The 45,896-nt window shown below is 71.4% G+C and carries 38 protein-coding genes, 6 tRNA genes, 1 other RNA gene and 2 pseudogenes; 20 read left to right on the top strand and 27 right to left on the bottom strand.

Annotated features, from left to right (window positions below):
• Both IE286_RS24775 and IE286_RS24770 read right to left on the bottom strand, forming a co-directional pair.
• Positions 1–1,827 (bottom strand): MDR family MFS transporter (locus IE286_RS24775; RefSeq protein ID WP_506005080.1); only part of this gene is annotated, 1,827 nt, incomplete at its 3' end.
• 81 nt (positions 1,828–1,908) lie between these two features.
• Positions 1,909–2,421 (bottom strand): MarR family winged helix-turn-helix transcriptional regulator, encoded by a 513-nt coding sequence (locus tag IE286_RS24770; RefSeq protein WP_189798984.1) that lies wholly within the window; start codon positions 2,419–2,421, stop codon positions 1,909–1,911.
• A 341-nt stretch (positions 2,422–2,762) separates the two neighbouring features.
• On the opposite strand from IE286_RS24770, the gene IE286_RS24765 reads away from it, so the two are divergent.
• Positions 2,763–2,954 carry a hypothetical protein gene (locus IE286_RS24765; RefSeq protein WP_189798983.1) on the top strand — a complete coding sequence of 64 codons (192 nt, stop codon included), beginning with the start codon at positions 2,763–2,765 and terminating at the stop codon, positions 2,952–2,954.
• Positions 2,955–3,087: 133 nt separating this feature from the next.
• Here IE286_RS24765 and IE286_RS24760 read toward each other — a convergent pair whose 3' ends face one another.
• The 8 genes from IE286_RS24760 to IE286_RS27480 all read right to left on the bottom strand — a co-directional run bounded on the left by IE286_RS24760 (position 3,088) and on the right by IE286_RS27480 (position 8,492).
• Positions 3,088–4,005: an RNA polymerase sigma factor SigF gene (locus IE286_RS24760; protein WP_189798982.1), complete on the bottom strand. Its 918-nt coding sequence runs from the start codon at positions 4,003–4,005 to the stop codon at positions 3,088–3,090.
• Positions 4,006–4,866: 861 nt separating this feature from the next.
• Positions 4,867–5,700 carry an RNA polymerase sigma factor SigF gene (locus IE286_RS24755; protein ID WP_229863655.1) on the bottom strand — a complete coding sequence of 278 codons (834 nt, stop codon included), beginning with the start codon at positions 5,698–5,700 and terminating at the stop codon, positions 4,867–4,869.
• Between the two features lie 278 nt (positions 5,701–5,978).
• Entirely contained in the window at positions 5,979–6,272 is a 294-nt protein-coding gene (locus IE286_RS24750; RefSeq protein ID WP_125500336.1) for a Dabb family protein, read from the bottom strand.
• A 7-nt stretch (positions 6,273–6,279) separates the two neighbouring features.
• Entirely contained in the window at positions 6,280–6,456 is a 177-nt protein-coding gene (locus IE286_RS24745; protein ID WP_189798980.1) for a hypothetical protein, read from the bottom strand.
• 112 nt (positions 6,457–6,568) lie between these two features.
• A tRNA-Ser gene (locus IE286_RS24740) sits at positions 6,569–6,656 on the bottom strand.
• A gap of 58 nt (positions 6,657–6,714) precedes the next feature.
• Positions 6,715–7,218 carry a tRNA adenosine(34) deaminase TadA gene (tadA, locus tag IE286_RS24735; protein ID WP_189798979.1) on the bottom strand — a complete coding sequence of 168 codons (504 nt, stop codon included), beginning with the start codon at positions 7,216–7,218 and terminating at the stop codon, positions 6,715–6,717.
• 17 nt (positions 7,219–7,235) lie between these two features.
• Positions 7,236–7,769 carry a tRNA adenosine deaminase-associated protein gene (locus IE286_RS24730; protein ID WP_125500338.1) on the bottom strand — a complete coding sequence of 178 codons (534 nt, stop codon included), beginning with the start codon at positions 7,767–7,769 and terminating at the stop codon, positions 7,236–7,238.
• Between the two features lie 471 nt (positions 7,770–8,240).
• The gene (locus tag IE286_RS27480; RefSeq protein WP_229863653.1) at positions 8,241–8,492 is read right to left on the bottom strand and encodes a hypothetical protein; all 252 of its coding nucleotides are present in this window, start codon (positions 8,490–8,492) and stop codon (positions 8,241–8,243) included.
• A 338-nt stretch (positions 8,493–8,830) separates the two neighbouring features.
• Here IE286_RS27480 and upp point away from each other — a divergent pair, with 338 nt between their 5' ends.
• Positions 8,831–9,466: a uracil phosphoribosyltransferase gene (gene upp, locus IE286_RS24720; protein WP_189798978.1), complete on the top strand. Its 636-nt coding sequence runs from the start codon at positions 8,831–8,833 to the stop codon at positions 9,464–9,466.
• Between the two features lie 138 nt (positions 9,467–9,604).
• Here the strand turns inward: upp and IE286_RS24715 are convergent, their stop codons facing one another.
• From IE286_RS24715 to IE286_RS24705, 3 genes are all read right to left on the bottom strand, one after another.
• Positions 9,605–10,228 carry a LytR C-terminal domain-containing protein gene (locus IE286_RS24715; protein WP_189798987.1) on the bottom strand — a complete coding sequence of 208 codons (624 nt, stop codon included), beginning with the start codon at positions 10,226–10,228 and terminating at the stop codon, positions 9,605–9,607.
• A gap of 492 nt (positions 10,229–10,720) precedes the next feature.
• Positions 10,721–11,017 (bottom strand): type II toxin-antitoxin system VapB family antitoxin, encoded by a 297-nt coding sequence (locus IE286_RS24710; RefSeq protein ID WP_125500340.1) that lies wholly within the window; start codon positions 11,015–11,017, stop codon positions 10,721–10,723.
• A gap of 1,151 nt (positions 11,018–12,168) precedes the next feature.
• Entirely contained in the window at positions 12,169–12,789 is a 621-nt protein-coding gene (locus tag IE286_RS24705) for an HhH-GPD-type base excision DNA repair protein (RefSeq protein WP_189798977.1), read from the bottom strand.
• Positions 12,790–13,060: 271 nt separating this feature from the next.
• Here IE286_RS24705 and IE286_RS24700 point away from each other — a divergent pair, with 271 nt between their 5' ends.
• The 3 genes and pseudogenes from IE286_RS24700 to IE286_RS27470 form a co-directional block, all read left to right on the top strand.
• The gene (locus IE286_RS24700) at positions 13,061–13,276 is read left to right on the top strand and encodes a hypothetical protein (protein ID WP_189798976.1); all 216 of its coding nucleotides are present in this window, start codon (positions 13,061–13,063) and stop codon (positions 13,274–13,276) included.
• 415 nt (positions 13,277–13,691) lie between these two features.
• A complete protein-coding gene (locus IE286_RS27475) occupies positions 13,692–14,639 on the top strand; it encodes a hypothetical protein (RefSeq protein WP_229863651.1) in 948 nt (315 codons plus the stop codon).
• Between the two features lie 192 nt (positions 14,640–14,831).
• Positions 14,832–15,264, top strand: a pseudogene (locus tag IE286_RS27470) (tyrosine-type recombinase/integrase); the annotation flags it as partial.
• 103 nt (positions 15,265–15,367) lie between these two features.
• On the opposite strand, the gene IE286_RS24690 reads toward IE286_RS27470, so the two are convergent.
• A tRNA-Ser gene (locus IE286_RS24690) sits at positions 15,368–15,455 on the bottom strand.
• Between the two features lie 72 nt (positions 15,456–15,527).
• Between IE286_RS24690 and ffs the strand changes: the two genes are divergently transcribed.
• The 6 genes from ffs (at position 15,528) to IE286_RS24660 (ending at position 24,991) form a co-directional block, all read left to right on the top strand.
• Positions 15,528–15,624, top strand: an RNA gene (ffs, locus tag IE286_RS24685) — signal recognition particle sRNA small type.
• Positions 15,625–15,697: 73 nt separating this feature from the next.
• Entirely contained in the window at positions 15,698–17,983 is a 2,286-nt protein-coding gene (locus IE286_RS24680) for a DNA polymerase III subunit gamma and tau (protein WP_189798975.1), read from the top strand.
• 238 nt (positions 17,984–18,221) lie between these two features.
• Positions 18,222–19,475, top strand: coding sequence for a phosphoribosylamine--glycine ligase (gene purD / locus IE286_RS24675; protein ID WP_189798974.1), 1,254 nt, complete (start codon positions 18,222–18,224; stop codon positions 19,473–19,475).
• A gap of 695 nt (positions 19,476–20,170) precedes the next feature.
• Positions 20,171–22,255 carry a M48 family metalloprotease gene (locus IE286_RS24670; protein WP_189798973.1) on the top strand — a complete coding sequence of 695 codons (2,085 nt, stop codon included), beginning with the start codon at positions 20,171–20,173 and terminating at the stop codon, positions 22,253–22,255.
• 208 nt (positions 22,256–22,463) lie between these two features.
• Entirely contained in the window at positions 22,464–23,987 is a 1,524-nt protein-coding gene (locus tag IE286_RS24665) for a N,N-dimethylformamidase beta subunit family domain-containing protein (protein WP_189798972.1), read from the top strand.
• 104 nt (positions 23,988–24,091) lie between these two features.
• Complete coding sequence (locus IE286_RS24660) at positions 24,092–24,991, top strand: phosphoribosylaminoimidazolesuccinocarboxamide synthase (RefSeq protein WP_189798971.1); 900 nt, start codon at positions 24,092–24,094, stop codon at positions 24,989–24,991.
• A 64-nt stretch (positions 24,992–25,055) separates the two neighbouring features.
• On the opposite strand, the gene IE286_RS24655 is transcribed toward IE286_RS24660, so the two are convergent.
• From IE286_RS24655 to IE286_RS24625, 8 genes and pseudogenes are all read right to left on the bottom strand, one after another.
• Positions 25,056–25,131 (bottom strand) — tRNA-Gly (locus tag IE286_RS24655).
• Between the two features lie 23 nt (positions 25,132–25,154).
• Positions 25,155–25,778 carry a response regulator transcription factor gene (locus IE286_RS24650; RefSeq protein ID WP_189798970.1) on the bottom strand — a complete coding sequence of 208 codons (624 nt, stop codon included), beginning with the start codon at positions 25,776–25,778 and terminating at the stop codon, positions 25,155–25,157.
• Positions 25,775–26,011, bottom strand: a complete 237-nt coding sequence (locus IE286_RS24645; protein ID WP_372462524.1) for a histidine kinase — start codon at positions 26,009–26,011, stop codon at positions 25,775–25,777. The genes IE286_RS24650 and IE286_RS24645 overlap by 4 nt, the downstream gene beginning before the upstream one ends.
• Positions 26,012–26,212: 201 nt before the next feature.
• Positions 26,213–26,500, bottom strand: coding sequence for a hypothetical protein (locus IE286_RS28045; RefSeq protein ID WP_506005079.1), 288 nt, complete (start codon positions 26,498–26,500; stop codon positions 26,213–26,215).
• A 231-nt stretch (positions 26,501–26,731) separates the two neighbouring features.
• A pseudogene (locus tag IE286_RS28040) lies at positions 26,732–27,154 on the bottom strand (ATP-binding cassette domain-containing protein); the annotation flags it as partial.
• Between the two features lie 328 nt (positions 27,155–27,482).
• Positions 27,483–27,555: transfer RNA gene (locus IE286_RS24635), tRNA-Gly, on the bottom strand.
• 80 nt (positions 27,556–27,635) lie between these two features.
• A tRNA-Gly gene (locus tag IE286_RS24630) sits at positions 27,636–27,707 on the bottom strand.
• A gap of 437 nt (positions 27,708–28,144) precedes the next feature.
• A complete protein-coding gene (locus tag IE286_RS24625; RefSeq protein ID WP_189798969.1) occupies positions 28,145–28,462 on the bottom strand; it encodes a histone-like nucleoid-structuring protein Lsr2 in 318 nt (105 codons plus the stop codon).
• A gap of 355 nt (positions 28,463–28,817) precedes the next feature.
• Between IE286_RS24625 and purS the strand changes: the two genes are divergently transcribed.
• The 6 genes from purS to purM all read left to right on the top strand — a co-directional run bounded on the left by purS (position 28,818) and on the right by purM (position 35,840).
• Positions 28,818–29,087 carry a phosphoribosylformylglycinamidine synthase subunit PurS gene (gene purS / locus IE286_RS24620; RefSeq protein WP_125499833.1) on the top strand — a complete coding sequence of 90 codons (270 nt, stop codon included), beginning with the start codon at positions 28,818–28,820 and terminating at the stop codon, positions 29,085–29,087.
• A complete protein-coding gene (gene purQ / locus IE286_RS24615; RefSeq protein ID WP_189798968.1) occupies positions 29,084–29,764 on the top strand; it encodes a phosphoribosylformylglycinamidine synthase subunit PurQ in 681 nt (226 codons plus the stop codon). Before purS ends, purQ begins: the two co-directional genes overlap by 4 nt.
• A complete protein-coding gene (gene purL, locus IE286_RS24610) occupies positions 29,761–32,019 on the top strand; it encodes a phosphoribosylformylglycinamidine synthase subunit PurL (protein ID WP_189798967.1) in 2,259 nt (752 codons plus the stop codon). Before purQ ends, purL begins: the two co-directional genes overlap by 4 nt.
• Before the next feature lie 142 nt (positions 32,020–32,161).
• The gene (locus IE286_RS24605) at positions 32,162–32,959 is read left to right on the top strand and encodes a maleylpyruvate isomerase family mycothiol-dependent enzyme (protein ID WP_189798966.1); all 798 of its coding nucleotides are present in this window, start codon (positions 32,162–32,164) and stop codon (positions 32,957–32,959) included.
• A 228-nt stretch (positions 32,960–33,187) separates the two neighbouring features.
• The gene (gene purF, locus IE286_RS24600; RefSeq protein WP_189798965.1) at positions 33,188–34,717 is read left to right on the top strand and encodes an amidophosphoribosyltransferase; all 1,530 of its coding nucleotides are present in this window, start codon (positions 33,188–33,190) and stop codon (positions 34,715–34,717) included.
• A gap of 43 nt (positions 34,718–34,760) precedes the next feature.
• Positions 34,761–35,840 carry a phosphoribosylformylglycinamidine cyclo-ligase gene (gene purM / locus IE286_RS24595; protein WP_189798964.1) on the top strand — a complete coding sequence of 360 codons (1,080 nt, stop codon included), beginning with the start codon at positions 34,761–34,763 and terminating at the stop codon, positions 35,838–35,840.
• 141 nt (positions 35,841–35,981) lie between these two features.
• Here the strand turns inward: purM and IE286_RS24590 are convergent, their stop codons facing one another.
• Together IE286_RS24590 and IE286_RS24585 are read right to left on the bottom strand one after the other, a co-directional pair.
• Complete coding sequence (locus IE286_RS24590; RefSeq protein WP_189798963.1) at positions 35,982–36,239, bottom strand: DUF3073 domain-containing protein; 258 nt, start codon at positions 36,237–36,239, stop codon at positions 35,982–35,984.
• An 810-nt stretch (positions 36,240–37,049) separates the two neighbouring features.
• On the bottom strand, positions 37,050–38,138 hold the full coding sequence (locus tag IE286_RS24585) for a Leu/Phe/Val dehydrogenase (protein WP_189798962.1): 1,089 nt from the start codon (positions 38,136–38,138) through the stop codon (positions 37,050–37,052).
• A gap of 230 nt (positions 38,139–38,368) precedes the next feature.
• Here IE286_RS24585 and IE286_RS24580 point away from each other — a divergent pair, with 230 nt between their 5' ends.
• Both IE286_RS24580 and bldC read left to right on the top strand, forming a co-directional pair.
• Complete coding sequence (locus IE286_RS24580; protein ID WP_189798961.1) at positions 38,369–39,238, top strand: DUF8083 family protein; 870 nt, start codon at positions 38,369–38,371, stop codon at positions 39,236–39,238.
• A gap of 532 nt (positions 39,239–39,770) precedes the next feature.
• A complete protein-coding gene (bldC, locus tag IE286_RS24575; protein WP_003949541.1) occupies positions 39,771–39,977 on the top strand; it encodes a developmental transcriptional regulator BldC in 207 nt (68 codons plus the stop codon).
• Between the two features lie 629 nt (positions 39,978–40,606).
• On the opposite strand, the gene IE286_RS27465 is transcribed toward bldC, so the two are convergent.
• The 3 genes from IE286_RS27465 to hrpA all read right to left on the bottom strand — a co-directional run bounded on the left by IE286_RS27465 (position 40,607) and on the right by hrpA (position 45,185).
• Positions 40,607–40,867: a DUF6274 family protein gene (locus tag IE286_RS27465; RefSeq protein ID WP_229863649.1), complete on the bottom strand. Its 261-nt coding sequence runs from the start codon at positions 40,865–40,867 to the stop codon at positions 40,607–40,609.
• Between the two features lie 172 nt (positions 40,868–41,039).
• Positions 41,040–41,114, bottom strand: a tRNA-Asp gene (locus tag IE286_RS24570).
• Positions 41,115–41,207: 93 nt separating this feature from the next.
• The gene (hrpA, locus tag IE286_RS24565; protein ID WP_189798960.1) at positions 41,208–45,185 is read right to left on the bottom strand and encodes an ATP-dependent RNA helicase HrpA; all 3,978 of its coding nucleotides are present in this window, start codon (positions 45,183–45,185) and stop codon (positions 41,208–41,210) included.
• Between the two features lie 163 nt (positions 45,186–45,348).
• On the opposite strand from hrpA, the gene IE286_RS24560 reads away from it, so the two are divergent.
• Entirely contained in the window at positions 45,349–45,741 is a 393-nt protein-coding gene (locus tag IE286_RS24560; RefSeq protein ID WP_189798959.1) for a hypothetical protein, read from the top strand.
• Positions 45,742–45,896 lie beyond the last annotated feature (155 nt).

The raw sequence follows: 45,896 nt of genomic DNA, 5'->3' as shown, positions 1-45,896 counted from the left end.
GACCGCGGCGTGGGGGACGGGGGCGTCCTCGGCACCGCGGATGTGACCGCGAACCGGCACCCCGCCACCGCTGCTGCTCTGCGCGGGAGCGTCGTGCTCCAGCGTCGCCACCGCAGCCAGCCGCTGGGCACCCTGGGTCGCACCGTCACCGGACTCGGCGGGCTCGGACACGTCCGAGGTCGCGGCCCAGCTCGGCCTGCGCTCCTCGGCGGGCGCGGCGACGGTGGCGGAGGCCTCGGCGACCGGAGCCTCGGCCGCGGCCGCTTCGGTGTCGGCCGGCGCGGACGCCTTGCCGGAGTTCTGCTCGGCCGCCTGGGCCAGGGCGCCGGTGGTGCGCAACGGAACCTCCTTGATGAACAGCATGAAGAGGAAGGCGACGAACGCGCACGGCGCGCCGTAGAGGAAGGCGTCGGCGATGCCGTGGCCGTAGGCGGCCTCCAGCCAGGTGCGCACGGCCTGCGGCAGGGCGTTCATGTCGGGCAGCGAGCTGCCGGAGCTCAGCGCCTTGCCCGCGGCGGCCCGCGCCTGCGGGCTCAGCGACATGACCGTGTCCTGGGCGTGGTGCGTGATCCGGGTGGACATCACCGAACCGAGGACGCCGACGCCGACCGCACCGCCGAGGGTGCGGAAGAAGCTGACGGTCGAGGAAGCGGCACCCAGGTCCTGCGGGGCGACCTGGTTCTGCGTGGACAGCACCAGGTTCTGCATCGTCATACCGACGCCGACGCCGAGCAGCGCCATGTACAGCGACAGGTGCCAGTACGGGGTGTCGTAGCGCATGCTGCCGAGCAGGCCCAGGCCCGCGGTCAGGCAGGCGCCGCCGGCCACCAGCCAGCCCTTCCAGCGGCCGGTGCGGCTGATGATCTGGCCGGACACCATGGAGGCGATGAACAGACCGCCGATCATCGGGATCGTCATGACGCCCGACATGGTCGGGGACTTGTCCCGGGCCAGCTGGAAGTACTGGGAGAAGAACACCGTGCCCGCGTACATGCCCACGCCGACGAACAGCGAGGCGGCCGAGGCCAGGGCGATGGTGCGGTTGCGGAACAGGCGAAGCGGGATGATCGGCTGGGCGGCCTTGGTCTCCGTGAAGACGAACAGCAGCGCCAGCACGATCGTGCCGCCGACCATCGTGTAGGTCTGCCAGGACAGCCAGTCGTACTTGTCGTCCGCGAAGGTCACCCAGAGCAGCAGCAGGGAGGCGGCGGCGGTGATGAAGAAGGCACCGGCCCAGTCGATCTTGACCTCGCGCTTGGTGACCGGCAGGTGCAGGGTCTTCTGCAGCACGATCAGGGCGATCAGCGCGAAGGGGATGCCGACGAAGAGGCAGTAGCGCCAGCCCAGCCAGCTGGTGTCGGTGATGACACCGCCGAGCAGCGGGCCGCCGACAGTGGCGACCGCGAACGTCGCACCGGTGTAACCGGAGTACCGGCCGCGCTCACGCGGCGCGATCATCGCAGCCATGATCACCTGCACCAGTGCGGACAGGCCGCCGGCGCCCAGGCCCTGTACGACACGCGCGGTGATCAGCATCGCGGGGTTCTGCGCGAGGCCCGCTATGACCGAACCGGCGACATAGATGACCAGGGCTATCTGGACGAGCGCCTTCTTGCTGAGCAGGTCGGCGAGCTTGCCCCACAGGGGTACGGAGGCCGTCATGGCGAGCAGCGCGGCGGTGACGACCCAGGTGTAGGCGGACTGGCCGCCGCCGAGGTCCTTGATGATCGTCGGCAGCGCGTTGGTGACGATCGTCGAGGACAGAATGGCGGCGAACAGGCCGAGCAGCAGTCCGGAGAGTGCCTCCATGATCTGCCGGTGCGTCATCGGAGCGCTGTCCGGGGAGCCTCCCCCTTGCTTGGCGTGAGCCCGCACACCGGCTGGTGTGGTCGTTGCCATGGGCTTCCTTTACGTCTGTGCGTTTGCGGGTGTACGGGTGGTCTCTTCGATCACGGGAGCGTCCGCCGGGGCGGGGACCCGGCCCGGCTGGGGCCGGCAGTCGCCGAAGCTGTCGCGCAGCCGCGTCATCAGATGGATGAGCTGGCCGACCTCGTCGTCGCTCCAGTCGCTGAGCCGTTCGGTGAGCAGTTGTGTGGTCCGCCGGAACAGGTCGTCGAGCCGGTCCAGGCCGGCGGGGGTCAGGTGCAGGATGCGCGAGCGCTTGTCCGCGGGGTCCGGCAGCCGTTCGATCCAGCCGCGGGCGACGAGGTGTGCCACGTGCCTGCTGGTCACCGACATGTCCACGGCGAGGTGTTCGGCGAGCTTGCTCATGCGCATGTCGCCGTGGGCGCCGAGAACGGTCAAGACAGCGCCTGAGCCGGCCGGGCAGTCGGGCGGCATGATGCGCCCCAGATCCCTTCTCACGGCTCCGATGGCGCTGAGCTGGCGTACCAGCTCTTCGTACTGCGCCTGCCCGGCCACCGCACCTCCCGTAATCGTTGCTTAGGGCAACGATAAGCCTGGTTGGTTGCCGAAATTAACGAAATCGGGGGGCGCCGGCGCAAAAAGTTGGCAAAGGCAAGTATTGCGAATGTAAACCTGCAGGTGATCGTGTCTACGCGGGTGGATCCGGTTCACTCGTCCGGGAGTTCGCCGACGGCACGCCCCCTCCCGGTGTGCGTTGCGAAACCGGTTCGGCGCCGTGGTGTGCGCCGGCGTTCGGCTGCTTGCGGGCCGGCCCGTCTCAACTCCGTTGCGCGCGGGTCGCATCGGCCCAACCCCGCGCTTGGGCAGCACCCGTGTTTTCGCTAGGGTCTCGGGCCATGGCTAACACCCAGGGCCCCCAGGGCAACTACGACCCCGCCGGCAGCACCCAGATGTTCCGCGCGTTCGTCGACGAGGCTCCCCAGGGCAGGCGGCAGGAGGCCTCCAGCGGTCCTCGTGTCGGCCTGATCGTCGGCGTCGTCGCCGTCGTGGTCATCGTCGCGGCGGTCGCCTGGCTGGCGTTCAAGTAGGCGCGTCAGCGGCACGTCGCAACACAACGGCCGCCGGACCGCACGGGAGGCGGTCCGGCGGCCGTGTGCTGCCGTCGGAGGTGTCCCCGGCCGCACCGGCCGCGCGCGGGGCGCGGGCCGGGCCGGGGCGTGGTCAGTCCGAGATCAGGCCCTCCCGCAGCTGGGCCAGGGTCCGGGTCAGCAGCCGGGAGACGTGCATCTGCGAGATGCCGACCTCCTCACCGATCTGCGACTGGGTCATGTTGGCGAAGAAGCGCAGCATGATGATGCGGCGTTCCCGGGGCGGCAGCTTGGCCAGCAGCGGCTTGAGCGACTCGCGGTACTCCACGCCCTCCAGCGCGGTGTCCTCGTAGCCGAGACGGTCGGCCAGGGAGCCCTCGCTGCCGTCGTCCTCCGGGGCCGGCGAGTCCAGGGAGGAGGCCGTGTAGGCGTTGCCGACCGCGAGACCGTCGACGACGTCCTCCTCCGACACGCCCAGCACGGCGGCGAGTTCGGCGACGGTCGGGGAGCGGTCCAGCTTCTGCGACAGCTCGTCGCTGGCCTTGGTCAGCGCCAGCCGCAGTTCCTGCAGGCGCCGCGGCACCCGCACCGACCACGAGGTGTCCCGGAAGAAGCGCTTGATCTCACCGACGACCGTGGGCATCGCGAACGTCGGGAACTCGACCCCGCGGTCGCAGTCGAAGCGGTCGATCGCCTTGATCAGACCGATGGTGCCGACCTGGACGATGTCCTCCATCGGCTCGTTGCGCGAACGGAACCGGGCCGCGGCGTACCGCACCAGCGGCAGGTTCAGCTCGATCAGGGTGTCCCGGACGTAGGCGCGCTCGGGGCTGTCCTCGTCGAGTGCGGCGAGCCGCAGGAACAGGGAACGGGACAGCGTGCGCGTGTCGATGCTCTCGGAGGACTCAAGGGCCGGGGCGGGCGCGGCCGGGGCCGGGACGGCCGGAAGAGCCGCCACGTCGTCGAGGGCGTCGAACGGCTCGAACGCCGGGGAAGGCGCCTCGCTCTTCGTGAGCGTCAGCACCTCGGAGCTGCCCTGGTCTGCGGACATGCCACCCCCTCTGGGTCGCGGGACGGTCGCGGGCCGGGTCCTGAGGAGAACTCAGCCCTCACCTGAATACCGGAGCCGAAGCTGCGGCAAACGCGCTTCCCGCAGAATGTCACATGTCGGCAACGCGCTGTAGTGACATGTCGACATCCGAGATGCGAATCGGCCCTGCGTGGACGGGGCCTGACGGCCTTTCGGCAGGCGGATGTCGGTATCCGCCCTGGTGAGCGATTCGCTCGCACAGGTGACGCATCGATCCTGTTTGCGGCAGGGCGGGGACGAACCCTCCGGTCACCGGACGGTGCCGTCTGCTGTCCTCGGCCGGTCCCCCCTCGTCCGAGTGAGGGGTTCCGCCTTCGGCCGTCGAGCGGTCCGCCTTCGGCCGCCGGTGCGTCTCGTCACCCGGTCGCCGGGCGGTCGCGTCCGTCGGCAGGCGGGTTCCGTCCTTTGTCGTCGGGCGGTCCCGCCCCTGCCGCAGGGTGGGCACGCTCCCGGCGTCGGCGGGGGCGCCGCCGGAGCGTGGAGGGTCCATGGTGCGGGTCGCAGGGAGGGGCGGGCTCGCGGCCGAGGAGCCGGGGCCCGGGGGCCGGGGCCGGGATGGGGGCTCGACCGGCCGGGGCCGTCCGAGCCGTCTCGCGGCAGCCGCCGTCCCGGCCCTCCTCGGCTTGTCGGCTTTCCCGCCCTGCCCGGGCCCCGGTCTCGGCCGTCTCCGGCGGTCGGCGGGCTCCCGCTGCCGTCCCGACGGTCGTGCTCCGCTCCGGGCGCGTGCGGGGCCGTCGCGGGCTGCTGCAAGGCTGCTGCGGGATCGCAGCGGGTCCGCAGGGTCCGCAGGGTCCGCAGCGGGCCCCGATGGCCCGCCGCCGGTTACGCGTCGATCCGGTTCGCGGAGCGCAGGCGCTGGAAGCTGCGCGCCAGCAGCCGGGAGACGTGCATCTGGGAGACGCCGAGTTCCGCGCTGATCTGCGACTGGGTGAGATTGCTGTAGTAGCGCAGCAGCAGGATGCGCTGTTCCCGTTCGGGCAGCTGGACGAGGAGGTGGCGGACCAGGTCGCGATGCTCCACACCGTCGAGGGCGGGGTCCTCGTAGCCGAGGCGGTCCAGCAGCCCGGGCAGCCCGTCGCCTTCCTGTGCGGCCTCCAGCGAGGTCGCGTGGTATGACCGGCCCGCCTCGATGCAGGAGAGCACCTCCTCCTCGGAGATGCGCAGCCGTTCGGCGATCTCGGCGGTGGTGGGGGACCGGCCGAAGGCGGTCGTCAGGTCCTCCGTGGCGCTGTTGACCTGGACCCATAGTTCGTGCAGCCGGCGCGGGACGTGGACCGTGCGGACGTTGTCGCGGAAGTAGCGTTTGATCTCACCGACGACCGTGGGCATGGCGAACGTCGGGAACTGCACGCCTCGGTCGGGGTCGAAGCGGTCGATGGCGTTGATCAGACCGATGGTGCCGACCTGGACGACGTCCTCCATCGGTTCGTTGCGGGAGCGGAAGCGGGCGGCGGCGTAGCGTACGAGTGGGAGATTGGCCTCGATGAGCGCCCCGCGCACGCGGGCGTGCTCGGGCGTGCCCGGTTCGAGCTGCTTCAGCTGGGCGAAGAGCACCTGGGTGAGCGCCCTGGTGTCGGCACCGCGCCGTTTCTCCGGGGCGGACGGCCGGGCGGAAGACTCCTTCTGGGGCGGCGCAGTACTGGCCGACACGGTCAACGCCACCTCTTCGTCGATCAACTCATCCGTCAAAAGCGGTCATAGCATCACAAGACATGAGCTACGTGTTCAAGCACCGCATACACACGTGTTGAGTGACGAATCATTGGATTTGGGGCATAGAACGCGATATGGCCCCGCACCGTCCTGGTGCGGGGCCGGCCGTCGGGCTGCCCGGTCGCGCGGCTGCCGGGGGCGGCGCCCTGAGGGGCGGTCCCCGAGCCGCGGATGAGGCGTCGGAACTCGTCCGGAACTCGTCCGGAACTCGTCGAACAGGCCTAGAACTCGTAGTCCGCGATCACCCAGGTGGCGAACTCCCGCCACAGGGCCACACCCGCCTGATGGGCCGGGTGGTCCAGGTACCGCTGCAGGGCGTCGGCGTCCTCGACCGCCGAGTTGATCGCGAAGTCGTAGGCGATGGGCCGGTCGCTGACGTTCCAGCCGCACTCCCAGAAGCGCAGCTCGTCGATCTGGCCGCCCAGCGCCCGGAACGCCTCGACTCCCTCGACGACCCGCGGATCGTCGCGCGTCACACCCTCGTTGAGTTTGAAGAGCACCAGGTGGCGGATCACTGCGTCACTACTTCCCTCCGTGCGCGGCCCAGGACATGAAGTCGCCGATCGCCTTGGCGGCGTCCGATATGCCCTCGAAGCCTATCTGCACGTAGTCGGCGGCCTTGGCCGGATCCGTGATGATCACGTACAGCACGAAGACCACGATCACATAGAGGACGATCTTCTTGGCGTTCACCGCCATCGCGGCCTCCCCTGTCGCTCGTTGCCCGCCCGATGTTGCCACGACGATCGCACGTCAGTGACCCGAAGATCGAGAAAAGGGGCCCCGTCCGTTACCGGACAGGGCCCCTTCGTGGCGGTAGCGGAGGGATTTGAACCCTCGGTGACTTGCGCCACACTCGCTTTCGAGGCGAGCTCCTTCGGCCGCTCGGACACGCTACCGAGGGAGACCCTACAGCACAGGGGGCCGTGGGTTGAAATCGGTTGCGCATCCGCCTGCTCAACGGCCGCGGAAGAACTCGGTGAGCAGCGTGGCGCACTCCTCGGCGAGCACGCCCCCGATCACCTCGGGCCGGTGGTTGAGCCGCCGGTCACGCAGGACGTCCCACAGCGACCCGGCGGCCCCCGCCTTGTCGTCGCGGGCGCCGTAGACCACCCGGTCCACGCGCGAGAGCACCAGGGCCCCAGCGCACATGGTGCACGGTTCCAGGGTCACCACCAGGGTGCAGCCGGACAGCCGCCACCGGCCGGCGCGCGCGGCGGCCCGTCTGAGGGCCAGGACCTCCGCGTGGGCCGTGGGGTCGCCGGTGGCCTCGCGTTCGTTGTGCCCGGTCCCGAGCACGGTCGTGCCGTCCTCGGCCAGCACGACCGCGCCGACCGGCACGTCCCCGCCCCGGACGGCCTGTCCGGCCTCCTTGAGGGCGAGGCGCATCGCGTCCCGCCAGGGGTCGCGGACCGGGTCGGGTCGCCGGCCGGGGGTGAGCGGGGTCTGCTGCACGGTCATCGGGGTCTGCCGCACGGTCAGCGGACGGTCTCCAGCACCTCCGAGGCGCCCAGGGCTTCGGCGATCGCGCTCAGCGCGTCGTCGGCCTGCAGGGCGCGCAGCTCCTTCTCGCTGACACCGAGGTCGTCGAGGATCTCGGCGTCGCCCAGCGGGCTGTGCGTGATCGTTCCGAGGGTGTCGGTGTCGTCCTCGTCGTCAGCGGAGGCCGGCTCCCCGTCCTCCGTGCCGTCGAGGTCGAGCGAGTCCAAATCGGGGCCGTCGTCGCCCGGTTTCCGGCCGAGTAGCTCGTCGGTGAGCAGGATCTCGCCGTACGCACTGCGGGCCGCCGCAGCGGCGTCCGAGACGTAGATACGAGGGTCGTCCTCGCCATCCACGCGGACGACGCCGAACCACGCCTCCTCCTGCTCGATCAGGACGAGCACCGTGTCGTCCTCGGCCGAGGCATCCCGGGCCAGGTCGGCCAGGTCGGACAGCGTCTCCACATCGTCGAGCTCTGTGTCGCTCGCTTCCCACCCGTCTTCGGTGCGCGCGAGCAGTGCGGCGAAGTACACCGTGACTCTCCCACTGGTCTTAGGCGTGCCGGTTGGGGGTCCCCCCGGCGGAGGTTCTGGGCGGAGAGAGAGCTGGGCTCCGAGCCCCACCCACTCGGAATCGTGGCAGAAACAAGGCGTTCAGGGGATGTCTTCCGCTCCCTGTGTCCGGCAGTTGTGTCGCACGTCGGGAAGGCATCCGCACCGGCGCACATGTTGCCGCCATCTGCGGATCGTACGCGGCTTTCCCCGGTGGTTCCGTGCGGCCGCCCCGCAACGCCGGCCGGGGTGTCGGCCGACTGCCGCGGCGGCCCTGGATGCGGGCCCGCGGCGGGACGGGAGGCCGTGCGCGGAAGGCCGGTCGCGCCGGGCGTGGCTCAGGGCGCGCCGGGACCGGGCCGGCGTGCTGACGGCCGCCGTGGGCCGGCGGGGCGGGCCGTCCTGCCGGCTGTCCGGCCGTGCCGTCCGGCTGTCCGGCTTCCCGGCCGTGGTCTACGAGCGGAACGCGCGCATGCGCATGGCCTGCCGGTACCGCGCGGCTCTGGCGCGGCGCGGCTGCACCCGGTCGCGCAGCCGCCGGGCCTGGGCGAGGTCGCGCAGGAACTGGGCTCTTCGCAGGTGCCGCTCGGTGTCGGCCGGGGCGGCGGACCCGCCTCCGGTGGCGCCGGGCTGCCGCACGTCGTCCTGCGGGGCCTGCGGTGGGGTGCCGCTGCGGGCCTGCTGCGGCCGGTGTTCGGGCTGCATGGGTTCCGGATCACCGCCTCCGGCTGATCGCGAGGGAAGGGCTGGAGCACGACCCGCGGGACCGTCCGTCCGGGCCTCGCGCGCCCTGGTACCTCCTCCCACTGTCCCCCGGGCGGCGGGTGCGCTGCCACAGGAGCGGGCACCGGGGTGCCGGGCGGTGGGGGTGGGTGCCGTGCGGTGCCGGAGCACCGTGATGCCGGACGCTGCCGCCGGACCGGTCGGCCCCACGCGGGTGACGGCCGCCCGCCGGTCACCGTGTGCCACGGCGACGGGCGGGCGCGGGGCGGCGACGACGGCCGGGCGGACCGGTCCTCAACCGCCCGGTTACTGTGGAGCACATGCGTCTCCATGTCGTCGACCACCCCCTGGTCGCTCACAAGCTCACCACGCTGCGCGACCGCCGCACCGACTCCGCCACCTTCCGTCGGCTCGCCGACGAGCTGGTGACCCTGCTCGCCTACGAGGCGACCAGGGACGTGCGCACCGAGCAGGTCGACATCCACACCCCCGTCGCGCCGACCACCGGCGTCAAGCTCTCCCACCCGCGTCCGCTGGTGGTGCCGATCCTGCGGGCCGGCCTCGGCATGCTGGACGGCATGGTGCGGCTGCTGCCGACCGCCGAGGTGGGCTTCCTCGGCATGATCCGCAACGAGGAGACGCTGCAGGCCTCGACGTACGCCACGCGCATGCCCGAGGACCTTTCCGGGCGGCAGGTGTACGTGCTGGACCCGATGCTCGCCACCGGCGGCACGCTGGTCGCCGCGATCAAGGAGCTGATCAAGCGCGGTGCCGACGACGTGACCGCGGTGGTGCTGCTGGCCGCGCCCGAGGGCGTCGCGGTCATGGAGCGCGAGCTGGAGGGCACCCCGGTGACCGTCGTGACCGCATCGGTCGACGAGCGCCTCAACGAGAACGGCTACATCGTCCCCGGCCTGGGTGACGCCGGCGACCGGATGTACGGGCTGGCCGGCTGACACGACGCACGGCACACGCACCGGCCGGCGAGGACGTTCTTCCCGCTTACCCCGCCCGCGTGGGACGGGGTGGCGGGACGGCGCACAGGGGGGAGCCGACAGGAGCGACAGAATGCCGGCCGGTCGGCCGGTGAGCCGTCAGCAGCCCTTCGGCGAGGTGCTGGGGGCCGGCTTCGGTGCGCTCAGGCCGGCGAGCGCTTGGTCGGCGGCCGCCCGCTGGGCGAGCTGCTGGAAGCCGTCGCCGATGATCAGGTCGACGTCCTTCCCCGTGCGGGCGTCGGTCCGGCGCTCGGCGTCCGGCAGCTGGGTGCCGAGAACCCGCAGCGCGGAGTCCAGCGACGAGGTGGGGCCCAGCAGGACGCCGACGCCCTTGACCTTCTTGTCGTACTCCTTCGTCGCGTTGTCCACCCGGCCGATGCGGAACCCGCGCTTCTTCAGTTCGTCCGCCGTCTGCTTGGCCAGGCCGCTGCGCGGTGTGGCGTTGAGGACGTTGACCGTGATCTGCGCCGGCTTGGGCAGGGCCTGAGCCGTGCCCGGGGAGGGTGAGGACTGGGCCGCCGTACCGGTGGCGCAGTGGGCCGACGAGTCGGCCGCCGAAGCCTTCTTGCCGCCGGTGAAGATGTCGATGAGCTGCAATGTGCCCCAGCCGATCACTGCGAGCGCGGCCGCGCAGGCGACGACGAGGGCCACGAGCCTGCCGTGCCGCCGGGGCCTGCGCATCCGCGGGTACTTCTTCCCCGTGATCCGGTACTGCCCGCCCATGCCGGGGGGAGTGAGCATGCTCATGGGCGCAGCGTAGTGCGCCGGGAGCACGATTCCTACTAGATGATCATTCGATCCCGCCAGCAGAACCCGAAAGGTCCAACAGGCCCCGAACGGGTGGTGGACAGGGCCGGTGGGCGGGCTGCTGCCGGGCTCGGCGGGCTGCTGCCGGCGCATCCGGAGTGATCGGCGGACGGCGCCCGTACGGATACCGGCCTCGGACGGGGCCGACGGGGGATGCCGGGCGGGCCGGGGCAGGAGCCTGGCCCTGCGGAAGCCGGACTGCGGAAACCGGACCGGGGTGCGGGCCCGGGTGGCGGAGCCGGGTGGCAGTGCTGGTGCGCGCTCGGACGAAAGAGGCGCGCATGCGAACCGGCGCGCGCATGTGAAGGCGGCGCGCGTGACGGCCGAGGTCGGTGCGTGCTCCGTGCTCAGGCCGATGCCGGCCGGAGCCGGTATACGCGGGGTCCGGCTCCGGAACGCGCGCCTGGGTCAGTCCAGCTCCAGCACACGCGCGTGGAGCACCTGCCGCTGCTGCAGCGCGGCGCGCACGGCGCGGTGCAGGCCGTCCTCCAGATACAGGTCGCCCTTCCACTTCACGACGTGCGCGAAGAGGTCGCCGTAGAAGGTCGAGTCCTCCGCGAGGAGGGTCTCCAGGTCGAGTTGCTGCTTGGTGGTCACGAGCTGATCGAGGCGGACCGGGCGCGGAGCGACGTCCGCCCACTGCCGGGTGCCCTCCCGGCCGTGGTCGGGGTACGGCCGGCCGTTTCCGATGCGCTTGAAGATCACACGGAAAGCCTACCGGCCCGGGGGTTGCGGGCGCAGCCTCCATGACGTGGAGCGGTGCCGGTACAGCCACGGCAAATCCGGTTGAACAGCGAACAGTTCACGTTGGACCGGGGGTTGCGGGCCGGGCGCCCGCGCCCCTGGCGCCCGGCTCCGACCGGCCTGGGTAGCCGCCGGACCGGAGGACGTCGGCCGGCGTGGATCCGGCGGAAAAGGACCGCTTCGATCCGGCGAGAAACAATCGCTCCGATCCGGCGGAAAAAGACCGCTCCGATCCGGCGGGAAACGACCGCTCCGCTCCGGTGGTCAGGCCTCAGACGTGTTCGGCCGCGCCGGCCGCGGGAGGCAGGTCTTCCTCGGGTACCGGGCCGGGCGGACCACCGGGAGCCGGCTCCGGCTCCGGCACGGGTTCCGGCTCGGGTTCCGGCACCGGCTCCTGCTCGGAATCCGGAGGCGGTTGCCTGCGGGTGCTGCGGACGGCCTCCGCGCGCACGAGGGCACGCAGGGCCGCGTACGGGTCGTGGGGCATGGCTGCGCTTCGCTTTCCTAGCGGTGATGTACCGGTGCAGCGAGGGTCGGGGTGTCGCGTGGCGGACCGGTGCGGCCGGTCCGCCGCTCAGCAGCGCAGGACCACGCAGCGCAGCGCGCGCAGGCGCGGGCACGGAAACAGGGAGGACGACGGACACGCGGGTGCCGGGCGCTCCACGGCACGCAAGGGCGGAGCGGGTGCCGGTGCGGGCGTGGGTGCGGACCGGGACACGGGCCGTGGCGGTACACCTTCCCGCAGGCTTCCTCGCTCCGTTCGTTCCGCAAGGCGCAGTACCGCGTCGGGCAGTTCCGTCTCGGCCCCGGAACCGGTGCCGCTTCCGACGGCAGTGGCCGCGGCCACCGGGGCGGCGGACGTCACCCGTGCCGTGGCGGTGGCCGCTCCCGGCACCAGCAGAACGAGGAGCAGGACGAGCACCCGCATGCCGACGGTGCGGCCGAGCGGTCGCCGGCCGGCGGGCGGTGCGGGTGCGGTGCTCATACCGGGGGTGTCCCCGGCCTCGTGCGCTGCTCGGCGTGTCGAACGGGTAAACCGCCCGCCCGAGCGCAGCCGGGGATCACGGAGTTGACGCGGCGGGCGACGGCGCCCGTACTCCGTCAGCTGCCCGTCAGCTGCCCGAGGCCTTCCTCCGCTGGGCCGACCGGGCGGCCTTCGCCGCCTTCGCGGCGGCTTTCGTCTCCTGCTTGAAGGCCCGCACCCGGGCCAGGGACTCGGGCCCGGTGATGTCGGCCACGGACCGGTAGGCGTCCTCTTCGCCGTACGCGCCCGCCGCCTGACGCCAGCCCTCCGGGCGCACGCCCAGCTGCTTGCCGAGCAGCGCGAGAAAAATCTGGGCCTTCTGCTTGCCGAAGCCGGGCAGCTCCTGCAGCCGGCGCAGCAGTTCCGGCCCGCTGTCCGCATCGCGCCAGATCGCCTCGGCGTCGCCGTCGTAGTGCTCGACGAGGTACCGGCACAGCTGCTGGATCCGCTTGGCCATCGCACCCGGGTAGCGGTGCACGGCCGGTTTGTCCGACAGCAGCTGGGCGAAGGTCTCCGGTTCGAACGCCACGATCTCGTGGGCGTCCAGGTCCTGGGTGCCCATGCGCCGGGCGATGATGGCGGGCCCCTTGAACGCCCACTCCATCGGGATCTGCTGGTCGAGGAGCATGCCGATCAGTGCGGCGAGCGCATTGCGGCTCAGGAGTGCGTCGGCGTCCGGGTCCTGGGCGAGGTGCAGGTCGACGTCCATGTCCCGATGGTCGCCCGCCGGCGCCCGGCACGCAGCCGCGACCGGGCCGTGCCGCGGGCCGAGCAGCAGGCGGCGCGGCTGGAGGCCCGAGAGCGGCCATATGGGCACACGTAGGGTTGCCCGGCCGTCACGTGTGGTTGACGGGCCGTCCGTGCGATGACACGCAAGTCATCGGATTCGTCCACCCGAGCACTCCCGCTTCTCCTCCGTGACCGCGCATTTTTTCGTTGCGTTATGCCGGTGTCGCGTCACCACGGCCATGGAGGCAAACGTGTGGAACGTCACCGTATGGACGCTGGTCGTCACCGCATCCGCCTGTGTCGCGGGCTCGGTGTTCATGCCGCCCTACCCGTGCGGAATGCGCCGGGTCGACGTCATGGAACTGCGTCGTCGCCGGCACATGGTCGCCGTGCTGCAGGCCAACTGCCGGGCGCTTGCCGCCCCTGAGGCGAACGGTGCCGTGCCGACCGGCGCACCGCCCCGGTGACCGGTTCCGTACGGCCGGACGACGGAAGAAGCATCCGATCGCACATATCCGTTTAATCAGGCATTTCTTCACCCGTTTGCCGCGCATCCGGGACAGTCGGGTGGCGTTAGTCGGGATATGAGTGAGGCAACCAGGGATGGGAACGTGGGGCTGCTCGCGGTGTGCGCGCGGCAGGACCCGGGTGCCGTACACGCCACGACGCAGGGATCGCACACGTCCCCGCCCCGACCCGTTCACACGCCGCCCAACAGCCCGCTGACCAGCGGAGATCTTCTCGCAGCGCCGGATGGGACCGAGATGCTGCTGCGGGACTTCCTCGAGGCGATGAGCGCTTTGGAGGCCGACCTCGCCCGCCGCTGGGTCGGCGCGGAGGAACGGTCCGCCACATCCCGACCGGAGTAGCCGGGTCCGACCTATGTATGACGAGCGTATCGATCGACGTCCGGGTTACTCCGCCCAGCACGCCTACCTCGGTGTCCACCCCGGCGTTCCCGACGGGCCGGCCCCCGGCACCGGGCGGCACCGGGCTCCCACCCCGTTCTACCCCGGCCCTCTCGTCCCGCCGGACTCCGCCTGGGATCCCGCCGAAGAGCTGGCCTTCATGCTCCAGGACGCGATGGAGGAGCAGCGGCGGGAGAAGAACTCCGCCGCCGGTGAGGACACGTCGCTCACCGGATTCCCGGACACCTGCGATGCGGCACGGTCACGGTCCGCGTATCCCGGGGACGCGGCTTACCTCGGCGAGAAACGTGCCGCCACGCCCCTGGAGAACCTCCAGGAGATCACCGCGGAACTCCCGCCGCTGCGGGACGTCGCCCATGGTCACCGGAAGGTCCGCGAACGCAGACACCCGGCCGGAGTCAGAGCCGTCGGCCATCTTCTCGCCGCCCTCACCGCGGTGACCGCCTCCGCCGTGAGCTTCTTCGGCGGAGTGGTCGCCTACGACCCGCTGCGCTTCGTGGCCGTCTCCCGCATGGAGGACGGCGTCGCCTCCTGGTGGCCGCTGCTGGTGTACGGGCCGTGGCTGGTGGCGTCCCTGTCGGTGCTGCGCTCCGCCCTGTACCGGCGCCGCGCCGTCCACTCCTGGGGCATGGTGCTGCTCTTCTCGTCCATCGCGATGCTTCTGTGCGTGATCCAGGCGCCCAGGACGATCGTCGACATCTCGGCGGCCGCGCTGCCCGCCCTGGCGTCGCTCGCCTGCTTCCAGCAGCTCGTACGCCAGATCACCCTGACCCGCCCGCCCCGCCGCACGGCACCTCGCCACCGCCTGATCCGCACCCGCGCTCTCGAGATCCCGGCGCAGGACCCGGCGCTCGCCTCCCTCGGCAGGTCCGCGTCCCCCGCCGCGACGTCCGCCCCCTGACGCCGGGGCCGTCGGACGCCCGCCCGGCCGGGTACCGCGCCTGCGGGCGGCCGGGCACGCCACGGGCCACCGCACCACCACGAGACACGGACGCACCACCACGAGACACGGAAGGCCGACCGCGACACCAGCGGTCGGCCTTCCGTTGTCCTGGACAGGCCTTCATGGGCCGTCCGGGCCCCGGGGCGGATCCACGTCCACCGGACGATCCGGGTTGCCCTCGGTGAGGCGGTGAGGCGCGGGCACGTCCCCACCAAGGTGGCCGAGATCGCGAAGGCTCCGCGGCTCGACGAGGAGGACATCGAGCCGTACACGATCGAGGAGGTTCAGAGCCTGCTCGTCGAGGCGTCGAAGCTGCGGAAACAGCGCTCGGTGGGTCGTCGCCCTGGCGCTTGGCCTGTGTCAGGGGGAGGCGCTCGGGCTCCGCTGGGAGGACGTCGACCTGGACGCGGGATGCGTCCGGATCCGGAAGAACCGGCTGCGTCCCTAGCAGGAGCGGGAACGGATCGCCGCCGGAGCCGACTGGGAGGGCAAGGGATACGTCTTCGCCACGCCGACCGGCGGCCCCCTCAGTCCGAACACAGACTTCCGCATTCGGAAGCGTCTGCTTCGGGATGCGGGCGTAGTCGGCGACGCCCTTTGGGAGCCCCCGAAGGGCAGCTGAGACGGAAACTGAGACGGACAAACGCCACAGGGCCGGACCGCTGATGCGGTCCGGCCCTGTGAGCTGGCGGAGGATACGAGATTCGAACTCGTGAGGGGTTGCCCCCAACACGCTTTCCAAGCGTGCGCCCTAGGCCTCTAGGCGAATCCTCCGCCGGAAACATTACATGACGCGGGGCAGTGCTCGCGAACTCGTTCCGCACCCCCGGCATCGGGTAGTCTTGCGGCAGCCCCTCACGCGGCGCTATCTGACTGAACTCCCCCAGGGCCGGAAGGCAGCAAGGGTAGGTCGGCTCTGGCGGGTGCGTGAGGGGCCCTTGCGTTGCGGGGAGGGCCGCCGGGGACGTCTGTGCGGGCCGGGACCGTTGTCAGCGGTCGCCTATAACCTCGTAAGCGTGTCGTCTCTCGCGCTGTACCGCCGCTACCGCCCGGAGTCCTTCGCCGAGGTCATCGGGCAGGAGCATGTCACCGACCCGCTGCAGCAGGCGCTGCGCAACAACCGGGTCAATCACGCGTACCTGTTCAGCGGTCCGCGTGGATGCGGCAAGACGACCAGCGCGCGCATCCTGGCCCGCTGCCTGAACTGCGAGCAGGGCCCCACCCCGACACCCTGCGGAGAGTGCGAGTCCTGCCGTGACCTCGCGCGCAACGGGCCCGGCTCCATCGACGTCATCGAGATCGACGCGGCCTCGCACGGTGGCGTGGACGACGCCCGTGACCTGCGCGAGAAGGCCTTCTTCGGCCCGGCGCGCAGCCGCTACAAGATCTACATCATCGACGAGGCCCACATGGTCACGTCGGCCGGCTTCAACGCGCTGCTCAAGGTCGTCGAGGAGCCGCCGGAGCACCTGAAGTTTATCTTCGCGACCACCGAGCCGGAGAAGGTGATCGGCACCATCCGGTCGCGGACCCACCACTATCCCTTCCGGCTGGTTCCGCCCGGCACCCTGCGCGACTACCTCGCCGAGGTGTGCCGCAAGGAGAACATCCCGGTCGAGGAGGGTGTCCTTCCGCTGGTCGTGCGGGCCGGCGGCGGCTCCGTGCGTGACTCCATGTCCGTGATGGACCAGCTCCTCGCCGGCGCCGGGGACGAGGGTGTGACCTATGCCATGGCCACCTCGCTCCTCGGATACACCGACGGTTCGCTGCTCGACTCCATCGTCGAGGCCTTCGCCGCCGGGGACGGCGCCGGGGCCTTCGAGGTCGTCGACCGGGTCATCGAGAGCGGCAACGACCCCCGGCGCTTCGTGGCCGACCTGCTGGAGCGGCTGCGTGACCTGCTGATCCTGGCCGCCGTGCCCGACGCCGCCGAGAAGGGGCTCATCGACGCCCCCGCCGACGTCGTGGAGCGCATGCGGGCACAGGCGAGTTCCTTCGGGGCCGCCGAGCTGAGCCGCGCCGCCGACCTCGTCAACGAGGGGCTGACCGAGATGCGCGGCGCCACCTCGCCCCGCCTCCAGCTGGAGCTGATCTGCGCCCGCGTGCTGCTGCCCGCTGCCTACGGCGACGAGCGTTCCGTCATGGCCCGTCTGGACCGACTGGAGCGAGGCGCGGGCGCCTTCGTGGGCGCGCCCGCCATGGGATACGTGCCCGGGCCCGACGCGCACGGCTCGAGCGGCGCGGGGGCACCGATGCCTCCCGGTGGCGCGGCCGCCGCCCGGGCCGCGGTGCGCACCTCGGCCGGCAACGGACCACAGTCCCCCCCAGGGACGGTCCCGGACGCTCCCGCCGCCGGCGCTCCCGCTGCCGCTCCTGTTGCTCCCGCTCCCGCCGCCGTGGGGCCCGGTGCCGCCCCGGCAGGGGGCGACCAGCGGCAGACGCCTCCGCCGCCGCCCCCGACGGCAGGGCCCACGACTCCCGCCGATGCGGGTCCCGCCGCCCCGCCCGCGACCGCGTCCGCCGCTCCCGGTGCGTGGCCCACGGCTGCGTCCCCGGGCAGCGGGCGGCGCCCCGGCGGCGGGCCGACCGCCGCCGCGCCCGGCGCCGGCCTCGGTGCTCCGGCCGCGTCCTCCGCACCGGCGCCGTCCGGTCCCCCGGCGACGAGCCCCGGCCCCGGCTCGGTGACCGGCGGGCTCGACCCGCGGCAGCTGTGGCCGGACATCCTCGAAGAGGTCAAGCAGCGCCGCAAGGTCACCTGGATCATGCTCGACCAGTACGCGCACGTCGCGGGCTTCGACGGCACGACCCTCCAGCTCGGCTTCCCGGGCCCCGGTCCCCGCGACAGCTTCGTTAACAACGGCAGCGAGGACGTGCTGCGCCAGGCGCTGGCCGAGCGGTTCCACGTCCAGTGGAAGATCGAGGCGATCGTCACCCCGGCCGGCGGTGGCTCCGCGCCCCACGCGACCGGCGGCGGGCCCGGTCCCCGACCGGCCTCCGGCTCCTACGCGGGAGGCGGCGGCTTCAGCGGCAGCGGCGGTCACGGCGGTGGTGCGCCCGCACAGCCGGCCCCCGCCGCACCGGCCGCCCCGCCCCAGCCTCCGGCCCCGCCGGCCGCCACGAGCGCACCCGCCGAGGCCCCGGCCGCGCGTCCCGCCGCACCCGAGCCGCCGCCTCCCGTCGCGCCCGAGGACGACATCCCGGAGGACGACGACCCCGACCTCGACGAGTCGGCCCTGTCCGGCCAGGAACTCATCGTGCGGGAGCTGGGGGCGACCGTGGTCGAGGAGTACACGACGGAGTAGCGACCGCCGGGCACCCGCACCCGACGCCGCGACGGGCTGACCGCAGCCGGATCCCCAGCCGCAGCCATGGGGCCCGGCCCCAGCCGCAGCCGCTGCCATGGGTCACGGCACCGCCGCAGCCACGGGCAGTGGCGCAGGTCTCCCTCACAGCGTTCGGAGGAACGCACGAAGACGGTGCGCTCCGCTCCTTCGGCAGCCCGTACAAAGTGCCGGGCCTCGCTGCCGTTAGGCTGGCCTCGTGAAGGTCCTCGTCATCGGTAGCGGTGCCCGCGAGCACGCCCTGTGCCGTTCCCTGTCCCTCGACCCCGCCGTCACCGCGCTGCATTGCGCGCCCGGAAACGCCGGCATCGCGGAGATCGCCGAGCTGCACCAGGCCGACATCCTCGACGGTGCGGCCGTCTTGGCGCTGGCCACGCGGCTCGAAGCCGACCTGGTGGTCGTCGGCCCGGAGGCCCCGCTGGTCGCCGGGGTCGCCGACGTTCTGCGCGAGGCGGGCATCCCGGTGTTCGGGCCGTCCAAGGAGGCCGCCCGCATCGAGGGTTCGAAGGCCTTCGCGAAGGACGTGATGGCGCACGCGGGCGTGCCCACCGCCCGGTCCTACGTCTGCACCACCGCCGAGGAGGTCGACTCCGCCCTCGCCGCCTTCGGCGCGCCCTATGTCGTCAAGGACGACGGTCTCGCCGCCGGCAAGGGCGTCGTCGTCACCGACGACATCGAGGCGGCGAAGGCCCACGCGGCGCGCTGCGAGCGGGTGGTGATCGAGGAGTACCTCGACGGCCCCGAGGTGTCGCTGTTCGCCGTCACCGACGGCGAGACGGTGCTGCCGCTCCAGCCCGCCCAGGACTTCAAGCGCGCCTTCGACGGCGACGCGGGCCCCAACACCGGCGGCATGGGCGCCTACTCCCCGCTGCCCTGGGCCGACCCCGCGCTGGTGGACGAGGTCGTGCGGAGCGTGCTCCAGCCGACGGTCGACGAGATGCGCCGCCGCGGCACCCCGTTCGCCGGGCTGCTCTACGCCGGTCTCGCGATCACCAGCCGCGGTGTCCGCGTGATCGAGTTCAACGCCCGTTTCGGTGACCCCGAGACGCAGGTCGTCCTGGCCCGTCTGGAGACGCCGCTGGCCGGTGTCCTCATGGCTGCCGCTACGGGCCACCTCGCCGATCTGGAGCCCCTGCGCTGGAGCGACGAGGCCGCCGTCACCGTGGTCGTCGCCTCCCACAACTATCCGGGCACCCCCCGCACCGGCGACCCGATCACCGGCCTGGACGAGGTGGCCGCTCAGGACGCGCCGCACGCCTATGTGCTGCACGCCGGTACCCGGCGCGAGGGCGACAGCGTGCTGAGCGCGGGGGGCCGCGTCCTGTCGGTCACCGCGACGGGCAAGGACCTGGCCGAGGCGCGTGACCGCGCCTACACCGCCGTCGGCCGCATCCGCCTGGACGGCTCTCACCACCGCACGGACATCGCCGCGAAGGCGGCGGCAGGCGCCTGACGGCCACGGAGGTCTGGTGGCCACCGACGTCTGGTGGTCACCAGCGCTTCACGACTGTCAGCGTCTGATGGCCACCAGCGCTTGACGACCCCCAGCGTCTGATGACCACCCGTTCTTCACGGCCGCCAGCGCCTGGACGACCACGAAGGCCTGACGTGTCGGCCACTGGCGGCTCGGCAGGCACCTGACGGCAGGCACCTGACGGCCCACGGGCGTCTCTCGGCAGGCACCCGACGGCAGGAAGCTCCTGACGGCGGCGGGGCAGTCCCCTCCTTGTTCCGCTCTCCTCACTCCGCTCTCCTCGGTCCTGGCCCCCTCGCTCTCGCCCGGGCCGCCTCATCCCAGCCTCCTTCTCGGCCCCGTCGCCCGCCCCTGGACTCGGCGGCTTCCCCCTCCCCTTCCATCTCCCATCCCCCGGACTCGTCCGTTACGCACTCCCCCGGACTCGTCCGTCACGCACTGCCCACCGAGCCCAGGCCTGACCCTCGCCGTCTGTCGCTCACCTTTGCCCAAAGCCATTCCATCGAGTGACCGAAAGCGCATACGCCTGACGGGGGTGGTGGCCCCAACTAGGGTGCGGCGCAGGCGTTCCGGCACTTGGCCCACTGGCATTGCGATGTCAGTGGTGGGTGCCACAGTGGGGGAGTGAGCACCACAGGGCTGTCAGGACCGTCGGGAGGGGGTGACGTCCGGCCGTGACCGGGATCGGGGTGGAAGCAGGGATGCAGGCCGCGCGCTCCCGCGCCCTGGCCGTGCTGCGTGTGCGCAGCCGGGCGGTGGCCGTGGCGCTGCTGCCGGCCGCCTTCGCCGTGGTCCTGCTCGCCGGGCGTCCCACCGGCCATCTCCTCGGGCCGGGCTGGGACCTCGCCCGCTGGGTGGTGGGCGTCGTGGCGCTCGTCGTCCTGCTGGCCGCCGCGGGCGTCGGACTGGTGGTCGCCCGGGCCCGCCCGGCCGTGACCCCGACGGTGCCGATCTCCGAGGAGTCAGCGCCGGACCTGTACCGCCTGGTGCGCGACCTCGCCGAGCGCCTCGATGTGCCGGCCCCGTCCGCCATAGCGCTCACCCCGGACTGCGACAGCTGGCTGGAGGACCGCACCCATCCGGCCCACGGGCCGCCTGGCGGGCAGGGGCACAGCGGGCAGCGGAAGGCGTCGGGCGGCCGGCGTGGCTGGTCGTGGTCCCGCTCCCGGCGGGAGCCGGCCGCGCCCGTCCTCGTCATAGGCTCCCCGTTCTTGTGGTGGATGCGCGTCGGTGAACTGCGCGCCGTCCTCGCCCCGGTGGTGGCCGGCACGGGTCCCTCGGCGCACCCTGACATATCTGCGGCCCGCCGGTTCGTGCGGGGGCTGGACGCGGCGGCGGCTGTCGCCGTTCCCGGCCGCCGTTTCCCGGTCGGCGCGGTGTGCGCGGCGGTCGCCTGGGTGGCCCGGCTGCTGCTGCGGGGCTGCAGCGGGCCGGCGGCCGCGATGGAGCGGGCGGTGGCGGCCGCGGCGGCCGAGCGTGCACAGGCTGTGGACTACGGGCTGAGGATCGTCGCCCAGGAGCAGGTGGGTCTGGCGTACGCCGGCTGGGACCGGCTGCTGACCCGGGTGGCGCTGCCCGCCTGGCGCATGGGGCGCTGGCCCTCCCGGCTGGACGCGGGCGTCGTGGCAGCCCTCACCGAACTCTCCCGCCGCGACCGGCTGGCCGAGGGCTTCGCCTCCCGGCTCGGCGAGCGTCCCGCCTGCGATCTGCTGGAGGAACCGGGCGTGGTGGACGAGGCCGCCTCGCTGCTGGCCGCGCGCCTGTTCCACGGCGGCCCGGCGGAGCAGGGACCGCACTGGTCGCCGGTGGACTGGCAGGAGTACGCGCAGGAGGTCGTCGACCGCAAGTGGCGCACCGACGCGGCCCGCCTCCACCGTGTCCTGGACACCCTCGGCGTGCTGGGATCCGGGCGTGCGGCCGGTGGCGCGTACGGCCCGACCCTGGCCCGCGTACTGGACCATCTGTCCGACCCCGTCCCGCCGCTGCCCTCGCCGCCGTCCGCGCAGCCGCCGGCCGCGGCCCCGCCCGCCCCCGACGCACCGGTCTCCGGCGCACCCCTTACCGGCGTACCCCTCTCCGACGCCCCCGCCCCGGCGCCTCCGGGGACCGAGCCCCACACCACCGCCCCCGCCCCGGGCATACCGGCCACGGCTCCGGCACCCTCCGCGCCCGCAGCGCCGGACGGCCAGGACACCGGCCGCCCGGAGCGCCCCGCGGGGCAGGGCCGGGAACACCCGGAGGACGAGCCGTGCCTCCTTGGTGCCGCTTCCCCGAAGCGGGGCGCGCCAAAGATGGGTCCGGCGCCCCGGCGGGACCTCGGTGACGAGGACGACCTCGCCGGTCTCGGCAACGAGCGGTGCGCGGCTCTCGCGGCCGGCCTGAGCGCCGAGCTGGCCCGCGAGGAGGCGGCCGCGCCGCCCTCCCGGACCCCGCCCGCTTCCCTTGCCGGCCAGATGCTGGGAGCGCCGCGCTGGGACGAGGGCGCACTGCCGCTGCTGCCGCTCCAGCCGCCGCGCACCGGCCGGGACCTGCTGGCCGAGCACGTCACCGCCATGGTGTGCTGTGCCGCGATGGACACCATAGGAGCCGCTCCCGCCCTCGACTGGCTCGACGGCCCCACCCTGATCGTCAACGGGGAGAGGGCCACGGACCTCGGCCCCCGGGTCCGCGCCCTGGTCGAGGACGGCGACCCGGCGCCGCTGCGGACCTGGCTGCTCGACTCGGGCATACGTCCGGAAAAGCCGGTACGGCTGGTCTGATCCTGGTCTGATCCGGTCTGATCTGGGCCTGCGTCCCGCCGCCGACGGGTCGGACGGACGAGACGGTTCCACTTTCGGTCAATTGACAACGACGGGTGACCGCATACGCGCGTTATGTGATGTGCTGGGACCGACCGCGCATATGGCAACGGCACACGCCAACGTCACAGCAGTGCACGGCCGTGGGGGTCCAGGGAGGGGAACGGCCATGGGATCGGAGCGTGTCCGGCGCTGGGAGTCAGGCGCCCTCGCACATGCCGTGACGGATCCTTTCGGCCAGGGACCGCTGCCCTGGCTGCGCGGCAGGGAGATGTACTTCGACGACACCGGGCGCATGGTGCCCTGGTACGTCGACACACCTCCGTCGGCCGGCGCCACGTCCCCCCGGGCGACCGCGACCGCGACGGCACCCCGCATTCCGGCTCCGCGCTCCTCCGACGACGGGCCCTGGCCCCGCTCGGCCGACGACGTGCACTGCCAGATCAAGGGCTTCGCCTCCACCGGCTCCGTCGCACCCGGCGAGGCGATCGACTTCCACATCACGGTGAATCCGCCGCAGCAGTTCAGCGTGGACGTCTACCGCATCGGCCACTACAACGGCGACGGCGCCACCAAGATCACCTCCAGTCCGCGGCTGTCCGGCATGTCCCAGCTGCCGCCGCTGGCCGCCGACCGCACCGTCTCCTGCCACCACTGGTGGCTGTCCTGGCGGCTGCCGATTCCCTCGTACTGGAGCTCCGGCGCCTATGTCGCCGTCCTGACCACCGCCAACGGCTACCGCTCCCACATCCCGTTCACCGTCCGCGCCAACGGACCCGCGGACCTGCTGCTGGTGCTGCCCGACGTCACCTGGCAGGCCTACAACCTCTTCCCGGAGGACGGCCGCACCGGCGCCAGCCTCTACCACGCCTGGGACGAGGACGGCCGCCTGCTCGGCGAGACGGACGCCGCGACCACGGTCTCCTTCGACCGCCCCTACGCGGGCTCCGGTCTGCCGCTGCACATCGGCCACGCCTACGACGTCATCCGCTGGGCCGAGCGCTACGGCTACGACCTCGCCTACGCCGACGCCCGCGATCTGCACGCCGGCCGCATCGACCCCACCCGCTACCGGGGCCTGATCTTCCCCGGGCACGACGAGTACTGGTCGGTGCCCATGCGCCGTACCGTCGAGCTGGCCCGCGACCAGGGCACCTCCCTGGTGTTCCTGTCCGCCAACACCATGTACTGGCAGGTGGAGCTGGGCCCTTCCCCGTCCGGCGCGCCCCACCGGCTGCTGACCTGCCGCAAACGCAAGGGGCCCGGAAAGCCGGTGCTGTGGCGGGAGATCGACCGCCCCGAGCAGGAGGTGCTCGGCATCCAGTACGCGGGCCGGGTGCCGGAACCGCACCCGCTGATCGTCCGCAACGCCGGCCACTGGCTGTGGGAGGGGACCGGCGCCCGGGAGGGCGACGGCATCGAGGGCCTGGTGGCCGGCGAGGCCGACCGCTACTTCCCGCGCACCCCGCTGCCCGACCACCAGGACCGCATCCTGCTCGCCCACTCCCCGTACACCGACGACGGGGTGCTGCGCCACCAGGACACCTCCCTGTACCGGGCACCGTCCGGCGCCCTGGTCTTCGCCTCCGGGACGTTCGCCTGGTCTCCGGCGCTGGACCGGCCCGGCCACGCCGACCCCCGCATCCAGCGGGCCACGGCCAATCTCCTGGACCGCATCTGCAAACGGGACTGATCACCCGGGGCGGCCGTCGCCCCGTCCCCGCGGCCACCCGCTGTCCGCCGTCTTGGTCCGATACGGGAGAATCGAACCATTGGACAGAACCACGGGGAGGAACCGTGTCCGGATTCGTCGAAAAACCCGAACCGATCCAGGTTCCGGGTCTGGTGCATCTGCACACCGGCAAGGTGCGCGAGCTGTACCGGAACGAGGCGGGAGACCTCGTCATGGTCGCCAGCGACCGCATCTCCGCCTACGACTGGGTGCTGCCCACCGAGATCCCCGACAAGGGACGCATCCTCACCCAGCTGTCCCTGTGGTGGTTCGACCGCCTGGCCGACCTCGTCCCCAACCATGTGATCAGCACCGAGCCGCCCGAGCACGCCCCCGCCGACTGGGCCGGCCGTACCCTGGTGTGCACCTCGTTGCGGATGGTCCCCGTGGAGTGCGTGGCCCGCGGCTACCTCACCGGCTCCGGACTGGCCGAGTACAACGCCTCCCGCACGGTCTGCGGGCTGGCCCTGCCCGAGGGCCTCGTCGACGGCTCCGAGCTGCCCGCCCCGATCTTCACCCCCGCCACCAAGGCCGAGGTCGGCGACCACGACGAGAACGTCTCCTACGAGGAGGTGGCCCGGCAGGTCGGCGCGGAGACGGCGGCCCAGCTGCGTCAGCTCACCCTTGCCGTCTACAGCCGGGCCCGGGACATCGCCCGGGAACGCGGCATCATCCTCGCGGACACCAAGTTCGAGTTCGGCTACGACGGGGACCGGCTGGTGCTGGCCGACGAGGTGCTCACCCCGGACTCCTCCCGGTTCTGGCCGGCCGACTCCTGGCAGCCGGGCCGCCCGCAGCCCTCCTACGACAAGCAGTTCGTCCGCGACTGGCTGACCTCGCCCGAGTCCGGATGGGACCGCACCGGCGAACAGCCCCCGCCGCCGCTGCCCGAGCAGGTCGTGGAGGCGACCCGCGCCAAGTACATCGAGGCCTACGAGCGGCTCACCGGCACCAGCTGGTCGTAAGCCGGCCTCAGTCGGCACCCGGGCACGACAAAGCCCCCGGCCGGAGAGCCGGGGGCTTCGCTTCTGGAGCGGACGACGAGGCTCGAACTCGCGACCTCAACCTTGGCAAGGTTGCGCTCTACCAACTGAGCTACGTCCGCGTTGCGCGCTTGCGCGAGAGCAACTATACCCAACCTTCCACGCGTGCGAGACGCACCGCCGCATGCCGGTTCTCCACGCCCAGCTCGGTCACCGCCGACGACAGGTAGTTCCGTACCGTCCCCGGGAACAGCGAGGCCCGCTCGGCGATCTCCGCGACCGGCGCTCCGTCGGCGGCCAGCTCCAGCACCTCCGCCTCGCGCGGGGTCAGCGGCGAGTCCCCGGCGGAGATCGCGTCCGCGGCCAACTCCGAGTCCACATAACGGTGTCCGGCGTGCACCGTACGGATGATCCCGGCGAGCCGCTGGGCGCTGACGGTCTTCGGGACGAACCCGCGCACCCCGGCCGCGAGCGCGCGTTTCAGATGACCGGGCCGCCCATGGCCGGTGACGATCAGCACCTCGCAGCCGGGCAGCTCGGCCCGCAGGGATGTGGCCACCGTCACACCGTCCGTGCCCGGCATCTGCAGGTCCAGCACCGCGACGTCCGGCTGGTGCGCCCGCGCCATGGCCGGCGCCTCCGGTCCGCTCGCCGCCTCCGCGACCACCAGCAGGTCGTCCTCCAGCGACAGCAGCGCGACGAGCGCACCGCGGATCAGATGCTCGTCGTCGGCCAGGAGCACCCGCACGGGCGCGGGGGTCGTCGTCATCGGGTGACCTCGCTCACGGGGGTCGTCTCACTCGGGACAGGGCGGGCCGGCGGCTCCTTCACCGCCTCGGGCCGCCCGCGCCGCCCGAGCTGCACCGCCGGCTCGGCCTTCAACCCGATCAACGCCAGATTGCGGCCCATCAGGTCATGCAGATCCCGCCCGAACCGCAACCGCTCCTCGGCGACGGCGAGCCGGGCCTTGACATCTCGGGCACGCTCGGTCTCCCACAGCACGGACAGGGTCCAGGCACTGCAGCGCTGATGCCAGCAGCGACAACCCCGCGCAGAAGGCGACCAGGAGACCGGCCATGACGATCTCGGCGACCCTCCCGTGCGCCAGTGCCACTCCCGTCATCAGCAGCACGGCCAGCACGACCGACCGGCGCAGGAACACCCGTATCGGCACCACCAGCCCGTACGTCTGGCCGAACGGCATCAGTGCGCCACCGAGCGCCTGCCGGGCGGTCCATGGGGCGATCCCGCCGATCGTGCCGCCGCAAAGGCCCCTCGCTGTGCCACCGCGGAGGAATCGTGCGGTGCCGACGGCGCGGACGACTCCCGGGCGATGCCGAGGAACGCCTCTTCCAGGGAGGTTGACCGGACATCCAGCCCGCGCAGTTCCACCCCGGCCCGCCGGGCCCACAGCAGCAGTTCGGTGACCGTGCGCTGCAGCTGACGTGTGCGCAGCCGGACCTCGCCGGCATACGTCTCATGACCGCACACCCCCAGTTCCGGCAGTGGCGGAAGGTCCTTCAGGGTGTACCCCCCCGGGCAGCCGGAAGGAGATGCGGGAGGCTGCGCCGCCGTCACCTCGGCCGGGGTACCCAGGGCGGCGATGCGCCCCGCGTGCAGGATCACGAGGCGGTCGGCGAGACCCTCGGCCTCCTCCAGGTAGTGGGTGGTGAGCAGCACGGTCGTTCCCGCGTCCCGGAGCGCCCGGATCAACTCCCAGGTGTCCCGGCGCCCTTCGGCGTCCAGACCGGTCGGGGGCTCGTCCAGGAACAGCACATCGGGCCCTCCGAGCAGCGCGAGTGCCAGGTCCAGCCGGCGCCGCTCCCCGCCGGACAGCTGCTTGACCCGTACCGTGGCCCGGCCCTTCAGTCCGACGAGCGTCAGCGCTTGTTCGTCCGGGCCTGCCCCGCTCACACAACCCGCCCACATCCGCAGGGCCTTCGTGACGGTCAGCTCGGCCGGGAAGACCCCCTTGCAGCATCACTCCGGTGCGGGGCCTGACCAAGGCCCGCTCGGTGACGGGTCGTGGCCCAGCATGAGTAACCGGCCCGCGGCCGGGGCCGCCGGCCCTTCCAGCAGCTCCACGGTCGACGTCCTGCCCGCGCCATTGGTGCCGAGCAGCGCGAAGATTTCGCCGCGTTTCACGTGAAACGAGATGCCCCGAACGGCCTCGAACCCGCCCCCGTGCACACGGCGCAGGTCGGTGACCTCGATCACCTGCTCGCGGTCCGTGCATACCGTTGATCCCTTGGAGCCGGCGTCCCGTCCACGGGGATCCGGCGGCAGTGCGCGGTGTCATCACACGGCATGAGACATGTCAGGCGGCGGGCCGACGAACACGTGATCAGCGGGCAGACGAACGTCGCGAGCAGTGCACGCACGTGCCACCCGTGAAGATGTGCACCGTCAATGCGCGGGAAAAGGCCGACGCATGAGAAAGGCCCCGATCCGAAGACCGGGGCCTTTTCTGCCGAGCGGACGACGAGGCTCGAACTCGCGACCTCAACCTTGGCAAGGTTGCGCTCTACCAACTGAGCTACGTCCGCATTGCCTCCGACCGGCTCCCACCGATCGGTGCGGGCACCAGCTTACCTGATCCACCGGAGTGGTCGGGACCGCGGTGCAGAGCGGGTGACAGGAATCGCACACTGCGCCTTCCCCCTGGAAGGGGGATGTTCTACTACTGAACTACACCCGCAAGTACTCCGTGGGTTTCGGCCTTTCGGCCTCGCCCCTCGGCGTGCCTCAGACATTAGCTGATCAACAGGGGGGTAGCGCAAGTCGGTTGAGAACAGGGGCCGCTGACGGTCTCTCGTCGAGGCCGACTCCGCGGCCGTCCGCAGCCGGACGCAGTCGTACATGTCCGGTGCGCGGCCGGGGTGCGGCCGTGGTGCGCGCCCCCTGTCGAGCCCGCTGCCCCCAGGCCGGAACGGCCGCCCGCCGGGGCACCAGCCCGCCGGGGTCGCCCGGCCCGTCGACGGCGACCGACGCCGCCCGACGGCGTCCCCGGCAGCCGTCGCCCGCCGAGGACGCTGGAGGAACCGGGTCGCCGAGGGAGTCCAGGGTCGCCGAGGGAGTCCAGGGTCGCCGAGGGAGCCCAGGGTCGCCGAGACGGCCCAGGCAGGGAGCCCAGGTTCAGTGAGCCGCGCTGAACGCCTCGTACACCTTCTTGGGGATGCGTCCACGCGCCGGCACGTCCATCTTGTGGGCCTTGGCCCAGGCGCGGACGGCCGCGGGGTCGGGGGCGACCTGCGTCTGCCGGTACGCCTTGCCGGAGCGGGCGCGCTTGCGGCCCGCCTCCACGTACGGCGCGAGCGCCTTACGCAGTTTCTTCGCGTTGGCTTGGTTCAGGTCGATCTCATAGAACGCGCCGTCGAGTCCGAAGGCGATCGTCTCCGCCGCTTCCGAGCCGTCGATGTCGTCAAAGAGAGTGACCACGACACGCTGCGCCACGAATATCGGTCCCTTCGTGCGACACCTCTGCGCGCCAGTGCTCGGCCATGACCTGGGAGCCTGCGGAGATGTCGGCTGTTCGCCTGTTGCCGGAAAAAGTATCGGCTCTCGCCAATTCATTTGTACAGCGCCAGGCAATGCGAAGTGAAGCCCCCGCTATATCCGCCCGCGTGTCCCGGGGCATTAACCGGTGGCCAGCGCGGAACGCCGGACTTTCCCAAAACTTTTCACAAACACGCCCGGTTGCTGCGCGAACGTGACCGGCATCACGTATGTTTCTACTACTCTACTCGCGTAGAAATTCTGGGCGGGTAGTCTGAAGGAACCTGCTCAGCACCACACACCGGGAGTGCCAGTGGCACGCGTCGTAGTCGACGTCATGCTCAAGCCGGAGATCCTCGACCCCCAGGGCCAGGCGGTGCAGCGTGCGCTGCCGCGGCTGGGTTTCGACGGCATCTCGGACGTACGTCAGGGAAAGCGGTTCGAACTCGAAGTGGACGGGCCGGTCGACGAGGCCGCGCTCGCGCGCATTCACGAACTCGCCGAAACCTTCCTCGCCAACACCGTGATCGAGGACTTCACTGTGAAGGTCGAGTCCGGTGACACCGCGGAGGCCGTGAAGTGACCGCTCGCATCGGCGTCGTCACTTTCCCCGGCAGCCTCGACGACCGGGACACCCAGCGCGCCATCCGTCTCGCGGGCGCCGAACCGGTCGCCCTGTGGCACAAGGACAAGGACCTCAAGCAGGTCGACGCGGTCGTCCTGTGCGGCGGTTTCTCCTACGGCGACTATCTGCGGGCCGGCGCCATCGCCCGCTTCTCGCCCGTGATGGAGTCCCTCATCGAGCAGGCGAAGGCCGGCCTGCCGGTCCTCGGCATCTGCAACGGCTTCCAGATCCTGACCGAGGCCCACCTGCTGCCCGGTGCCATGCTCGGCAACGACCACCTCCACTTCATCTGCCGCGAGCAGAAGCTGCGGGTGGAGAACGCGGACACCGCCTGGACCGGCGACTACACCGCCGGCCAGGAGATCCGCATCCCGCTGAAGAACATGGACGGCCGCTACGTGGCCGACCGCTACACCCTCGACAAGCTGGAGGCCGAGGGCCGGGTCGCCTTCCGCTACCTGGACGGCAACCCCAACGGCTCGCTCAACGACATCGCCGGCATCACCAACGAGGCCGGCAACGTCGTGGGCCTGATGCCGCACCCGGAGCACGCCGTGGAGCCGCTGATCGGCACCGGCCGCACCGACGGTCTCCCCTTCTTCACCTCCATCCTCAAGAAGCTGGTCACCGCATGAGCAGGACGCCTCTGGACACGGTCGAACACGCGGCCGCGACCCCCGACGTCGAGCTGCCCTGGGCCGAGCTCGGCCTGAAGAAGGACGAGTACGAGCGGATCGTGGAGATCCTCGGCCGCCGCCCCACCGGCGCCGAACTCGCCATGTACTCCGTGATGTGGTCCGAGCACTGCTCGTACAAGTCGTCCAAGGTCCACCTCCGCCAGTTCGGCGAGAAGGCCCCCGAGAGCGACGCCCTGCTCGTCGGCATCGGCGAGAACGCCGGAGTCGTGGACGTCGGCCAGGGCTACGCCGTCACCTTCAAGGTGGAGTCGCACAACCACCCGTCCTACGTCGAGCCCTATCAGGGCGCGGCCACGGGCGTCGGCGGCATCGTGCGCGACATCATCGCCATGGGCGCCCGCCCGGTCGCCGTGGTGGACCCCCTGCGCTTCGGCGCGGCGGACCACCCGGACACCAAGCGGGTCCTGCCCGGCGTGGTCGCCGGCATCGGCGGCTACGGCAACTGCCTGGGCCTGCCCAACATCGGCGGCGAGGTCGTCTTCGACCCCTGCTACCAGGGCAACCCGCTGGTCAACGCCGGCTGCGTCGGTGTGATGCGGCACGAGGACATCCACCTCGCCAAGGCGTCCGGCGCGGGCAACAAGGTCATCCTGTACGGCGCCCGCACCGGCGGCGACGGCATCGGCGGCGCCTCCATCCTGGCGAGCGAGACCTTCGACGACGCCAAGCCGTCCAAGCGGCCCGCCGTCCAGGTCGGCGACCCCTTCCAGGAGAAGCTGCTCATCGAGTGCACCCTGGAGGCCTTCGCCGAGAAGCTGGTCGTCGGCATCCAGGACCTCGGCGCGGCCGGCCTGTCCTGCGCCACCAGCGAGCTGGCCTCCAACGGCTCCGGCGGCATGCGCATCACCCTGGACGACGTCCCCCTGCGCGACTCCACGCTCTCGCCCGAGGAGATCCTCATGAGCGAGTCGCAGGAGCGCATGTGCGCGGTCGTCGAACCGGACAAGGTCGACCGCTTCCTGCGGATCTGCGAGAAGTGGGACGTCATCGCCACCGTCATCGGCGAGGTCACCGACGGCGACCGCCTGGAGATCTACTGGCACGGCGAGAAGATCGTCGACGTGGACCCGCGCACCGTCGCGCACGAGGGCCCCGTCTACGAGCGCCCCTACGCCCGCCCGGACTGGCAGGACGCCCTCCAGGCCGACGACGCCGCCAAGCTGCCCCGGCCGCAGAGCCCCGAGGAGCTGAGGGAACAGGTCCTGAAGCTGGTGGCCTCCCCGAACCAGGCCTCCAAGAAGTGGATCACCCAGCAGTACGACCACTTCGTGCAGGGCAACACCGTGCTGGCCATGCCGGAGGACTCCGGCATGATCCGCATCGACGAGGCCACCGGCCTCGGCGTGGCGATCGCCACGGACGGCAACGGCCGCTACACCAAGCTCGACCCGTACACGGGCGCGCAGCTGGCGCTGGCGGAGGCCTACCGCAACGTCGCCACCACGGGCGCCAAGCCGCTCGCCGTCTCCGACTGCCTCAACTTCGGCTCGCCCGAGGACCCGGCGGTGATGTGGCAGTTCGCGGAGGCCGTGCGCGGTCTGGCGGACGGCTGCCGGCAGCTGGGCACCCCGGTGACCGGCGGCAACGTCTCGCTGTACAACCAGACCGGCGAGGCCGCCATCCACCCGACGCCGGTCGTCGCCGTGCTCGGTGTGATCGACGACGTGGCCCGCCGGACCCCGGTCGCCTTCCAGGAGGAGGGCCAGCTGCTGTACCTCCTCGGTGACACCCGCGAGGAGTTCGGCGGCTCGGCCTGGTCGCAGGTGATCCACGACCACCTGGGCGGCCTGCCCCCCAAGGTCGACCTGGAGCGGGAGCGCCTGCTGGCCGAGATCCTGATCTCCGCCTCCCGCGACGGCATGATCGACTCCGCGCACGACCTGTCCGACGGCGGCCTGATCCAGGCCGTGGTGGAGTCCGCCCTGCTCGGCGGCAAGGGCGCGCGTCTGATCGTCCCCGACGGCCTGGACGCGTTCACCTTCCTGCTGTCCGAGTCCGCCGGCCGCGCGATCGTCGCGGTGCCGCGGTCGGAGGAGCTGCGTTTCACCGACATGTGCAACGCCCGCGGCCTGCCCGCCACCCGCATCGGTGTCGTCGACGGCGACACCATCGAGGTCCAGGGCCAGTTCCAGCTGACCCTCGAGGAGCTGCGCGAGGCCCACGAGGGCACCATCCCGGCTCTGCTGGCCTGACGGACACCGCGACGCCCAAGGAACCCCGGCCCCCGCGTCGCCGGGGTCCTGGGCGCGCCTGCAGACCCGCGAAAAGCCGCACAGAGCGACAAGGCGGCCCGACCGGCCCAGGGCGAGGACGCGACGCCGTTAGGCTCCCGCCATGCCCTCGGCCAAGAAACGCACCCGGAGCTACGACCCCGCCAAGACCCGTGCCGCCGTGCTCGCCCAGCTCGGCCACGTCCGGCACGCCGTCGACCGGCTGACACCCGAGCAGCTGGCCCTGCCCACCCGCCTCGAAGGGTGGACCGTGCGGGAGCTGGCCGCGCACATCGGCATGGCGGTCTCGGCCGTCGGACGGGCCCTGGAGCCGGACGAGCCGGCCCGGCAGGACGCCGTGCTGCTCGACTGGCCCTTCGCCACCTCCGCCAACGCCGCGGCCATCGACGACGTCACCCGGCGCCTCGCCCAGGACCGTCCCGACCTCGGCGCCTTCCTCGCCGAGGTGGAGCGGGACCTGACCGCGCAGCTCGACAGCCACCCCGGCACCCGGCTGCTCGCCACGAACGTGGGCGCCCTGCCGCTTGCGGACTACCTGGTCACCCGCGCCGTGGAGCTGGTCGTCCACACCGACGACCTGAACGCCGCGGTGCCGGGCCTGGACGTCCCCCAGGACCGCCACGCCCTCGCGGCCGCCACCCGGCTTCTGGCCGACGCACTGGCCGTCAAGGCACCCGGCGGGTCCACCGAGGTGCGGATCCCGCCGTACGCGGTCGTGCAGTGCGTCCAGGGGCCGCGGCACACCCGGGGCACGCCGCCCAACGTCGTCGAGACCGACCCGCTGACCTGGATCAGGCTGGCCTGCGGGCGGACGGTCTGGCGGGACGCCGTCGCCCAGGCGAAGGTGAGCGCGAGCGGGGAGCGGGCCGACCTCGAAGGGCTGCTGCCGGTGCTGGCCTGACCTGCCCGCATGCCCCGGCACCGCCCGGCGGATGTGTGGCACCTCACGCGCACTCGCCCCGCACGCGGCCACCCGGCCGCCGTGGGGCCGCCTCCGTCCGGCACCCCGCCCGACCTGCCTGACCTGCACAAACGCCGGGGGGATGGCCGTGGGGACGGGCCGGGGGAGCGCGGGGCGCCGTTCGTCCCCAATTCGGACCAGTGGGCAGCCTCGCCTACACTCGGTGGCGTGCCACGTGGTGACGGACGACTCAACCACGACCTGCTCCCCGGTGAGAAGGGCCCCCAGGACGCCTGCGGCGTCTTCGGTGTCTGGGCGCCGGGTGAAGAGGTCGCCAAGCTCACGTACTTCGGGCTCTACGCCCTCCAGCATCGGGGTCAGGAATCCGCGGGAATCGCGGTCAGCAACGGCTCCCAGATCCTCGTCTTCAAGGACATGGGCCTGGTCTCCCAGGTCTTCGACGAGACGTCGCTCAGCTCCCTGCAGGGCCACATTGCGGTCGGTCACGCCCGCTACTCGACCACCGGTGCCTCCGTGTGGGAGAACGCCCAGCCCATCTTCCGCGCCACGGCGCACGGCTCCATCGCGCTCGGCCACAACGGCAACCTGGTCAACACGGCGGAGCTCGCCGAGATGGTCGCCGCGCTGCCCAACGACAACAACAGCCGCTCCACCCGGGTCGCGGCCACCAACGACACCGACCTGCTCACGGCCCTGCTGGCCGCCCAGGTCGACGACGACGGCAAGCCGCTGACCGTCGAGCAGGCCGCCCACCAGGTCCTGCCGAAGGCCAGGGGCGCCTTCTCCCTCGTCTTCATGGACGAGCACACCCTCTACGCCGCCCGTGACCCGCAGGGCATCCGGCCGCTCGTGCTGGGCCGCCTGGAGCGCGGCTGGGTCGTCGCGTCCGAGACCGCCGCGCTGGACATCACCGGCGCCACCTACGTCCGGGAGATCGAACCGGGCGAGTTCGTGGCCATCGACGAGAACGGGCTGCGCGCCTCCCGGTTCGCACCGGCGAAGCCCCGGGGCTGCGTCTTCGAGTACGTCTACCTGGCCCGCCCCGACACCGACATCGCCGGCCGCAACGTGTACCTCTCCCGCGTGGAGATGGGCCGCCGCCTGGCGAAGGAGTCCCCGGTCGAGGCCGACCTGGTGATAGCGACGCCGGAGTCGGGCACCCCCGCCGCCATCGGCTACGCGGAGGCCTCCGGCATCCCCTTCGGCAACGGCCTGGTGAAGAACTCCTACGTCGGCCGCACCTTCATCCAGCCCTCGCAGACCATCCGCCAGCTCGGCATCCGCCTGAAGCTCAACCCGCTGAAGGACGTCATCAAGGGCAAGCGGCTGGTCGTCGTCGACGACTCGATCGTGCGCGGCAACACCCAGCGCGCCCTGGTCCGCATGCTGCGCGAGGCCGGCGCCGCCGAGGTCCATGTGCGGATCTCCTCGCCGCCCGTGAAGTGGCCGTGCTTCTTCGGCATCGACTTCGCGACCCGCGCCGAGCTCATCGCCAACGGCATGACCATCGAGGAGATCGGTGCCTCGCTCGGCGCCGACTCGCTGGCGTACATCTCCCTCGACGGCATGATCGAGGCGACCACCATCGCCAAGCCGAACCTGTGCCGCGCCTGCTTCGACGGCGAGTACCCGGTGGAGCTGCCCGACCCGGAGCGGCTGGGCAAGCAGCTGCTGGAGACCGAGCTGGCCGCGGGCCCCGCCGCCACGGCCGCGGCCGACGCGATCCGTCGCCCGTAGGCGCCCGTCAGCCCCGTAATCCCGACCCGAAAGATCCCAGGCAATGTCTGAGACCACCACCGGTGCGTCCGGTGCTTCCTACGCGGCTGCCGGCGTCGACATCGAGGCGGGCGACCGCGCGGTGGAGCTGATGAAGGAGTGGGTGAAGAAGACGCAGCGCCCCGAGGTCCTCGGCGGCCTCGGCGGCTTCGCCGGCCTCTTCGACGCCTCCGCCCTGAAGCGCTACGAACGCCCGCTGCTCGCCTCCGCCACGGACGGCGTCGGCACGAAGGTCGACATCGCCCGCCGGCTGGGCGTGTACGACACCATCGGCCGCGACCTGGTCGCCATGGTGATGGACGACATCGTGGTGTGCGGCGCCGAACCGCTGTTCATGACCGACTACATCTGCGTCGGCAAGGTCCACCCCGAGCGGGTCGCGGCCGTCGTCAAGGGCATCGCGGAGGGCTGTGTGCTGGCCGGGTGCGCCCTGGTGGGCGGCGAGACGGCCGAGCACCCCGGTCTGCTCGGCGAGGACGACTTCGACGTCGCCGGTGCCGGCACGGGTGTCGTGGAGGCCGACCGGCTGCTGGGCGCGGACCGCATCCGCGAGGGCGACACGGTGATCGCGATGGCGTCCTCCGGGCTTCACTCCAACGGGTACTCGCTGGTGCGGCACGTCCTGCTGAACCAGGCCGGCCTGTCGCTGGACGCGCACATCGAGGAGCTGGGCCGGACCCTCGGCGAGGAGCTGCTGGAGCCGACCCGGATCTACTCGCTGGACTGCCTGGCGCTCACCCGCACCACCGAGGTGCACGCCTTCAGCCACATCACCGGCGGCGGGCTCGCCGCCAACCTCGCCCGGGTGATCCCGGACGGTCTGCACGCCGTGGTCGACCGCGCCACCTGGACCCCGGCACCCGTCTTCGACCTGGTCGGCCGGACCGGCAAGGTGGAACGACTGGAGCTGGAGAAGACCCTCAACATGGGCGTCGGCATGATCGCGATCGTGCCTGCCGAGTCCACCGACGTGGCCCTGGCCACGCTGGCCGACCGGGGCGTCGATGCCTGGGTCGCGGGCGAGATCACGCAGCGTGGCGAGTACACCACGGGCGCGGCACTGGTGGGTGACTACGCGAACTGACCTGCGGGGCCGGGAAACCGACGGCCGGGCGACCGGCCCGGGGACCCGGCCCGCCGCCCGGGGCACGACGTGCCGTGTGCGCGGACAGCACAGAACCCGGTCCGTGCCGAGTTCACGGACCGGGCAGTGGTCGATGCAAGGTCAAGCGCCGCGGCGACGCTGGTGCGAGTTCGAGGAGTCCTCGTCCTCTTCCTCGTCGTCGTCCTCGTACAGGTCGGCGTACCGTGCGTACAGGTCGTCGTCGTGCTCATCGTCCGCGAAGCGGTCGCCGTTCGGCGACTGGCTCGACGTCGATGCGCCCAGCTCCTCGGCCAGGCGTGAGAGGTCCATCCCACCGCTGTTGTACTTCAGCTGGCGGGCGACCTTCGTCTGCTTGGCCTTGGCCCGGCCGCGCCCCATGGCTCGACCCCCTCAACGACGGGGCTCGACAGCCCCAGAGTCTTGACACGCGTTCATGATCTGGAACGGGCTCTCCTCGGAGAGACCGGTCCGTAGGGCTTCCACGGTACCTGAGCCCGCGGCCATACGGTACGTCGCCCGCAGGACGCGCGTGTGCGCAGGACCGTCCAGGAACCCCGTCCTTGCTGGTCAGTGGCGATTTTAACCACTTCCGGACGGACGACCCGCCGGTCGACGTGAGAGTTGTCTCCATCCCTGACCGGCAGGTACCGGTCAAAGATACGTCATCGCTGCGCGCACGGCCGGTCACGGTCCGCAGGGACAAGCGCTGATTCGCGCCATGCGCGCACCCGCCGTCACTCCGCCGGTCGCCCGCCGGCGGACAGCCGGGGGCCGGCCGGGATCTCCGCCCGGCCACCGCGTGGTCCGTCGCACACGCAACGCCTCGCCGCCCGGCTCCGGACCTGGCTTGTGGGCCGATGGCCCACAGGGGCGAAGGCGTGCCGAGGAGGTTGTGGGGTGCGTGCGGCCGCCGCCTGGCCCGTGCGCGGACGGGGCGTGGGCGGGGTGGCCCGGTGGCCGTCCGCGCGCCGTCCTGTGAGCGTCGGTGTCCGCGGTGCGCCGGGCCCCGGCGCCCGCGGCGCGTGTCCCGCCGTGCCCGCGGAGCGGCTCGCCACGTCCCACCGGGGCAGCAGCCCGGACGGCGCCCGTGAGCCGCCCGATGGCCGGCCCGCGCAGGGCCGGCCGGGCGTGGCGGGCGCCCGCGGGCCAGGTCGCCGAGCCGTCGGTGACGCCCGCGGGCCGCGGCCGTCACGTGCGCGCGTCGGCCATCCGCTGCTCGGCGATCCGGTCGGCCGCCGCGGCCGGCGGAATCCCGTCTTCCTTCGCACGTGCGAAGATTTCGAGTGTGGTGTCGAAGATCTTCGCGGCCTTCGCCTTGCACCGGTCGAAGTCGAAGCCATGCAGCTCGTCGGCGACCTGGATGACACCGCCGGCGTTCACCACGTAGTCCGGCGCGTAGAGGATCCCGCGGTCGGCCAGGTCCTTCTCGATGCCCGGGTGCGCGAGCTGGTTGTTGGCCGCGCCGCACACCACCTTCGCGGTCAGCACGGGCACCGAGCGGTCGTTCAGGGCGCCGCCGAGAGCGCACGGGGCGTAGATGTCGAGCCCCTCGGTGCGGATCAGCGCCTCGGTGTCGGCGACCGTGGTGACCTGCGGGTGGGCGTCGACGACGCGCCGGACCGCCTCCGGCCGCACGTCTGTGATCACGACCTCGGCGCCCTCGTCCAGCAGGTGCTTCACCAGGTGGTGCCCGACCTTGCCCACACCGGCGATGCCCACCCTGCGCCCGCGCAGCGTCGGGTCGCCCCACAGGTGCTGGGCGGAGGCGCGCATGCCCTGGTAGACACCGAACGCGGTGAGCACCGAGGAGTCGCCGGCGCCGCCGTTCTCCGGGGAGCGGCCGGTGGTCCAGCGGCACTCGCGCGCCACGACGTCCATGTCGGCCACGTAGGTGCCGACGTCGCAGGCGGTGACGTACCGGCCGCCGAGACAGGCGACGAACCGGCCGTAGGCGAGCAGCAGCTCCTCGGTCTTGATCAGCTCCGGGTCGCCGATGATCACGGCCTTGCCGCCGCCGTGGTCGAGCCCGGCCATGGCGTTCTTGTAGGACATGCCGCGCGAGAGGTTCAGCGCGTCGGCGACGGCCTCCTGCTCGCTGGCGTACGGGTAGAAGCGGGTACCGCCCAGCGCGGGACCCAGAGCGGTGCTGTGGATGGCGATGACGGCCTTGAGGCCGCTGGCGCGGTCCTGACAGAGCACGACCTGCTCATGACCGCCCTGTTCCGAGCGGAAGAGGGTCTGCAGTACGTCAGTGTCTGCGCCGGTTACGTCGGTCACGGTGGTGACTCCCATGAAGTAGCGGCGGGTGGGACGGGTCCCCGTAAGGGTGGCGGGGGCCGTGCCAGGAGATTAGACCCTGACCCGCTCCGCCCGGGGAGCAGTGGTGGGGATCACCCTCCCCCGGAGTACGTTCCCACTCAAGCGTGGGACGATTTGCAGTGTTTTTCCGTCCGTCCGGGCGCGGGCCGGGAGGGTTCCGCCCCGGTCCGGTGGGGGAGGGAGCAGACGTGCCCACGGTGTCCTCGGTGGTCGTGCCGTACGCGGCTTACTTGCGGGTGTACGAACCGCTGGCCGCCTTCCCGGAACCGGAGCGCAGCCACTGGGTGCACTACGCCCGTCGTTCCGACCGGCCCTCCTACCAGGACGAGCTGCGCCGCTCGCTGGCCGATCTGGTGCCCACCCCGCCGATGGCGGTGCCGGTGCACGAGAGCCGGGACGCGTTCGTGCTGGACGTCGACGGGGTGGTGTGCGTGTGCCCGTGGCGCACCCGGCTGCGCGGCTGGCAGGCCCTGGACGGCCTGGCCGACGAGCTTCCGGCGGTGGTCCTGGACGCGGTGCTGCCCCCGGTCGTACGGCACCAGGCCACCCAGGACTACGAGCGCTGGCGGATGGCCAACCCCGACGCGCGCCCGTGGATCCGCACGGCGACCTGGCAGGTGCCGCTGAGCTGGTTCGTGCTGGTCTCCGACGAGGAGCGGGAGTACGTCAAGGGCCCCGGGGAGGCGGGCGGCGCAGGCGATGGCCTCGACGAGGCGCCGCTGCTGCGCTACCGCACGCCGATGGTGCAGGCGCGGCGGCGGGTGGCGCGGGCGCTGCGGACGCTGCGGCAGACCGTCGACGAGGCGCCGCTGATCGACGCGCTGGTGGACGTCGGGCGCTGGTTGGAGGAGTTCCACCCGCGCTCCCTGGTGGAGCTGGACTACGGCGGGCTCGTGCATCTGCTGCCGGCCGGTGACCTGGAGGACGACCACTCGGCGGCGGACGTGACCGAGGGCATCGAGGCGCTGCGGCGCGGCGACGGAGCGGTGGCGGGCGAGGCCTACGCCCGCCTCGTGCAGCGGTGGCGGGCGGTGCGTGACCTGCGGTCGGCCAACTGACGCGTCATCAGAAGTGATTCCGGTCACGGACCGGGAGGGTCTCGACGGCGTAGCGTCGAGGGTTATTCGCGCCTGACGGGACGTAGCGCGGCGATCCACGCCTTTGCCGCAAGGGTGATGGACGGCACTTACAAGACTCTTGCCCTGGTTGCCTCTCCTCGTGCCAAAATAGGACAAGGGGTCCGGGGAGGGCTCCCTCCGTCCAGATGTGGTGCACTATGGACGGAATCGCCGCATTGCACGCTTTGGGGGGTCCCGTGATGTCCTGGACGCCCCGTGACTGATCGTCACGGCGGCGTGACTGTCCGCTATGGCATGGTCCATCGGCTTCCGTCGCTGATGGACGCCTGGGAGGGCAATTCCATCGGTTTGGCCGACGGGGCTGGACAGATGGTGTAGTTGTAGTGCCGAGGACAAGCCGTTCGTCCTATAACCGACTCGACTCGCGTCCGCCATTTCGGGCAACGCGGGTCAAGGTGCAGAATTTAGAGGAAAGAACCGAGAAGGTTCGGTTCTCCCGAGGAGGCCGCTCATGACCGCTCGCACCCCTGATGCCGAGCCGCTGCTGACCCCGGCTGAGGTCGCCACCATGTTCCGTGTCGACCCCAAGACGGTCACGCGCTGGGCGAAGGCCGGCAAGCTCACGTCGATCCGCACGCTCGGCGGGCACCGCCGCTACCGCGAGGCCGAGGTCCGCGCCCTGCTCGCGGGCATCCCGCAGCAGCGTAGCGAGGCCTGAGCCTTCGCAGAACCGGACAAAACGGCCGGGTCCCCCAACCTGCCGAGGCGTCCGGGGCACCTCTGGCTCCACATGACGCGGGACCTGCCCCAACAGGTTCCACGCCCGGGCCGGCCCGAGCTATCGGGCGAGTGGCACGGGTACGTCGTCGATCGCGCTGGACTCCGCCGGGTCCAGCGCGATCTTTTTTGTGCTCTTCTGCGGGCCCGCGCGGCGTGCCGGTGTGCGGCCCTGCGGGTCTCTGGGGAAGGCGATGAGACCGCCGCGGGAACTCCCCGCAGGGCAGTGCAATTGCACATATTAAATTGAGGCCGGGTAGGGCGGGTGTAAGGACCGTGCGCGTGCAATTTCATGAGGTGACACCCGTCACATGAACGGATTCTTGCGGTCCGCTGTCCGGGTGCGCTAAGAGGCGGCCTCTCCCTCATCGGCCCACGCACACAAGGGAGTTGACCGCTCAACGACCGTGCGGGCGGCCGGCTCCGGAAGCAGCCGGCCAAACGCACCGGCCGCACGCCCGGCGGCGCACGCTCCCGGCGGCACACCGCCCGGCGACCAGCGTGACCCGCGCCACCCGGCCCGTATGACACACGGTCAGACGCCTCTGAACGGCCCTCAGGGCGCCGCACTCACACCGTCCTGCGACCATGCAGCCCGACAGGCTGAAACGCCCTCACAGGGGCCTCGCAGCCCTCCGGGCTCTCGCAGGCACCGCGAGGCTCCGCACCCCGGGGAGCGCCGGGCCCGGCCGCCGGCGCGGCACCGTCCATGGCCAGAGCCAGCAGACGACGGCAGACCGGGCAGTAACGGGTGAGATGACCGAAGGACGAGGCGGCCGCGAGATGGGCGCGGAGCAGAGCCCGCGTCGCGTGCCTGGTGGATGCCGACATGCGCCACCTCCAGCGGGCCGTACGGGAACGGCCCCTGCCCTCTGGCGTACCCAGGGGAGGTGACGCCGTCAAGGCACCGCGGCGCACACGGAACAGCACCCCGCACCCCGCCCCGCCCACGGGAACAGCACGAAGGCCCGCCACCATGTCCCGGGGCGGGCCTTCACCGACGCGGTCCTGACGGGATTTGAACCCGCGGCCTCCACCTTGACAGGGTGGCGAGCACTCCAAACTGCTCCACAGGACCATCAGCGGCGTCACCGCGTGTGCGGTGCGCTGCGAGAAGAAACTGTACAGGAGCCGAGCTCCCCGGTCGAACTCACGCAGCGTACCCGCACGCTCACCCCAGAACCGCGTCGATCGCCTTCACGATCCGTTTGTCCGACACCGGATACGCCGTCCCCAGTGCATGCGCGAAATAGCTGACCCGCAGCTCCTCGATCATCCAGCGGATCTCCCGCACCCGCTCCGGGACCGGCCGGCCCTGCGGCAGCTGCTCCAGCAGCCAGGCGTACTCGTCCTGCATCTCGTGGACCTTCTGCATACGGGTGGTGTCCCGCTGCACGTTCACCGGCATCTGCTGCAGCCGGCGGTCCACGGCCACCAGATACCGCATCAGATCCGGCAGCCGCCGTATGCCCGCCTCCGTCACGAAGCCCGGCTTCACCAAGGCGTCCACCTGCTGCCGCACATCCGCCAGATTGGGCAGCAGCGCGGGAGACCGCACCCCCTTCAGCCGGCGCTCGCACGCCTGCCAGGCCGCCAGCACCTGCTGCACCTGACCCACCGTCCGCACCGTCAGGTCCACGATCTCCGCGCGGACCGTGTCGAACAGCTTCCGGTACGACTCCTCGTCCCAGACCGGACCGCCGAAGTCCGCGATCAGCCGGTCCGCCGCCGCCGTCGCACAGTCGTCGAACAACGCCTGCACCGAACCGTGCGGATTCGCCGACAGCGCCAGCTTCTGCTGGTTCGTCAGCCGGTCACTCGCGAACTTCGCCGGGTTCACCGGAATGTTCCGCAGAATCAGCCGGCGCGTCCCCCGCCACATCGCCTCGGCCTGCTCCGCCTCGGTGTCGAACAACCGCACCGACACCGTGTCCCCGTCGTCCACCAGCGCCGGATACGCCTTCACCGGCTGACCCGCCCGGCGCGTCTCGAACACCCGCGGCAGCGTGCCGATCGTCCAGTCCGTCAGACCCGAGCGCTCCAGCGACACACCGCCCGCACGCTCCGCACTGGCCGCGGCCGCCCGCGACAGCGCCTTGCGCGCCTTCGGCCTCAGCCGCAGCTTCAGCGCCTCCAGATCCTTGTCCTCCGCCAGCTTGCGCCGCCGCTCGTCCACCACCCGGAACGTGATCTTCAAATGGTCGGGGACCTTGGACCAGTCGAAGTCCTCCGGCTCGAACGGCACCCCGACCATGCGCCTCAGCTCACGGGCCATGGCCACCGTCAACGGCTCTGACGACACCTGCGCCTGCTCAAGGAACGCCATCGCATAGTTCGGCGCGGGCACATAGTTGCGGCGGATCGGCTTCGGCAGCGAACGGATCAGCTCCGTCACCAGCTCCTCACGCAGCCCCGGGATCTGCCAGTCGAACCCCTCACCGGTGACCTGGTTCAGCACCTGCAGCGGAATGTGCACCGTCACACCGTCCGCATCCGCACCCGGCTCGAACTGATACGTCACCCGGAACCTCAGATCCCCCTGCCGCCAGGTGTCCGGATAGTCCGCCTTGGTGACCTCCTGAGCCGACTCCCGGACCAGCATCTCCCGCTCGAAGTCCAGGAAATCCGGCTGCTCCTGCCGCTTCCGCTTCCACCAGGAATCGAAATGCGCCCCGGAGACCACATGAGCGGGCACCCGCTGGTCGTAGAAGTCGAACAGCGTCTCGTCGTCGACGACGATGTCCCGGCGCCGCGCCCGGTGCTCCAGCTCCTCGACCTCGCTCAGCAGCCGGCGGTTGTCCGCGAAGAACTTGTGATGGGTACGCCAGTCCCCCTCCACCAGCGCATGCCGGATGAACAGCTCCCGGCTCACCTCCGGATCGATCCGCCCGTAGTTCACCTTCCGCCGGGCGACGATCGGCACCCCGTACAACGTGACCTTCTCGTACGCCATCACCGCCGCCTGGTCCTTCTCCCAGTGCGGCTCGCTGTACGTCCGCTTCACCAGATGACCGGCGAGCGGCTCCACCCACTCCGGCTCGATCCTGGCGTTCACCCGCGCCCACAGCCGCGACGTCTCCACCAGCTCCGCCGACATCACGAACCGCGGCGGCTTCTTGAACAACGCCGACCCCGGGAAGATCGCGAACTTGGCGTTGCGCGCCCCCAGGTACTCGTTCCGGCCACCGTCCCGGCGCGCCCCCGGACCGGAGTCCTTCGACTCCCGCACGTCCTTCATCCCGATGTGCGACAGCAGACCCGCCAGCAACGAGATGTGAATACGGTCCGCCGGAGCATCCTGCTCGTTCAGATGGATCCCCATCTGCTTGGCCACCGTACGCAGCTGCGTGTAGATGTCCTGCCACTCCCGGATGCGCAGGAAATTCAAGAACTCCTGCTTGCACATCCGCCGGAACGAACTGGAACCCCGCTCCTTCTGCTGCTCCCGCAGATACCGCCACAGGTTCAGAAACGCGAGGAAATCGCTCGTCTCGTCCCGGAAACGAGCATGCAGCTGATCGGCCTGCGTCTGCTTGTCCGCCGGCCGCTCCCGCGGATCCTGGATCGACAGCGCGGCGGCGATGACCATGACCTCCCGCGCACAGCCGTTCTTGTCCGCCTCCAGCACCATCCGCGCCAGCCGCGGATCCACCGGCAGCTGCGCCAGCTTGCGCCCGATCGGCGTGAGCCGCTTGCGCGGATCCTTCTGCGCCGGATCCAGCGCACCCAGCTCCTGCAGCAGCTGCACACCGTCCCGGATGTTCCGGTGGTCCGGCGGATCGATGAACGGGAACTTCTCGATGTCCCCCAGACCCGCCGCCGTCATCTGCAGAATCACCGACGCCAGATTCGTCCGCAGAATCTCCGCATCGGTGAACTCCGGCCGCGAGAGGAAATCCTCCTCGCTGTACAACCGGATACAGATACCGTCCGACGTACGGCCACAACGGCCCTTGCGCTGATTCGCACTCGCCTGCGAAATCGGCTCGATCGGCAGCCGCTGCACCTTCGTGCGGTGACTGTACCGGGAGATCCGCGCAAAACCCGGATCGATGACGTACTTGATGCCCGGCACCGTCAGCGACGTCTCCGCGACATTCGTCGCCAGCACGATCCGGCGGCCCGTGTGCGGCTGGAACACCCGATGCTGCTCGGCATGCGACAACCGCGCATACAACGGCAGCACCTCGGTGAACCGGTACTGCTTCTTGTTCAACGCGTCCGCGGTGTCCCGGATCTCCCGCTCACCGGACAGGAACACCAGGATGTCCCCCGGGCCCTCCGCCATCAGCTCCTCGACGGCATCGGTGATCGCGGTGATCTGATCCCGGTCCGCGTCCTGTGAGTCCTCCTCCAGCAACGGCCGGTACCGCACCTCGACCGGATACGTCCGCCCGCTCACCTCGACGATCGGCGCATCACCGAAATGCCGGGAGAACCGCTCCGGATCGATCGTCGCCGAAGTGATCACGACCTTCAGATCCGGCCGCCTCGGCAGCAGCTGCGCCAGATACCCCAGCAGAAAGTCGATGTTCAGCGACCGCTCGTGCGCCTCGTCGATGATGATCGTGTCGTAGGCACGCAGCTCCCGGTCGGTCTGGATCTCCGCCAGCAGGATGCCGTCCGTCATCAGCTTGATGAACGTCGCCTCCGGGTCCACCTGATCGGTGAACCGCACCTTCCAGCCGACCGCCTCACCGAGCGGCGTCTCCAACTCCTCCGCCACCCGCTCCGCCACCGTCCGCGCGGCGATCCGGCGCGGCTGGGTGTGCCCGATCATCCCGCGCACCCCACGGCCCAGCTCCAGACAGATCTTCGGGATCTGCGTCGTCTTCCCGGACCCGGTCTCACCGGCGATCACGACCACCTGGTGGTCACGGATGGCCTGCGCGATCTCGTCCTTCTTCTGGCTGACCGGCAACTGCTCCGGATAACCGACCGCGGGCACACGCGCACGCCGCGCCGCGATCCGTGCCTCGGCCTTCTCGATCTCCCCCTCGATCTCGGCGAGGACGGCCGCGCGGGCCTCCGGCTTGCGGATCTTGCGTGCGCCTTCGAGCCGCCGCCCGAGCCGATGCGCATCACGCAGCGACAGCTCGGGCAGACGGGAGGCGAGGGCGCCCAGGGCGGGGGCGGAGTGCGTAGACATACGCGGTCCAGGATCTCACCCCGGCCAAATCACACGCGAACCGATTTACGGCGAGGCGACGGAACGGTCCCGCAGCGGCAACCCGCACGCGATCGGTCGCCCGTTCGAGTGATGGACAAGCGATCCCCCGGCCCCCACCCCCGACACACCCCACCGTCGCAGCGTGAAGCTCGTGACCCGCGTCAAACTCCAGCCGACCCCCGAACAGGCCTCGGCCCTGCGCGCACCCCTGCACGCCTGCAACGCGGCAGCCGATCACGCCTCACGCATCGCCCACACCACCGGCGTCACCGACAACCGACGACCGCGCGCCCTCACCTGTACCACCCTCAAAGCACACTTCGCTCTCGGCGCCCAGGCCGCCCAGCACGCGATCAAACAGACCAGCGACGCCTGCACCGCGCGCGCCGGCCGGCTCACAGCCGGCACCCCAGGCACGCCCGGCTCCACACGCCGCCGGCGAGCGACCGGGAAACCCGTCACCTTCCGGCCGGACGCCGCCCAGCCCTACGACACCGCATGCTCTCCTGCGGCTTCGTTGAGCACGCTGACCTGAATGCGTCCCACGTCATCGCCGGTCGCGGCTGGCGCGCGTGGGTCCGCGGGGCCGAGACACAACAAGGCCCCGATCCGAAGGTTGGGTTCAAGGGGTCGTCGCAACACCACTTGGTTTCAGGTGGTGAGTAGATCACGTAGACGCTCGGCTGGGGT

Origin of the sequence: Streptomyces thermodiastaticus (assembly GCF_014656135.1) — a bacterium.
Classification (GTDB): Bacteria; Actinomycetota; Actinomycetes; order Streptomycetales; family Streptomycetaceae; genus Streptomyces; species Streptomyces thermodiastaticus.
This window is presented reverse-complemented; position numbering and strand designations above follow the sequence as displayed.

Coding starts and splice junctions, on each gene's coding strand:
- IE286_RS27465 (WP_229863649.1), bottom strand. CDS start 40,867: ATGTCGGCATCCACCAGGCACGCGACGCGGGCTCTGCTCCGCGCCCAT.
- upp (WP_189798978.1), top strand. CDS start 8,831: ATGCGTCTCCATGTCGTCGACCACCCCCTGGTCGCTCACAAGCTCACC.
- IE286_RS24650 (WP_189798970.1), bottom strand. CDS start 25,778: ATGACGACGACCCCCGCGCCCGTGCGGGTGCTCCTGGCCGACGACGAG.
- tadA (WP_189798979.1), bottom strand. CDS start 7,218: ATGACCGTGCAGCAGACCCCGCTCACCCCCGGCCGGCGACCCGACCCG.
- purM (WP_189798964.1), top strand. CDS start 34,761: ATGTCTGAGACCACCACCGGTGCGTCCGGTGCTTCCTACGCGGCTGCC.
- purL (WP_189798967.1), top strand. CDS start 29,761: ATGAGCAGGACGCCTCTGGACACGGTCGAACACGCGGCCGCGACCCCC.
- IE286_RS24590 (WP_189798963.1), bottom strand. CDS start 36,239: ATGGGGCGCGGCCGGGCCAAGGCCAAGCAGACGAAGGTCGCCCGCCAG.
- IE286_RS27480 (WP_229863653.1), bottom strand. CDS start 8,492: ATGCAGCCCGAACACCGGCCGCAGCAGGCCCGCAGCGGCACCCCACCG.
- bldC (WP_003949541.1), top strand. CDS start 39,771: ATGACCGCTCGCACCCCTGATGCCGAGCCGCTGCTGACCCCGGCTGAG.
- hrpA (WP_189798960.1), bottom strand. CDS start 45,185: ATGTCTACGCACTCCGCCCCCGCCCTGGGCGCCCTCGCCTCCCGTCTG.
- IE286_RS24745 (WP_189798980.1), bottom strand. CDS start 6,456: ATGGCGGTGAACGCCAAGAAGATCGTCCTCTATGTGATCGTGGTCTTC.
- IE286_RS24605 (WP_189798966.1), top strand. CDS start 32,162: ATGCCCTCGGCCAAGAAACGCACCCGGAGCTACGACCCCGCCAAGACC.
- IE286_RS24705 (WP_189798977.1), bottom strand. CDS start 12,789: ATGGACGTCGACCTGCACCTCGCCCAGGACCCGGACGCCGACGCACTC.
- IE286_RS24765 (WP_189798983.1), top strand. CDS start 2,763: ATGGCTAACACCCAGGGCCCCCAGGGCAACTACGACCCCGCCGGCAGC.
- IE286_RS24665 (WP_189798972.1), top strand. CDS start 22,464: ATGGGATCGGAGCGTGTCCGGCGCTGGGAGTCAGGCGCCCTCGCACAT.
- IE286_RS27475 (WP_229863651.1), top strand. CDS start 13,692: ATGTATGACGAGCGTATCGATCGACGTCCGGGTTACTCCGCCCAGCAC.
- IE286_RS24760 (WP_189798982.1), bottom strand. CDS start 4,005: ATGTCCGCAGACCAGGGCAGCTCCGAGGTGCTGACGCTCACGAAGAGC.
- IE286_RS24715 (WP_189798987.1), bottom strand. CDS start 10,228: ATGGGCGGGCAGTACCGGATCACGGGGAAGAAGTACCCGCGGATGCGC.